This is a genomic window from Variovorax ginsengisoli (assembly GCF_030486595.1).
In the GTDB taxonomy this organism is placed as follows: Bacteria; Pseudomonadota; Gammaproteobacteria; order Burkholderiales; family Burkholderiaceae_C; genus Variovorax; species Variovorax ginsengisoli_B.
This window is the reverse complement of sequence record NZ_JAUJZH010000007.1, coordinates 1-55,226: the sequence shown is the minus strand read 5'-3', so window position 1 is coordinate 55,226 and position 55,226 is coordinate 1. Positions and strand designations below refer to the sequence as shown.

At 67.4% G+C, this 55,226-nt stretch carries 55 protein-coding genes (1 of these 55 running past the window's edge); 29 read left to right on the top strand and 26 right to left on the bottom strand.

Annotated features, from left to right (window positions below; genetic code table 11):
• From QZH52_RS11570 to QZH52_RS11530, 9 genes are all read left to right on the top strand, one after another.
• On the top strand, positions 1–247 hold the final stretch of the coding sequence (locus tag QZH52_RS11570) for an ABC transporter ATP-binding protein (protein WP_301808374.1). The gene continues 830 nt to the left of window position 1, outside the view; 247 of the gene's 1,077 nt are visible here — the last part of the coding sequence; its start codon lies off the left edge, out of view; it ends in the stop codon at positions 245–247.
• A gap of 1 nt (position 248) precedes the next feature.
• Positions 249–1,319, top strand: a complete 1,071-nt coding sequence (locus tag QZH52_RS11565) for an ABC transporter ATP-binding protein (RefSeq protein ID WP_301808371.1) — start codon at positions 249–251, stop codon at positions 1,317–1,319.
• A complete protein-coding gene (locus QZH52_RS11560) occupies positions 1,316–2,206 on the top strand; it encodes a carbohydrate ABC transporter permease (protein ID WP_286509826.1) in 891 nt (296 codons plus the stop codon). The genes QZH52_RS11565 and QZH52_RS11560 overlap by 4 nt, the downstream gene beginning before the upstream one ends.
• Positions 2,203–3,015 carry a carbohydrate ABC transporter permease gene (locus QZH52_RS11555; RefSeq protein ID WP_301808364.1) on the top strand — a complete coding sequence of 271 codons (813 nt, stop codon included), beginning with the start codon at positions 2,203–2,205 and terminating at the stop codon, positions 3,013–3,015. The genes QZH52_RS11560 and QZH52_RS11555 overlap by 4 nt, the downstream gene beginning before the upstream one ends.
• A 17-nt stretch (positions 3,016–3,032) precedes the next feature.
• The gene (locus QZH52_RS11550) at positions 3,033–3,341 is read left to right on the top strand and encodes a DUF2160 domain-containing protein (RefSeq protein WP_286532426.1); all 309 of its coding nucleotides are present in this window, start codon (positions 3,033–3,035) and stop codon (positions 3,339–3,341) included.
• Positions 3,342–3,424: 83 nt separating this feature from the next.
• Entirely contained in the window at positions 3,425–5,155 is a 1,731-nt protein-coding gene (locus QZH52_RS11545; RefSeq protein WP_286532428.1) for an ABC transporter substrate-binding protein, read from the top strand.
• 112 nt (positions 5,156–5,267) lie between these two features.
• Positions 5,268–5,675, top strand: a complete 408-nt coding sequence (locus tag QZH52_RS11540) for an SRPBCC family protein (RefSeq protein WP_301808361.1) — start codon at positions 5,268–5,270, stop codon at positions 5,673–5,675.
• A gap of 36 nt (positions 5,676–5,711) precedes the next feature.
• Positions 5,712–7,085, top strand: coding sequence for a serine hydrolase domain-containing protein (locus QZH52_RS11535; RefSeq protein WP_301808359.1), 1,374 nt, complete (start codon positions 5,712–5,714; stop codon positions 7,083–7,085).
• A 6-nt stretch (positions 7,086–7,091) separates the two neighbouring features.
• Positions 7,092–7,589: a flavodoxin family protein gene (locus tag QZH52_RS11530; protein WP_286532434.1), complete on the top strand. Its 498-nt coding sequence runs from the start codon at positions 7,092–7,094 to the stop codon at positions 7,587–7,589.
• Positions 7,590–7,592: 3 nt separating this feature from the next.
• Here the strand turns inward: QZH52_RS11530 and QZH52_RS11525 are convergent, their stop codons facing one another.
• From QZH52_RS11525 to QZH52_RS11505, 5 genes are all read right to left on the bottom strand, one after another.
• Positions 7,593–8,210 (bottom strand): HD domain-containing protein, encoded by a 618-nt coding sequence (locus tag QZH52_RS11525; protein WP_301808355.1) that lies wholly within the window; start codon positions 8,208–8,210, stop codon positions 7,593–7,595.
• Positions 8,211–8,212: 2 nt separating this feature from the next.
• Positions 8,213–9,289: a lytic murein transglycosylase B gene (gene mltB / locus QZH52_RS11520; RefSeq protein WP_301808352.1), complete on the bottom strand. Its 1,077-nt coding sequence runs from the start codon at positions 9,287–9,289 to the stop codon at positions 8,213–8,215.
• A gap of 53 nt (positions 9,290–9,342) precedes the next feature.
• Positions 9,343–11,337 carry a transglutaminase TgpA family protein gene (locus tag QZH52_RS11515; protein WP_301808350.1) on the bottom strand — a complete coding sequence of 665 codons (1,995 nt, stop codon included), beginning with the start codon at positions 11,335–11,337 and terminating at the stop codon, positions 9,343–9,345.
• Entirely contained in the window at positions 11,331–12,287 is a 957-nt protein-coding gene (locus QZH52_RS11510) for a DUF58 domain-containing protein (RefSeq protein ID WP_301809269.1), read from the bottom strand. The genes QZH52_RS11515 and QZH52_RS11510 overlap by 7 nt, the downstream gene beginning before the upstream one ends.
• Before the next feature lie 71 nt (positions 12,288–12,358).
• Positions 12,359–13,279, bottom strand: a complete 921-nt coding sequence (locus tag QZH52_RS11505) for an AAA family ATPase (protein WP_286524698.1) — start codon at positions 13,277–13,279, stop codon at positions 12,359–12,361.
• Positions 13,280–13,355: 76 nt separating this feature from the next.
• Here QZH52_RS11505 and QZH52_RS11500 point away from each other — a divergent pair, with 76 nt between their 5' ends.
• The 8 genes from QZH52_RS11500 to QZH52_RS11465 all read left to right on the top strand — a co-directional run bounded on the left by QZH52_RS11500 (position 13,356) and on the right by QZH52_RS11465 (position 21,165).
• The gene (locus QZH52_RS11500) at positions 13,356–14,309 is read left to right on the top strand and encodes a histone deacetylase family protein (RefSeq protein WP_301808345.1); all 954 of its coding nucleotides are present in this window, start codon (positions 13,356–13,358) and stop codon (positions 14,307–14,309) included.
• Positions 14,310–14,315: 6 nt separating this feature from the next.
• A complete protein-coding gene (locus QZH52_RS11495) occupies positions 14,316–15,596 on the top strand; it encodes a mechanosensitive ion channel family protein (RefSeq protein WP_301808343.1) in 1,281 nt (426 codons plus the stop codon).
• 140 nt (positions 15,597–15,736) lie between these two features.
• Positions 15,737–16,486 (top strand): electron transfer flavoprotein subunit beta/FixA family protein, encoded by a 750-nt coding sequence (locus tag QZH52_RS11490; protein WP_286532443.1) that lies wholly within the window; start codon positions 15,737–15,739, stop codon positions 16,484–16,486.
• Between the two features lie 11 nt (positions 16,487–16,497).
• Positions 16,498–17,433 (top strand): electron transfer flavoprotein subunit alpha/FixB family protein, encoded by a 936-nt coding sequence (locus QZH52_RS11485; RefSeq protein ID WP_301808337.1) that lies wholly within the window; start codon positions 16,498–16,500, stop codon positions 17,431–17,433.
• Between the two features lie 146 nt (positions 17,434–17,579).
• The gene (locus QZH52_RS11480; protein WP_286534008.1) at positions 17,580–18,140 is read left to right on the top strand and encodes a TRAP transporter small permease; all 561 of its coding nucleotides are present in this window, start codon (positions 17,580–17,582) and stop codon (positions 18,138–18,140) included.
• Positions 18,137–19,435 carry a TRAP transporter large permease gene (locus tag QZH52_RS11475; RefSeq protein WP_301808334.1) on the top strand — a complete coding sequence of 433 codons (1,299 nt, stop codon included), beginning with the start codon at positions 18,137–18,139 and terminating at the stop codon, positions 19,433–19,435. The genes QZH52_RS11480 and QZH52_RS11475 overlap by 4 nt, the downstream gene beginning before the upstream one ends.
• Before the next feature lie 31 nt (positions 19,436–19,466).
• The gene (locus tag QZH52_RS11470; RefSeq protein WP_301808331.1) at positions 19,467–20,501 is read left to right on the top strand and encodes a DctP family TRAP transporter solute-binding subunit; all 1,035 of its coding nucleotides are present in this window, start codon (positions 19,467–19,469) and stop codon (positions 20,499–20,501) included.
• 88 nt (positions 20,502–20,589) lie between these two features.
• Positions 20,590–21,165, top strand: a complete 576-nt coding sequence (locus QZH52_RS11465; protein WP_301808328.1) for a nucleotidyltransferase family protein — start codon at positions 20,590–20,592, stop codon at positions 21,163–21,165.
• Between the two features lie 5 nt (positions 21,166–21,170).
• Here QZH52_RS11465 and QZH52_RS11460 read toward each other — a convergent pair whose 3' ends face one another.
• From QZH52_RS11460 to QZH52_RS11440, 5 genes are all read right to left on the bottom strand, one after another.
• Positions 21,171–21,908, bottom strand: coding sequence for an amino acid ABC transporter ATP-binding protein (locus QZH52_RS11460; protein ID WP_286506855.1), 738 nt, complete (start codon positions 21,906–21,908; stop codon positions 21,171–21,173).
• Positions 21,909–21,937: 29 nt separating this feature from the next.
• Positions 21,938–22,603: an amino acid ABC transporter permease gene (locus tag QZH52_RS11455; RefSeq protein ID WP_286534013.1), complete on the bottom strand. Its 666-nt coding sequence runs from the start codon at positions 22,601–22,603 to the stop codon at positions 21,938–21,940.
• A gap of 1 nt (position 22,604) precedes the next feature.
• Positions 22,605–23,333, bottom strand: coding sequence for an amino acid ABC transporter permease (locus tag QZH52_RS11450; RefSeq protein ID WP_286534014.1), 729 nt, complete (start codon positions 23,331–23,333; stop codon positions 22,605–22,607).
• Between the two features lie 89 nt (positions 23,334–23,422).
• Positions 23,423–24,325 carry a transporter substrate-binding domain-containing protein gene (locus QZH52_RS11445; RefSeq protein ID WP_286523948.1) on the bottom strand — a complete coding sequence of 301 codons (903 nt, stop codon included), beginning with the start codon at positions 24,323–24,325 and terminating at the stop codon, positions 23,423–23,425.
• Between the two features lie 253 nt (positions 24,326–24,578).
• On the bottom strand, positions 24,579–25,529 hold the full coding sequence (locus QZH52_RS11440; RefSeq protein ID WP_301808325.1) for a LysR substrate-binding domain-containing protein: 951 nt from the start codon (positions 25,527–25,529) through the stop codon (positions 24,579–24,581).
• 57 nt (positions 25,530–25,586) lie between these two features.
• Here QZH52_RS11440 and QZH52_RS11435 point away from each other — a divergent pair, with 57 nt between their 5' ends.
• Positions 25,587–27,029 carry an amidase gene (locus QZH52_RS11435; protein ID WP_301808323.1) on the top strand — a complete coding sequence of 481 codons (1,443 nt, stop codon included), beginning with the start codon at positions 25,587–25,589 and terminating at the stop codon, positions 27,027–27,029.
• 84 nt (positions 27,030–27,113) lie between these two features.
• On the opposite strand, the gene QZH52_RS11430 is transcribed toward QZH52_RS11435, so the two are convergent.
• Positions 27,114–28,058, bottom strand: coding sequence for a 2-hydroxyacid dehydrogenase (locus tag QZH52_RS11430; RefSeq protein ID WP_301808321.1), 945 nt, complete (start codon positions 28,056–28,058; stop codon positions 27,114–27,116).
• A 32-nt stretch (positions 28,059–28,090) separates the two neighbouring features.
• Positions 28,091–29,923 carry an ABCB family ABC transporter ATP-binding protein/permease gene (locus QZH52_RS11425; protein ID WP_286534018.1) on the bottom strand — a complete coding sequence of 611 codons (1,833 nt, stop codon included), beginning with the start codon at positions 29,921–29,923 and terminating at the stop codon, positions 28,091–28,093.
• A 61-nt stretch (positions 29,924–29,984) separates the two neighbouring features.
• Here QZH52_RS11425 and QZH52_RS11420 point away from each other — a divergent pair, with 61 nt between their 5' ends.
• The gene (locus QZH52_RS11420) at positions 29,985–30,407 is read left to right on the top strand and encodes an acyl-CoA thioesterase (protein ID WP_301808318.1); all 423 of its coding nucleotides are present in this window, start codon (positions 29,985–29,987) and stop codon (positions 30,405–30,407) included.
• Positions 30,408–30,427: 20 nt separating this feature from the next.
• On the opposite strand, the gene QZH52_RS11415 is transcribed toward QZH52_RS11420, so the two are convergent.
• The 9 genes from QZH52_RS11415 to QZH52_RS11375 all read right to left on the bottom strand — a co-directional run bounded on the left by QZH52_RS11415 (position 30,428) and on the right by QZH52_RS11375 (position 40,269).
• Entirely contained in the window at positions 30,428–31,192 is a 765-nt protein-coding gene (locus QZH52_RS11415; RefSeq protein ID WP_301808316.1) for an enoyl-CoA hydratase, read from the bottom strand.
• Between the two features lie 55 nt (positions 31,193–31,247).
• Positions 31,248–31,841, bottom strand: a complete 594-nt coding sequence (locus QZH52_RS11410; protein ID WP_301808314.1) for a 2-hydroxychromene-2-carboxylate isomerase — start codon at positions 31,839–31,841, stop codon at positions 31,248–31,250.
• A 42-nt stretch (positions 31,842–31,883) separates the two neighbouring features.
• The gene (locus QZH52_RS11405; protein ID WP_301808280.1) at positions 31,884–32,714 is read right to left on the bottom strand and encodes an acyl-CoA thioesterase; all 831 of its coding nucleotides are present in this window, start codon (positions 32,712–32,714) and stop codon (positions 31,884–31,886) included.
• Positions 32,715–32,742: 28 nt separating this feature from the next.
• Positions 32,743–33,645, bottom strand: coding sequence for an alpha/beta hydrolase family protein (locus QZH52_RS11400; RefSeq protein WP_301808279.1), 903 nt, complete (start codon positions 33,643–33,645; stop codon positions 32,743–32,745).
• 1 nt (position 33,646) lies between these two features.
• Complete coding sequence (locus tag QZH52_RS11395) at positions 33,647–34,846, bottom strand: acetyl-CoA C-acyltransferase (RefSeq protein ID WP_301808274.1); 1,200 nt, start codon at positions 34,844–34,846, stop codon at positions 33,647–33,649.
• A gap of 11 nt (positions 34,847–34,857) precedes the next feature.
• Positions 34,858–37,257, bottom strand: coding sequence for a 3-hydroxyacyl-CoA dehydrogenase/enoyl-CoA hydratase family protein (locus QZH52_RS11390; protein ID WP_301808271.1), 2,400 nt, complete (start codon positions 37,255–37,257; stop codon positions 34,858–34,860).
• Positions 37,258–37,290: 33 nt separating this feature from the next.
• Complete coding sequence (locus QZH52_RS11385; protein WP_301808268.1) at positions 37,291–37,725, bottom strand: DUF2147 domain-containing protein; 435 nt, start codon at positions 37,723–37,725, stop codon at positions 37,291–37,293.
• 5 nt (positions 37,726–37,730) lie between these two features.
• A complete protein-coding gene (locus QZH52_RS11380) occupies positions 37,731–39,527 on the bottom strand; it encodes an acyl-CoA dehydrogenase C-terminal domain-containing protein (RefSeq protein ID WP_301808265.1) in 1,797 nt (598 codons plus the stop codon).
• Between the two features lie 61 nt (positions 39,528–39,588).
• Entirely contained in the window at positions 39,589–40,269 is a 681-nt protein-coding gene (locus tag QZH52_RS11375) for a TetR/AcrR family transcriptional regulator (protein WP_301808263.1), read from the bottom strand.
• Between the two features lie 152 nt (positions 40,270–40,421).
• Here QZH52_RS11375 and QZH52_RS11370 point away from each other — a divergent pair, with 152 nt between their 5' ends.
• Positions 40,422–42,059, top strand: coding sequence for an arylsulfatase (locus QZH52_RS11370; protein ID WP_436411568.1), 1,638 nt, complete (start codon positions 40,422–40,424; stop codon positions 42,057–42,059).
• Positions 42,060–42,221: 162 nt separating this feature from the next.
• Here QZH52_RS11370 and arsH read toward each other — a convergent pair whose 3' ends face one another.
• From arsH to QZH52_RS11350, 4 genes are read right to left on the bottom strand one after another with little or no spacing between them, the layout of a single operon-like run.
• Entirely contained in the window at positions 42,222–42,938 is a 717-nt protein-coding gene (arsH, locus tag QZH52_RS11365) for an arsenical resistance protein ArsH (RefSeq protein WP_301808260.1), read from the bottom strand.
• 11 nt (positions 42,939–42,949) lie between these two features.
• Positions 42,950–44,026, bottom strand: coding sequence for an ACR3 family arsenite efflux transporter (gene arsB / locus QZH52_RS11360; RefSeq protein ID WP_301808257.1), 1,077 nt, complete (start codon positions 44,024–44,026; stop codon positions 42,950–42,952).
• Complete coding sequence (locus QZH52_RS11355; protein WP_301808255.1) at positions 44,026–44,514, bottom strand: arsenate reductase ArsC; 489 nt, start codon at positions 44,512–44,514, stop codon at positions 44,026–44,028. Before QZH52_RS11355 ends, arsB begins: the two co-directional genes overlap by 1 nt.
• The gene (locus tag QZH52_RS11350) at positions 44,511–44,849 is read right to left on the bottom strand and encodes an ArsR/SmtB family transcription factor (RefSeq protein ID WP_301808253.1); all 339 of its coding nucleotides are present in this window, start codon (positions 44,847–44,849) and stop codon (positions 44,511–44,513) included. Before QZH52_RS11350 ends, QZH52_RS11355 begins: the two co-directional genes overlap by 4 nt.
• A 96-nt stretch (positions 44,850–44,945) precedes the next feature.
• Between QZH52_RS11350 and QZH52_RS11345 the strand changes: the two genes are divergently transcribed.
• From QZH52_RS11345 to QZH52_RS11305, 9 genes are all read left to right on the top strand, one after another.
• Positions 44,946–45,848, top strand: coding sequence for a LysR family transcriptional regulator (locus QZH52_RS11345; RefSeq protein ID WP_366919291.1), 903 nt, complete (start codon positions 44,946–44,948; stop codon positions 45,846–45,848).
• Between the two features lie 128 nt (positions 45,849–45,976).
• Positions 45,977–46,996: a Bug family tripartite tricarboxylate transporter substrate binding protein gene (locus QZH52_RS11340; protein ID WP_436411567.1), complete on the top strand. Its 1,020-nt coding sequence runs from the start codon at positions 45,977–45,979 to the stop codon at positions 46,994–46,996.
• A 137-nt stretch (positions 46,997–47,133) separates the two neighbouring features.
• A complete protein-coding gene (locus QZH52_RS11335; RefSeq protein WP_286534041.1) occupies positions 47,134–47,823 on the top strand; it encodes an RraA family protein in 690 nt (229 codons plus the stop codon).
• Entirely contained in the window at positions 47,820–48,749 is a 930-nt protein-coding gene (locus tag QZH52_RS11330; RefSeq protein ID WP_301808247.1) for an NAD(P)-dependent oxidoreductase, read from the top strand. Before QZH52_RS11335 ends, QZH52_RS11330 begins: the two co-directional genes overlap by 4 nt.
• A gap of 28 nt (positions 48,750–48,777) precedes the next feature.
• A complete protein-coding gene (locus QZH52_RS11325; protein ID WP_436411566.1) occupies positions 48,778–49,776 on the top strand; it encodes a Bug family tripartite tricarboxylate transporter substrate binding protein in 999 nt (332 codons plus the stop codon).
• Positions 49,777–49,792: 16 nt separating this feature from the next.
• Positions 49,793–50,716, top strand: coding sequence for an SMP-30/gluconolactonase/LRE family protein (locus QZH52_RS11320; protein WP_301808245.1), 924 nt, complete (start codon positions 49,793–49,795; stop codon positions 50,714–50,716).
• A 109-nt stretch (positions 50,717–50,825) separates the two neighbouring features.
• Positions 50,826–52,319 carry a DUF1254 domain-containing protein gene (locus QZH52_RS11315; protein ID WP_301808242.1) on the top strand — a complete coding sequence of 498 codons (1,494 nt, stop codon included), beginning with the start codon at positions 50,826–50,828 and terminating at the stop codon, positions 52,317–52,319.
• 24 nt (positions 52,320–52,343) lie between these two features.
• Positions 52,344–53,597 carry a DUF1214 domain-containing protein gene (locus tag QZH52_RS11310; protein WP_301808239.1) on the top strand — a complete coding sequence of 418 codons (1,254 nt, stop codon included), beginning with the start codon at positions 52,344–52,346 and terminating at the stop codon, positions 53,595–53,597.
• Between the two features lie 142 nt (positions 53,598–53,739).
• A complete protein-coding gene (locus QZH52_RS11305) occupies positions 53,740–54,618 on the top strand; it encodes a hypothetical protein (protein ID WP_301808236.1) in 879 nt (292 codons plus the stop codon).
• Positions 54,619–54,634: 16 nt separating this feature from the next.
• Here the strand turns inward: QZH52_RS11305 and QZH52_RS11300 are convergent, their stop codons facing one another.
• Positions 54,635–55,087, bottom strand: coding sequence for a helix-hairpin-helix domain-containing protein (locus QZH52_RS11300; RefSeq protein WP_301808234.1), 453 nt, complete (start codon positions 55,085–55,087; stop codon positions 54,635–54,637).
• Between the last annotated feature and the right edge of the window lie 139 nt (positions 55,088–55,226).

Genomic DNA, 55,226 nt, shown 5'->3' with positions numbered 1-55,226 from the left:
CGACGTGCAGGCGGGCGAGGGCGGCATCGCGCTGCCGGGCAAGGTCGAGCTGGCCGAGATCTCGGGCTCCGACACCTTCGTCCACGTCGAGACCCTGGTGGGCGAACTGGTCGCGCAGCTGACCGGCGTGCACCGCTTCGATCTCGGCGCCGCCGTCACGCTGTACTTCCATGCGCCGCAGGCCTATGTGTTCGACGGCGGCGAGCGGCTCGCCGTGGCGCCCGACTGGCGCCGCCCGAAAGGCTGACATGGCACGCATCGATCTCGACCTCGCCCATGCCTACCGCGCGAATCCGACGCAGGACAGCGACTACGCGCTGCTGCCGCTGCGGATGAGCTTCCGCGACGGCGGCGCCTATGCCCTGCTCGGGCCCTCGGGCTGCGGCAAGACCACGATGCTCAACATCATCTCAGGCCTGCTGGCGCCGTCGAAGGGCAGCGTCAAGTTCAACGGCCGTGACGTGACGCTCGAGACCCCGCAGCAGCGCAACATCGCCCAGGTGTTCCAGTTCCCGGTGATCTACGACACCATGACCGTGGCGCAGAACCTCGCCTTCCCGCTGCGCAACCGAAACGTGCCGGCCGAGCAGATCCGCAAGCGGGTCGGCGAGATCGCCGAAATGCTCGACATGAGCGGCCAGCTCAACCAGCGCGCGGCCGGCCTCGCCGCCGATGCCAAGCAGAAGATCTCGCTCGGCCGCGGGCTGGTGCGCAGCGACGTCTCGGCGGTGCTCTTCGACGAACCGCTGACCGTGATCGATCCGCACCTCAAGTGGCAGCTCCGGCGCAAGCTCAAGCAGATCCACCGCGAGCTCAAGCTGACGCTGATCTACGTCACGCACGACCAGGTCGAGGCGCTCACCTTCGCCGAGGAAGTGGTGGTGATGACGCGCGGCAAGGCGGTGCAGATCGGCAGCGCCGAGGCCCTGTTCGAGCGCCCGGCCCACACCTTCGTCGGCCACTTCATCGGCTCGCCCGGCATGAACTTCCTGCCGGTGAACAGCGTGGGCGGCATGCTCGACATCGCGGGCACCCGGCTGGCCGCGACGCGCGAATTGCCGGAAGGCGCGCTCAAGCTGGGCATCCGGCCCGAGTACGTCGCGCTGGCCGAGCCCAGCGCGCCAGGCGCCGTGCCCGCCACGCTGACGCAACTGCAGGACGTGGGCACCCACCTGATGCTCACCGCGCAGGTCAACGGCAGTGCCCTGAAGGCCAGGCTCGCCTCCGAGGCCGTGGTGCCCGCGGCCGGCGCCACGGTGTGGTTGAAGGTGCTCGGCGCCAAGAGCTGCTTCTATCGAGACGAGGAGCTGGTGGCATGAACGGATCCAACAAGCCCCTCAACCAGAAGGCCTGGTGGCTGGTGCTGCCGGTGCTGCTGTGCGTCGCCTTTTCCGCCATCGTGCCGCTGATGACGGTCGTCAACTACTCGGTGCAGGACATCATCTCGCCCGAGCGGCGCGTGTTCGTCGGCACCGAGTGGTTCGCCGCCGTGATGCGCGACGACGAGCTGCACGCGGCGCTGTGGCGGCAGCTCGGGTTCTCGATCGCGGTGCTGGTGGTCGAGATCCCGCTCGGCATCCTGCTCGCGCTGTCGATGCCGGCCACCGGCTGGAAGGCCTCCGCCGTGCTCGTGATCGTCGCGCTCTCGCTGCTGATCCCGTGGAACGTGGTCGGCACCATCTGGCAGATCTTCGGCCGGGCCGACATCGGCCTGTTCGGCTACACGCTGCAGAAGATGGGCATCGACTACAGCTACACCGGCAATGCCAGGGATGCCTGGCTCACCGTGCTGCTGATGGACGTCTGGCACTGGACGCCGCTGGTCGCGCTGCTGTGCTTCGCGGGCCTGCGCTCGATCCCCGATGCCTACTACCAGGCGGCGCGCATCGACGGCGCCAGCAAGTTCGCGGTGTTCCGCTATATCCAGCTGCCGAAGATGCGCGGCGTGCTGGTGATCGCCGTGCTGCTGCGCTTCATGGACAGCTTCATGATCTACACCGAGCCCTTCGTGCTCACCGGCGGCGGGCCCGGCAACGCCACCACCTTCCTGAGCCAGTACCTCACGCAGAAGGCCGTGGGCCAGTTCGACCTGGGCCCGGCGGCGGCGTTCTCTCTGATCTATTTCCTGATCATCCTGCTGCTGTGCTTCGTGCTCTACAACTGGATGCTGCGCGTCGGCACGCTGGACGTCGAGGAGGAAAAATGAACGAAGACCGCTTCCAGAAGCGCACCCTGTTCCTGGTGCTGTATCTCGTCTTCGCGCTGTTGCCCATCTACTGGATGGTCAACATGAGCTTCAAGACCAACGAGGAGATCCTGTCGAGCTTCTCGTTCTTTCCGCAGCAGCTTACCTGGGAGAACTACCGGCGCATCTTCACCGACGAGTCGTGGTACTCGGGCTACATCAACAGCCTGATCTACGTCGGCATCAACACCGTCATCGCGCTCACCGTCGCACTGCCGGCCGCCTATGCGTTCTCGCGCTATTCCTTCCTTGGCGACAAGCATGTCTTCTTCTGGCTGCTGACCAACCGCATGACGCCGCCGGCCGTGTTCCTGCTGCCGTTCTTCCAGCTCTACTCGACGGTCGGCCTGATGGACACCCACCTGGGCGTGGCGCTGGCGCACCTGTTGTTCAACGTGCCGCTGGCGGTCTGGATCCTCGAGGGCTTCATGAGCGGCATCCCGCGCGAGATCGACGAGACGGCCTACATCGACGGCTACTCGTTCCCGCGCTTCTTCCTCACCATCTTCCTGCCGCTGATCAAGGCCGGCGTCGGCGTCGCGGCCTTCTTCTGCTTCATGTTCAGCTGGGTCGAGCTGCTGCTGGCGCGCACCCTCACCAGCGTGAACGCGAAGCCGATCGTCGCGACCATGACACGCACCGTGAGCGCCTCGGGCATGGACTGGGCCACGCTGGCGGCGGCCGGCGTGCTGACCATCGTGCCGGGCGCGATCGTGATCTGGTTCGTGCGGCACTACATCGCCAAGGGCTTCGCGATGGGCCGCGTCTGAGAATCGAGGAGAACACCATGTTCGAATGGATGGTCTGGACCACGCCGGTGGCGATCTTCTTCAGCTGCATCGCGCTGATGCTGGTCGGCATGACCGTGTGGGAGCTCAAGTCGCCCACCACCTTGCGTCGCGGCTGGCTGCCGCTGGAGACCACGCGCGGCGACCGGCTCTTCATCGGGCTCCTGGTCGCGGCCTACATCAACCTGATCTTCATCGGCATTGCCGGCAGGCTCCAGGAGTGGATGAGCCTGGAGGCCGAGCCGTCGATCTGGATCAGCTTCGTCATTTCAATGGGTGTGCTCGCGCTGGTGATGCGCAAGGGCTGAACCCACCTTTTCCACGGACCGGCTCTTCCGCTTTCCCGGAGCCGGATCTGCAAGAAGCGGGAAGCGCCATCGAGGAGACAAGCATGAAGATTCGCTACACAGCGTTGGCAGCGGCGGCGGCGGCTTTCGCCCTGCAGAGCGCCTGGGCCGGGGAGGCGGAGGCGAAGAAATGGATCGACAGCGAATTCCAGCCGTCGAGCCTCAACAAGGAGCAGCAGGCGGCCGAGATGAAGTGGTTCATCGACACCGCCAAGAAGCTGCAGGACAAGGGCGTCAAGGAAATCGCGGTGGTGTCCGAGACCATCACCACCCACGAGTACGAATCGAAGACGCTCGCCAAGGCCTTCGAGGAGATCACCGGCATCAAGGTCAAGCACGACATCATCCAGGAAGGCGACGTGGTCGAGAAGCTGCAGACCTCCATGCAGTCGGGCAAGTCGATCTATGACGGCTGGATTTCCGACTCCGACCTGATCGGCACGCACTACCGGTACGGCAAGATCATGTCGCTGACCGATTACATGGCCGGCGCCGGCAAGGAGTGGACGAACCCCGGCCTGGACGTCAAGGACTTCATCGGCACCAGCTTCACGACCGCGCCCGACGGCCAGCTCTACCAGCTGCCCGACCAGCAGTTCGCCAACCTCTACTGGTTCCGCGCCGACCTTTTTGCGCGCCAGGACCTCAAGGACAAGTTCAAGGCCAAGTACGGCTACGATCTCGGCGTGCCGCTGAACTGGAGCGCCTACGAGGACATCGCGGAGTTCTTCACGGTCGACGTCAAGAACATCGACGGCAAGCCGATCTACGGCCACATGGACTACGGCAAGAAGGACCCGTCGCTGGGCTGGCGCTTCACCGATGCCTGGCTGTCGATGGCCGGCACGGCCGACAAGGGCATCCCGAACGGCATGCCGGTCGACGAATGGGGCATCAAGGTTGCAGCCGACAAGTGCACGCCGGTCGGCGCCACGGTGGCGCGCGGCGGCGCGACCAATTCGCCGGCGGCGGTCTATGCGCTCACCAAGTACATCGACTGGATGAAGAAGTACGCGCCCAAGGAAGCGACCGGCATGACCTTCGGCGAGGCCGGGCCGGTGCCGGCGCAGGGGCAGATCGCGCAGCAGATCTTCTGGTACACGGCCTTCACGGCCGACATGACCAAGGCCGGGCTGCCGGTGGTCAACGCCGACGGCTCGCCCAAGTGGCGCATGGCCCCCGGGCCGAACGGGCCCTACTGGAAGCAGGGCATGCAGAACGGCTACCAGGACGTCGGCTCGTGGACCTTCTTCAAGAGCCACGACCCCAACAAGACCGCGGCTGCCTGGCTCTATGCGCAGTTCGTGACTTCCAAGACGGTCTCGGCGAAGAAGAGCGTGGTCGGCCTGACCTTCATCCGCGAGAGCGACATCCAGCATGAGTACTTCACGCAGAACGCCAACAAGTACGGCGGCCTGATCGAGTTCTATCGGAGCCCGGCGCGCGTGGCCTGGACGCCGACCGGCACCAACGTGCCCGACTACCCGAAGCTGGCGCAGCTGTGGTGGAAGAACGTGGCCGAGGCCGTGACCGGAGAGAAGACACCGCAGAAGGCGATGGACACGCTGGCCGAGGAGATGGACAACGTCATGGGCCGTCTGGAGCGCGCGGGCATGGCCAAGTGCGCGCCCAAGCTGGCGCCGAAGGGCGATCCGGCCAAGATGCTCAGCGACGAGCATGCGCCGTGGAAGAAGCTCGCCAACGAGAAGCCGAAGGGCGAGACCATCGACTACACGAAGCTGCTGACGGCGTGGAAGGAGGGCAAGGTGCGCTGAGGCGAGCGGCTGGGCGGCGCGCGGAGATCGAGCATCGCCGCGCGCGCCACCTGGTTCACGCACCTGCGGCTAATATCTTCGGGTCGAAACTTTCCGACCCTTTCGAGCCACCATGAAAATCACCGTCGAAACCACCGTTGCCGCGCCGATCCATGATGTCTGGCGCGCCTACACCACCCCCGAGGACATCATTCAGTGGAACGCCGCGTCCGACGACTGGCACACCACGGCGGCGACAGTGGACCTGCGGGTGGGCGGTGCCTTCTCGTCGCGCATGGAGGCCAAGAATGGCAGCATGGGATTCGATTTCGCCGGCACCTACACCGAGATCGTGCCCCAGTCCCTGATCGCCTATGCCTTCGGCGACCGGACCGGGCAGGTCGAATTCACCGATGGTCCTGATGGCGTCAGGGTGCGCGTCACCTTCGACGGCGAGGACCAGTATCCGGTCGAGCAGCAGCGCCAGGGCTGGCAAGCCATCCTCGATCGCTTCGCACGGCATGTCGAGGCCATGCGATAGATGGCGTCGGCGAGAAAGAACACGGAATCGGCCGCGTTGAAGGCCGCGCTGGACTATGTGCCCCGGTGGCTCGGCTTCCAGCTCGAGCGCTATCGGCAGCCCGGGTGCTCGGTCGCGATCGCCCAGGGCCAGGAGGTGGTCGCCGAGATCGCGCTGGGTGTCGCGGACATGCGCACCGGCAAGCCGCTCACGCCCAGGCATCGCTTTCGCATCGCGTCGCATTCCAAGAGCTTCACGGCCAGCGGCGTGATGCTGCTGCGCGAGCAGGGCAAGCTCGGCCTCGACGATCCCATCGGTCGCCACGTGGGTGGCCTGCACAAGGAGCTCGCCAAGGCCCGCATCGGCGAGCTGCTGTCCCATGGTGCCGGCGTCGTGCGCGACGGTGCGGACGGCGGCCAGTTCCTGGACCGGCGGCCATTTCTTTCGCGCGCCGAACTGCGCGACGAGCTCTCCAGGAAGCAGCCGCTCGCGCCGGGCCTGCAGCTGAAGTACTCGAACCATGGCTACGGTCTGCTCGGCCTGATGATCGAGGAGATCAGCGGCACCGAATACCCGGCGTGGATCACGCGCAACGTGATCGAGGCCGCAGGCTTGAAGGAGACGGTGCCCGACATGCCCCAGTTGCCCAGGTCGGCGCCCCTGGCCATGGGCCACAGCGGCGAGTTTCCCTTCGGGCAGCGCCTGATCGTGCCGGGCGACAACGTCTGCCACGCGATCGCCCCGGCGGGCGGCTTCGTCTCGACCGCGTCGGACGTGGCGCGCTTCTTCGCGCAGTTGGCGCCGGACAGCAAGGAGAGCATCCTCTCGCCGGCCAGCCGGCGCGAGATGATGCACCGCCGCTGGCGCGACGACTGCAACAGCATGGAGGCTTACTACGGCTACGGCACGATGATGAACGAGCGCGGCCCCAAAGAGTGGTTCGGCCACACGGGCAGCCTGCAAGGGTTCATTTCGCGGACCGCGCGCTTTCCGGCTTCGGGCTACACCGTCACCGTGCTCACCAATGCGCAGGATGGCATGGCCTATGCCTGGGTCGATGGCATCGTGAGCATTCTCTCTGCCTTCGGACGGCACGGCGCGCCTGCCAGGCGGCTGGAAAGCTGGAACGGCCGCTGGTGGTCCATCTGGGGCGCGAGCGACCTGGTCGCCATGGGCCAGGTGGTCTGCCAGGTGGCACCGGCCCTGGCCACGCCCTTCGACGCGGCCACCACCGAGATCTCGGTCACCGGCAAGGACAGCGGCGTGATCCGCAAGACGTCGGCCTACAACAGCCCCGGACAGCCGGTCCGCCGCGTCCACGACCGCAAGGGCAAGCCGTCGGAGCTATGGGTCGGCGGCACCCGGCTGCTGCCGAAGGATGCGATGGTGGCGGAGGCGACCCGGCGCTATCCGAAGACGCGGCCGTCCTGATTCGCCATGAACCCCAAGACCCTGCTCATCGTGTACCACTCGATGACCGGCGGCACCGCCCAGATGGCGCAGGCCGCCGCCGAGGGAGCGGGCGACGAAGCCGGCGTGCAGGTGCGCCTGCTGCGCGCGCCGGAGGCCCAGCCGGACGACGTGCTGGCTGCCGACGGCTATGTGTTCGCGACACCCGAGAACCTGGCCGCGATGGCCGGGCTGATGAAGGATTTCTTCGATCGCTGCTACTACGCCGCGCTCGACCGCCTGAACGGCCGGCCCTACGCCGCGCTGGTGTGCGCGGGCAGCGATGGCCAGAATGCGGTGCGCCAGCTCGAACGCATCGCCACCGGCTGGCGGCTGCGACAGGTTGCGCCGACGCTGATCGTCTGCACCCATGCGCAGACGCCCGAGGCGATCCTGCGGCCGAAGCAGATCGGTGCCGCCGATCTCGCGCAATGCCGCGAAGTCGGGGCGGCGCTGGCCGCCGGCCTGGCGCTTGGCGTGTATTGATGCCTAACCGGCGACCGCCTGGCCCAGGTTGGCACGGGCTGCTGCTTCCAGTCGGGTGCGCATCGACGCCGTGAGGTAGAGCGGATCGCGCGCGAGGAAGCCGCCCAGGATCTGGCGCCGCCGAGGCTCGAAGACCGCCGGCGGCACGTGCCCGTATTCGCTCCGGATCTGGCGCTCGTATTCGGCGAAGCGTGCCGGTGGCGCACCGAGGATCGCCAGGTCGATATCGACCAGCAGGCGGGCATCGGCGCCGACAGGCTGGGTGTCGTGGCGGGTGGCCATCACGAGCGCATGCAGGCGTTCGGCAACATCGGGCGCCAGACCGGCGTCGAGGGCGGCCTGCCGCGCCCAGTCGGCGCTGCGCGCCTCGTTGTCGTGCCGATGCACGTCGTAGATGGCGTCATGGAACCAGAGCGCCAGCGCGACTTCGGCCGGGCGCTCGGCGCCGCCGCGCTCGCGCGCCAGGTGGGCGAGGCACTCGCCCAGATGCTGCAGCGTGTGATATGCGCGATGGGCCTCGCCGTAGCGGTCCAGCAGCTCGGCCAGCACGGCGTCGTCGGGAGAGGCATCGAGCGCGCGCCAGGCATCGGACCACGACGCACGCAGCGCGGCTGTATCCATCGCTACTGCTCCATCGCGGTTCGCACTTCGCGCCCCAGTTCGATCACCGACATCGCGTAGTAGCTGCTCCAGTTGTAGCGCGTGATCACGTAGAAGTTCTTGGTGCCCGCGACATAGCTGGGCGGCTCGTAGCCGTTCTGCAGTTCGATCAGCGCCAGCAGGCCGGGATGGCGCAGCGCCTCGCCCTGGAGCAGCGCGCCGCCGGCGACGAAGGCATCGGCGCTGAAGGTCGGCACGATGTCCGGCGCCAGCAGCACCTGCTTCTGGAGCCGCGTCGGGTCGAAGCTGACCGGAAAGACCGGCGCCACGCCCGGCTGCCAGCCGAAGCCCTTGAAATAGCTGGCCACCGAGCCGATGACATCGGCCGGGTTGTGGACCAGGTCGATGCGGCCGTCGCCGTCGAAGTCGACCGCGTACTTCGCGATGCTGCTCGGCATGAACTGCGGCATGCCCATGGCGCCCGCATAGCTGCCCAGCGGCACCAGCGGGTTTTCGGCGGTGCGGCTCTCGGTGCTGAGGAAGCTCTCGAGCTCGCCGCGGAAGAAGGCCTGCCGTTCGGCCGCGCGCGGGTGGGCCTCGGGGAAGTCGAAAGCCAGCGTGGCCAGCGCGTCGATCACGCGGAAGCTGCCCATGTTGCGCCCGTAGATGGTCTCGACGCCGACGATGCCGACGATGATCTCGGGCGGCACGCCGTAGGTCGCCTCGGCGCGCGCCAGCGTGGCGGCGTTGTCGCGCCAGAAGCGAACGCCGGCCGCGATGCGCACCGGGTCGATGAAGCGGCTGCGATAGACCTGCCAGTTCTTCGGCGTGCCGCTCGGTGCCGGCAGCATCAGCCGCGGCACGTTGGGGAGCTGGCGTGCGTTGCCGATGGTCGCGCGCACCCAGGCCGGATCGAGACCGCGCCGCGCCGCCACCTCGTCGGCGAACTGCATGGCGTCGGCGCGGGTGGCGTAGGAGATGCCGCCGCGAACGGCCGCGTTGCGTTTGTCCTTCGCGGCCTGGGCCGCGACCGGCACCGCCGCAAGGAAGGTGGCCGCCAGCAGGAAGGCCGGCAGGGCATGGGAAAGAAGGCGTCGCATCGCTTCGATTGTGCCGTCGCGGCGCAGGCCGCCCCGAAACGACACATGTGGTTTCAGCGCGGCCATGCGAGCCGCCTGAATTCGCTGCGCAGGGCCGGCAGGGCATCGCCGGGCGCCTTCGCATAGCGTTGCGCCTCGAGCCGCAGCAGCCATTGGCGCGCCGGTTCCGCGCCGCTGCCGAAGCGCTCCGACAGCCGCTGCGCCATCTGGCGCGGCGAGGCGCTTTCGGGCACCTCGACGCCGGCCTGCCGCAGCCGTTCGCGGGCCCGTCCCAGCAGCCGCAGCCAGGGGTCGCGCTGGCTGCGCTCCCAGAGCGTCCAGGCGGCGCCCGCGAGGCTGGCGGCGACCAGCAGCGCGAGCAGCACCAGCGCCAGGTCCTGCAGGCTGGGCGCCGTGAAGCCGAGGGTCTTGAGCAGGTCCAGCTGACGGCTCTGCGTGTAGTTCAGGACCCATTGGTTCCAGCCGTTGTTGACCGCCTCCCAGGCGGCGCGAAGGTTCTGCGACAGGGTCGGGTTCATGGCGCCGATGGCGCCGGCGATCAGGCCGGGCTGAGGCGCCAGGCGGCGGAACTGGCCGACCCGGTCGGGCGAGATCGCGCCGGTCGGGTCGACCCGGACCCAGCCCACGCCCTGCTGCCAGACTTCGGCCCAGGCATGGGCGTCGCTGTTGCGCACCACCCAGAAGTTGTCGACGCCGTTGATCTCGCCGCCCTGGTAGCCGGTGACGATGCGCGCCGGAATGTCCAGCGCACGCATCAGCACCACGAAGGACGAGGCGATGTGCTCGCAGAAGCCGGCCTTGCGGTCGAACCAGAACTCGTCGGCGCTGTCGTCGCCGAACAGGCCCGGCTCGAGCGTGTAGGCATAGCCGCCGGTGCGCAGCCGCTGCAGCACGTTCTGCACCAGGGCCTGCGTCGAGGCGCCGGCCAGCGCCGGATCGGCGCGCATCTGCGCCGCCAGCGCGACGGTGCGCGGATTCGAGCCCGGCGGCAGCGCGACCTCGTCCTGCAGCACCGCGCTGCGCCGCGTCGGGCCGCTCTCGAACTCGGCGTAGCTCTCGGCGCGGTAGCGCACCAGGTCGCCGATCGGGCGGGTGGCGACCCACTGCAGTTCGGGGGTCGCGAACAGCTCGTAGCCCGCCAGCTCGGGTCGTCTCGGCGCCGCGTCCAGGGTGAGCACCCAGGGCCGGTTCGAGGGTTCGAGCGTGACCTCGTAGCCGACCGGGGCGCCGCGCACGCGCAGGTTCCGCGGCGCGGCGCTGCGCGAGAAGGGCGGCGGGGCGCTCCATTCGCGGCCGTCGAACCTCGACAGCACCGGGCCGCGGAAATAGAGCGTCGTGCGCGGCGGCACCCGGCCGTCGTCGAACCTGATGCGCGCGGCGATGCCTTCGTCGAGCGCGAGTTCGGCCACGCTGCCCACGCGCATCGTGTTCGACAGCCCGGTGCGTCCGGTCATGGCGTCGTTCGGCGTGCCCCACAGCGGCGCCATGCGCGGAAAAAGCATGAACAGCACCAGCATGATCGGCGCCCCCAGCAGCGCCATGCCGCCGGCCGTGCGCGCGGCCTGGACCAGCGGCGGCTTGCCCACCGGCATGTGGGCGTTGACCAGCGCCGTCAGCAGCCCCAGCAGCGCCAGCAGCATCGCGAAGGCGGTGGCGAGCGACTGCGAATAGAAGAAGTTCGTGAGCATCGTGAAGAAGCCCAGGAAGAAGATCACGAAGGCGTCGCGGCGGGCGCGCAGCTCGAGCGTCTTGAGCGCCAGCAGGATCACCACCAGCGTGACGCCGGCGTCGCGGCCGAGCAGCGTGCGGTAGGTGATGTAGGTCGCTACCAGCGTCAGCGCGAGCAGGGCGATGCGCCAGCCCCGGGCGGGCAGCGGCCGGCCCTGCACAGCCAGCGTGCCGCGCCAGAGCAGCACGATGGCGGCCAGCGTGCTGCACCACCACGGCAGGTTGGGCAGCTGCGGCAGCAGGATCAGGCCGATCACGGCCAGCAGGAAGAGGGTGTCGCGGGCGTCGCGCGGCAGGGCCTGGAGCCGGGTGCTCAGCATAGGGCCAGCGCCTCCAGACATTGCCGCTTGTGGGCTTCGCCCTGCGATGGCGGCAGCACGCGGCCGGCGACCCGCAGGCCGTAGTCCACGCCCAGCCGGTCGGCCATCAAAACCCAGGCGCAGAGCCGGGAGACCCGTGCTTCGAGGCCGGGCAGGCCGGTGGCCTGGGCGTCGAGCCAGAGCTCCTGCCGCTGGGCCTGCTGGGTATCGCGGCTCACGAGGTCTTCCGAGCCCCGGGCCTGGGCCTGCGCCGCGCGCTTCCACACCACCAGCTTCAGCGGATCGCCGCGGCGGTAGGCGCGCACGCCGTCGTATTCGCCCGCGGCATGGGCGCGCAGCGCGGCCGAGGCGGCCGGTCCGGCCAGCGGCTCGCCGGGCGGCAGCGGCGGCGGATGGGTCTCGGGCGCCGGGTAGACCAGCACCTGAGAGGCCGGCCGCCACACGGTCCAGACTCGGAACGTCCCGAGCGGAAAGCGGGTCTCGGCGGTCAGCGTGGGCACCGGGTGCAGGCCGCGCCGCTCGGGCCTGAAAGCCACCTCGACCGTGGCGCTGCCCTCGGCCGGCACGTCGCACCAGGCCCACTGGCCGCTGCGGTGCACCGCCAGCCCGATGCCGTAGCGCGTGCGCCGCCGTGTGTTGTCGAGCACCACGCGGAACACCGCGGCGGCACCGGCGTAGCGCGGCTCGGGCGTGAGCAGGTGCAGCGCCAGGCCCCGCAGCGTGCCGTGGCATACATGCATGCCGACCGCCACGCTGCCCGCCAGCAGGAAGGTCAGCAGGTAGCCGAGATTGAGCTGGTAGTTGATCGATGCGACCAGCAGCAGGAGCAGCGTGGCCGCCAGCATCCAGCCGGCCGGGGTCGGCACGATGTAGACGTTGCGCTGGGTCAGTTCGAGCGCATCGGACGGCGGGCGCCGGCTCAGGAACCAGCGGTCGATGCGCCGGCGCAACGGCGCGACGAGCGACCTCCGCGCGGCAGCGCCCCGGAATTCGCCTTGGGAGCGGCCCGGCGCCGGCGTCGTCACGGCAGCGGCACGGCGGCGATCATGGCGCGCACCTGCTCGATCGCGCCGCGGCCGGCGTCGCCGACGGGGGTGAGCCGGTGCCCGATGGTCTGCGGCAGCACTGCCTGGACGTCGTCCGGCGCCACGTAGTCGCGGTTGGCCAGCAGCGCCTGCGCCTTGGCGGCCCGCAGCACCGCGATGCCGGCGCGCGGCGACAGGCCCTGCAGGAACCAGCGGCCCGAGCGGGTCGCGGCCATCAGGTCCTGCAGGTAGTTCAGCAGCGGCTCGGAGGCATGGACCTGCAGCACCCGCTGCTGCAGCGCCGTGAGCTCCCCGGCGGTCAGCAGGGCGGGCAGGCCGGCCAGCATCTCGCGCCGGTCGGCGCCCGCGAGCAGTTCGCGCTCGGCGGCGCGGTCGGGGTAGCCGAGCGAGATCCGCATCAGGAAGCGGTCGAGCTGCGACTCGGGCAGGGCGAAGGTGCCCAGCTGGTCATGCGGGTTCTGGGTCGCGATGACGAAGAAGGGCGTCGGCAGAGGCCGGGTCTCGCCCTCCACCGTGACCTGCTTTTCTTCCATGGCCTCGAGCAGCGCGCTCTGGGTCTTGGGGCTGGCGCGGTTGATCTCGTCGGCCAGCAGCACCTGGGCGAAGACCGGCCCCGGATGGAACACGAAGGCCTGCTGGCCGCGGTCGTAGATGGCGACCCCCGAGAGGTCGCCCGGCATCAGGTCGGCCGTGAACTGGACGCGCGAAAAATGCAGCCCGAAGGTATGCGAAAGGGCATGCGCCAGGGTGGTCTTGCCGACCCCCGGCACGTCCTCGATCAGCAGGTGGCCACCCGCCAGCAGGCAGGCCACGCAGTCGCGCACCTGCGCCTCTTTGCCCACGATGACCGTGTTAAGCTGACCGAGCAAACTGGCGAGCTTGGCGGCGACGTCCATTTTTGTATCCATATGCAAACAATACCGTAAAGCCCCGGCGGGCCCATGCCGCGTGGGGATACGGCGTGAATCGATCATGGGTAAGACCGGCTACTTCACACACCGCGATTGCTGGAAGCACGACATGGGGCCGGGCCATCCCGAATGCCCCGCGCGGCTCGACGCGATCGAAGACCGATTGCTCCTCACCGGCGTCGGCGATGCCCTGGAACGCATTGAGGTCCCGCTGGCCACCTTGCCCCAGATCACGCGCGCGCACAGCGTGGCCCATATGGAGCACCTCGAGGCATTGAGCCAGCGCCTGATCGAGGACGCGCCGGCCGGAGGGCCCGACCACGCGCAGATCGACCCCGACACCACGCTCACGCGCTTCACGGTGCTGGCCGCCCGGCGCGCCGCCGGCGCCGCCATCGCTGCCACCGACGCGGTGATCGGCGGCCAGGTCGACAACGCCTTCTGCGCCGTGCGTCCGCCCGGCCACCACGCCTGCCGCGACAAGGCGATGGGCTTCTGCTTCTTCAACAACATCGCGGTCGCGGTGCGCCATGCGATCGAGGCCCACGGGCTGGAACGGGTCGCGGTGGTCGATTTCGACGTCCACCACGGCAACGGCACCGAGGACATCCTGAGCAACGACCCGCGGGTGCTGATGGTCGGAATCTTCCAGCACCCGTTCTATCCGTACAGCGGCACCGAGCACCCGGCGCCGAACATGCTCAACCTGCCGGTGCCGGCCTACACCAAGGGCATGGACGTGCGCGAGCTGATCGAGGCCTGCTGGATGCCGCGGCTGGAGGAGTTCAAGCCGCAGATGATCTTCGTCAGCGCCGGCTTCGATGCCCACCGCGACGACGAACTGGGGCAGCTGCGGCTCAACGAGCACGACTTCGGCTGGATCACCAGCCGCGTGGTCGACGTCGCGCGGCGCCATTCAAAGGGCCGCATCGTCTCGATGCTGGAGGGCGGCTACAACCTCGACGCCCTGGCGCGCAGCGTCGAGGAGCACGTGCGCGTGCTCGCCGATCTCTAGCCGCCGATGAATTTCACCGAGTTCACCCAGAAACTTTCGCAGATCGAGGCCCGCAGCGTCTGGATCGAGGTCGCCATCCTGGTCGGTTGCCTGCTGGTCGCCTGGGCCGTGTGTCGCTGGTTCGGCCGCGACCAGCCCAAGGATTCGATCTGGTTCGGCCAGCGCACCATCGACGGCCTGCTGTTCCCGCTGCTGGCGCTGGTCCTCACCGACCTGGCGCGGCGCGCCACCGGGGTCTACCAGCCGGTGCTGGTGCTGCGCATCGCGGTGTCGGTGTTCGTGTCGCTGGTCGCGATCCGCTTTTTTGCCCGCGTCCTGAGCGCGGTGTTTCCGGCTTCCGCGATGGCGCGCCTGGTCGAGCGCACCATCTCGTGGCTGGCCTGGATCGGCGCCGTGCTCTGGATCGTCGGCCTGCTGCAGCCGGTGCTGGCCGAACTCGACGAGATCACCCTGGCGTTCGGCCGCCCGGGCGTCAGCCTGCGCACCATCCTGAACGGCATTTTTTCGGCCGGCCTGGTGCTGGTCATCGCCCTGTGGATCTCGCAGACCATCGAGAAACGGATCCTGCGCGAGGCGGTGGCCGACCTGTCGATGCGCAAGGTGGCATCGAACGCGATCCGTGCCTTTCTGCTGCTGATCGGCCTGCTGTTCGCGCTGTCGGCGGTGGGGGTGGACCTGACCGCGCTGTCGGTGCTGGGCGGCGCGCTCGGAGTCGGCCTGGGCTTCGGCCTGCAGAAGCTGGCGGCCAACTACGTGAGCGGCTTCGTGATCCTGCTCGAGCGCTCGATCCGCATCGGCGACAACGTCCGCGTCGATGGCTTCGAGGGGCGCATCACCGACATCAAGACCCGCTACACGCTGGTGCGGGCGGGCAATGGCCGCGAGTCGATCGTGCCGAACGAATCGCTGATCACGAGCCGGGTCGAGAACCTGTCGCTGGCCGACCGCAAGTTCAACATCACGACCACGATTGTGGTCGGCTACGACAGCGACGTGGCGCGGGTGCAGGCCATCCTGTGCGCCGCGGCGGCGGCGCAGCCGCGCGTCCTGACCGATCCGGCGCCGGTCGCCTTCCTCTTGACCTTCGCGCCCCATGGGCTCGAGTTCACGCTCAATTTCTGGGTCGCCGATCCGGACAAGGGCCGGGACAACGTGCGCTCGGCCATCAACGTCGCCATTCTCGATGGCCTGCGCACGGCAGGCATCGCCATTCCCTACCCGCAGAGCGTGCTGCATGTCGAGTCGTTACCAGCCGCTACTTCTCTTGCCGATGCGGGTCGCCTATAATCACAAAAAAGCACGACCGTTCTATTTCTGCGGCCCCGGCGTCGCCCCCTGATTGAAATGAACAGTTCTCGCGGAGGCCGGCGCCTAAAATCGCCTGCTGCCTGCAAGCCCCGGTTTCGCAATTCAATGGAGTCAAACCAATGAAGATTCTTGTTCCCGTCAAGCGGGTCGTCGACTACAACGTCAAGGTGCGCGTGAAGAGCGACGGCACCGGTGTCGATATTGCCAACGTCAAGATGAGCATGAACCCCTTCGACGAGATCGCCGTCGAAGAAGCCGTGCGCCTGAAGGAGAAGGGCGCCGCCACCGAGATCATCGCGGTCTCGTGCGGCGACGCGAAGTGCCAGGAGACCCTGCGCACCGCGATGGCCATCGGCGCCGACCGCGGCATCCTGGTCGAGACCACCGAAGAGCTGCAGCCGCTGGCCGTGGCCAAGCTGCTCAAGGCGCTGGTCGACAAGGAGCAGCCCGGGCTGATCATCCTGGGCAAGCAGGCGATCGACGACGACGCCAACCAGACCGGCCAGATGCTGGCGGCGTTGGCCGATCTGCCGCAGGCGACCTTCGCCTCGAAGGTCGAAGTGGCGGGCGACAAGGTCAACGTGACACGTGAAGTCGATGGCGGCCTGGAGACCATTTCTCTTTCCGTGCCGGCCGTCATCACGACCGACCTGCGCCTGAACGAGCCGCGCTACGTGACCTTGCCCAACATCATGAAGGCCAAGAAGAAGCAGCTGGACACGTTCAAGCCGGAAGACCTGGGCGTAGATGTCAAGCCGCGCCTGAAGACCCTGAAGGTCAGCGAGCCGCCGAAGCGCGGCGCCGGCATCAAGGTGCCGGATGTCGCCACGCTGGTGGACAAGCTGAAGAACGAAGCCAAGGTGATCTGAGGAACAACGACATGACCGTACTTGTTATTGCCGAACACGACCACGCCACGCTGAAGCCGGCGACCCTCAACACCGTGACTGCAGGCATCGCCTGCGCCAGCGGAGACGTCCACGTGCTGGTGGCCGGTGCCAACGCCGCCGAAGCCGGCAAGGCCGCCTCCCAGGTCGCAGGCGTCGCCAAGGTGATCGTCGCCGACAGCCCGTCCCTGGCCGAGAACCTGGCCGAGAACGTTGCAGCCCAGGTCCTGGCCATCGCCAAGAACTACAGCCACATCCTGTTCCCCTCGACCGCCAACGGCAAGAACGTGGCCCCGCGCGTGGCCGCGCTGCTGGACGTCGCCCAGATCAGCGACATCACCAAGGTCGACAGCCCCGACACCTTCGAGCGTCCGATCTATGCGGGCAACGCGATTGCGATCGTGCAGAGCAACGACGCGATCAAGGTGGTCACGGTGCGCACCACGGGCTTCGATGCGGCCGCTGCCACCGGTGGCAGCGCAGCGATCGAAACCGTCGACGGCGTCGCCGACAGCGGCAAGTCCAGCTTCGTCGGCCGCGAAGTCACCAAGAGCGAACGCCCCGAACTGACGGCCGCCAAGATCATCGTCTCGGGCGGCCGGGCGCTGGGCAGCGCCGAGAAGTTCCAGGAAGTGATGGCGCCCCTGGCCGACAAGCTCAACGCCGGCCTGGGCGCCAGCCGCGCGGCGGTGGACGCGGGCTACGCCCCGAACGACTGGCAAGTGGGCCAGACCGGCAAGATCGTCGCGCCGCAGCTGTACATCGCCGCCGGCATCTCGGGCGCGATCCAGCATCTGGCGGGCATGAAGGACTCCAAGGTGATCGTGGCGATCAACAAGGACGAAGAGGCGCCGATCTTCTCGGTGGCCGACTACGGCCTGGTGGCCGACCTGTTCACGGCCGTGCCGGAACTGGTCAAGGCGCTCTGAGCCGGGGCGGCAGGCTAAGGAAACCCCCGATATGGAAATGGTCATGGATCGTTACGATCCCTGGCTGCTTCCCTGTCGAGGTGTACGGACCGCGTCCCGGCGTCCGCCCGGTGACACGACGTGCCCTCACCTTCCTGCTCCCCCCGATGACCTCTCCCACCGAGTCCGGCCCCGTGCTGGACGCCGCCAGCCCCCTGCCCCCTGAAATCGAAGCCGCCGACGAGCCGACCCGCGTTCCGCTCGCGATCGAAGACTGGGCGACCGTGCTCATCATGGGCCTGCTGGCCTGCATCACCTTCGCCAACGTGCTGGTGCGCTACTTCACCGACTCGTCGTTCGCCTGGACCGAGGAGTTCTCGGTCTTCCTGATGATCCTGCTGGCGCTGGTCGCAGGATCGGCCGCGGTGGCGCGCGATCGCCACATCCGCATCGAGTACTTCGCCGAGAGCGGCAGCATGGCGCGGCGCAAGCGGCTGGCGCAGTTCGGCGCGATCACGGTCGCGCTGCTGTTCCTGCTGATCGGCGCGCTCAGCGTGCGCGTGGTGTGGGACGACTACCGCTTCGAAGAGACCTCGCCCGGCATCGGCGTGCCGCAATGGTGGTATTCGATCTGGCTGCCGATCGTCTCCTTCGCCATCGCGCTGCGGGCGCTGGGCCTGTTCATCCGCCGCGGCCGCAAGACCAACTACGGGGATTCGGAGCGATGATCCCCACGCTGCTCTTCGTCGCCTTCGTGGCGATGATGCTGGTCGGCGTGCCGATCGGCGCCGCGCTCGGCCTCGCCGGTGCCGCCTGCATCGCGCTGGCCAACGGCGAAGCGCAATGGTTCGGCCTGCTTGCCGTGCCGCAGAACTTCTACGCCGGCCTCGGCAAGTACCCCCTGCTCGCGATCCCGATGTTCGTCCTGGTCGGCTCGATCTTCGACCGCTCGGGCGTGGCGCTGCGCCTGGTCAACTTCGCGATCGCGATCGTCGGCCGCGGCCCCGGCATGCTGCCGCTGGTGGCGATCGTGGTGGCGATGTTCCTCGGCGGCATCTCGGGCTCCGGCCCGGCCAATGCCGCCGCGGTCGGCGCCGTGATGATCACCGCCATGTCGCGCGCCGGCTACCCGGCCGCCTACTCGGCCAGCGTGGTCGGCGCCGCCGCCGCCACCGACATCCTGATCCCGCCTTCAGTCGCCTTCATCGTCTACTCGGTGCTGGTCCCCGGTGCTTCCGTGCCGGCGCTTTTTGCCGCCGGCATGATCCCCGGCATCCTGGCCGGCGTGGCGCTGATCGTCCCGGCCGTGTGGCTGGCCCGCAAGAACAAGATGGGCGCACTCGAATCCAGCCTGCCGCGCCCGCCCTTCTGGAGGAGCTTCCGCGAGGCCACCTGGGGCCTGGCGGCGCCGGTGCTGATCCTGGGCGGCATGCGCGCCGGCCTCTTCACGCCGACCGAGGCGGCGGTGGTGGCGGTGTTCTACGGGCTCTTCGTCGGCATGGCGGTCCACCGCACGATCAAGGTCCGCGACCTGTTCGTGATCCTGCGCGAATCGGGCGAGCTGTCGGCCGTGATCCTGCTGGTGGTGTCGCTGGCGGGCATCTTCGCCTACTCGTTGTCGACCCTCGGCGTGATCGATCCGGTCACCCGCGCCATCGTCAATTCGGGGCTCGGCGAGTACGGCGTGCTGTCGCTGCTGATCCTGCTGCTGATCACGGTCGGCATGTTCCTCGACGGCGTCTCGATCTTCCTGATCTTCGTGCCGCTGCTGTGGCCGATCGTGCAGTACTACAAGTGGGACCCGGTGTGGTTCGGCGTCATCCTCACGCTGAAGGTCGCGCTGGGCCAGTTCACGCCGCCGCTGGCCGTCAACCTCATGGTCTCCTGCCGCATCGCCAACGTGCGCATGGAAGAGACCGTGCGCTGGGTCGGCTGGATGCTGTTCGCGATGTTCCTCGTCATGGTGGCAGTGATCATCTGGCCCGAACTGGCACTCTGGCTGCCGCGCAAGCTCGGCTACTGACTTTCCGATTCATTCACTAAGGAGACTGTCCATGAAATTCCGTCGTTCCCTGCTCGGCCTGCTCGCCGTCGCTGCCACGCTGGGCGGCTTCTCGGTGGCCGCGACCGCCCAGGCCTACAAGGCCGAGTACAAGATGTCGCTGGTGCTGGGCCCGCCGACGCCGTGGGGCGAAGCCGGCCGCATCTGGGCCGACCTGGTCAAGGAGCGCACCCAGGGCCGCATCAACATCAAGCTGTACCCCGGCGTGTCGCTGATCCAGGGCGACCAGACGCGCGAGTTCAGCGCGCTGCGCCAGGGCGTGATCGACATGGCGGTCGGCTCGACCATCAACTGGTCGCCGCAGGTCAAGCAGCTCAACCTGTTCTCGATGCCCTTCCTGATGCCCGACTACGCGGCGGTGGACGCGCTGACGCAGGGCCCGGTCGGCAAGGAGATCTTCGCCACGCTCGACAAGGCCGGCGTGGTGCCGCTGGCCTGGGGCGAGAACGGCTTCCGCGAAGTGACCAACTCGAAGAAGCCGATCAAGACGCCCGATGACCTGAAGGGCATGAAGGTCCGCGTCGTCGGCTCGCCGATCTACTCCGACATGTTCAGCGCCCTGGGCGCCAACCCGACCCAGATGAGCTGGGCCGACGCCCAGCCCGCGCTCGCCAGCGGCGCGGTCGACGGCCAGGAGAATCCGCTGTTCCTGTTCACGGTGCTGAAGATGCACACCGTGGGCCAGAAGTTCGTGACCACCTGGGGCTACGTGTGCGATCCGCTGGTGTTCGTGGTCAACAAGGAAGTCTGGTCTTCGTGGACGCCGGCCGACCAGGCCATCGTGCGCCAGGCCGCGCTCGACGCCGGCAAGCAGGAAATCGCCATTGCCCGCAAGGGCCTGGTCGAGCCCGGCAAGCCGGTGCTCAAGGACATCGCCGGCATGGGCGTGACCGTGACCCAGCTCACGCCCGACGAGCGCGAAGCCTTCGTCAAGGCCACGCGGCCGGTGTACGACAAGTGGAAGAACACGGTCGGCGCCGACCTGGTGGCCAAGGCGGAGAAGGCGGTGGCGGCGCGGTCGAAGTAGGCTGGCCTCGCGGCGATGGACGAAGCCCCGCGGTGCGGGGCTTTTTTCATCCTTTTCGCCTGCCTGGCACGCTTATGCTCATCAAGCCATGCAAGACCGCTTCCTCGCCGACGTCCTCCGCAACCGCCACAACCGCGCGATCCTCGAGCGCTGGTCCGCCTTGGCCCTTCCGGACGGCTGGCTGGTCGCCGGCTGCCTGTTCCAGACGGTGTGGAACCTGCAGGCGGGCCGTGCGCCGGAGGCGGCCATCAAGGACTACGACCTGTTCTACTTCGATGCCGCCGACACCTCGGCGGCGGGCGAGCAGGGCGTGCAGGCGCGGGTCGACGCGGTGCTGGGAGACCTCGGCGTCACCGTCGAAGCGTCCAACCAGGCGCGGGTCCACCTTTGGTACGAATCGCATTTCGGTCAGCCCTACGCCCCGCTGCACAGTGCGAAAGATGGCATCGATCGCTTCCTGGTGCCGGCCACCTGCGTCGGCATCCGGCCCGCCGAACTCTACGCCCCGAACGGGCTGAAGCTGCTCTACGACGGGCTGCTGACGATGAACCCGCTGACGCCGCACCGCGATCTGTTCGAGCGCAAGGCCGAGTCGTACCGCGTACGCTGGCCGTGGCTTCGGATCGGGCCGCTCGACACCGATCCGCCCGCGCCTAGGGCGTGATCACCCTAGTGCTGCAGGATCTTGTTCAGGAAATCCTTGGTCCGGGGCTGGCGATTCTCGGGGTGGGTGAAGAACTCCTCCTTCGAGCAGTCTTCCAGGATGCGGCCGCCGACGTCGATGAAGATCACGCGGCTCGCCACCTTGCGCGCGAAGCCCATCTCGTGCGTGACCACCATCATGGTCATGCCTTCCTTGGCCAGCGACACCATCACGTCGAGCACCTCGCCGACCATCTCGGGGTCGAGCGCCGAGGTCGGCTCGTCGAACAGCATCACGATCGGGTCCATGGAGAGCGCGCGGGCGATCGCCACCCGCTGCTGCTGGCCGCCCGACAGCTGCCCCGGGAACTTGTCCTTGTGCGCCATCAGGCCCACGCGGTCGAGCATCTTGAGGCCGCGCGTCTTGGCTTCGTCGGCACTGCGGCCCAGCACCTTGATCTGGGCGATCGTGAGGTTCTCGGTCACCGACAGGTGCGGGAACAGCTCGAAGTGCTGGAACACCATGCCGACCTTGGAGCGCAGCTTCGGCAGGTTGGTCTTGGGGTCGTGCAGCGGAATGCCGTTGACCGTGATCTCGCCCTTCTGGAAGGGCTCGAGCGCGTTGACGGTCTTGATCAAGGTGGACTTGCCCGAGCCCGAGGGCCCGCAGACCACCACCACGTCGCCCTTGGAGATGCTGACGGAGCAGTCGTTGAGCACCTGCACCGGGCCATACCACTTGGAAACGTTCTTGATTTCAATCATTTTGTCGGACATCTTGTTGCTCCTTCAGCTCAGCGGATGATGGCGATCTTCTTGTGCAGCCGCTTCACGAGCCATGAAAGCGAATAGCACAGGACGAAATAGACGACGGCGGCCAGCAGGTAGGCCTCTTCGGGCCGGCCGAAGTTCTTGCCCGCAGTGTCGAAGCCCTTGAACAGGTCGTAGGCGCCGATGGCGTAGACCAGCGAGGTGTCCTGGAACAGGATGATGGTCTGGGTCAGCAGCACCGGCAGCATGTTGCGGAAGGCCTGCGGCAGGATCACCAGCTTCATGTTCTGGCCGTAGGTCATGCCCACTGCCTGCCCCGCGAACACCTGCCCGCGCGGAATCGACTGGATGCCGGCGCGCATGATCTCGCTGAAGTAGGCGGCCTCGAAGGCGACGAAGGTGATGACGGCCGAGTACTCGGGCCCGATCGGCCGGCCGATGATGTTGGGCACCAGCAGGAAGAACCACAGGATCACCATCACCAGCGGGATGCTGCGCATGCCGTTGACGTAGATCGCCGCCGGCATGTCGAGCCACTTCTTGCCCGACAGCCGCATCAGGGCCAGCAAGGTGCCGAAGAAGATGCCGCCTAGCGTGGCGACCACCGTCAGGAACACGCTGAAGTAGAGGCCCTTGAGCAGGAAGCTGCTGACGACGGCCCAGTTGAAGAACGTGAGGTCGAGATTCATGTCAGTGTCCTCCGCCGCCGGTTCCGGCCACGACGAAGCCCGGCACCCGGACCCTCTTCTCGACCCAGGCCATGATGCGGTTGATGACCATCGCCGAGATCACGTAGAGCACGGTCACGGCCATGTACATCTCGGTCACGCGCGAGGTCTCTTCGCCGGCCTGCATCGCGAACTGGATCATTTCGGGAATCGACACCGCGAACGCGACCGACGAATTCTTGAAGATGTTCATCGACTCGCTGGTGAGCGGCGGGATGATGATGCGGTAGGCCATCGGCAGGATGACGTAGCGGTAGTACTGCGGCGTCGTGAAGCCCACCGCCATGCCCGCGTAGCGCTGGCCCTTGGGCAGGGCCTGGATGCCGGAGCGCAGTTGCTCGGCGATCCGGGCCGAGGTGAAGAAGCCGAGCGCGAAGACCACCAGGATGAAGGGCGGCAGGCCGGACATGACCGGGAACATCTTGGGCACCACGTGGTACCAGAGGAAGATCTGGACCAGCAGCGGCACGTTGCGGAACAGCTCGACCCAGGCATTGCCGAAGCGCACCAGCCACGGGCTGTCGGGCAGCGTGCGGATCACGCCGACCAGCGAGCCGAGCACCAGCGCCACGACCAGCGAGCACAAGGACACCGACACCGTCCAGCCCCAGGCCGACACCAGCCACTGCCAGTAGGTCGGTATCTTGCCGCCCGGATCTTCCAGGAAGACCTGCCAATCCCATTTTCCCATTTGAACTCCTCGATGATTGTTGGAGGCCTCTCACAAAACAAACGCCCGCCGGAAAAGGCGGGCGTTCGTTCACGCATCAGCCCGCGTGCTTACTTCTTGACGTAGTCTTCCATCGGCTTGTTGTTGGGGTTGGCCCAAGCAGCCTTGGTGGCTTCCGACAGCGGCAGGCCGACCTTGGTGTTGGTCGGCGGGATCGGCTGCATGAACCACTTGTCGTACAGCTTGGCCAGCGAGCCGTCGGCGATCTGGCGCTTGATGCTGTCGTCGACCGCCTTCAGGAAGGCCGGATCGTCCTTGCGCAGCATGCAGGCGATCGGCTCGACCGACAGCGCATCGCCGACGATCTTGAAGTCGGCCGGGGCCTTCGACTTGGCGATGTTGCCGGCCAGGATCTGGCCATCCATCACGAACGCATCGGCGCGGCCCGATTCGAGCAGCAGGAAGCTGTCGGCGTGGTCCTTGCCCATGACTTCCTTGAAGTCGATGCCCTGGGCGCGCTCGTTCTTGCGCAGGGTCTGCACCGAGGTCGTGCCGGTGGTCGTGACCACGTTCTTGCCGTTGAGGTCCTTGATCGAGTTGATGCCCGAATTGGCCTTGACCGCGATGCGCACTTCCTCGACGTAGGTGGTGATGGCGAAGGCGACGTCCTTCTGGCGCGTGGCGTTGTTGGTGGTCGAGCCGCATTCGAGGTCGACGGTGCCGTTCTGCACCAGCGGCACGCGGTTCTGCGAGGTCACCAGCTGGCGCTTGATGTCGAGCTTGGGCAGGCCGAGCTGCTTCTGGATGTCGGCCAGGATGCGCTCGGACATCTCGGTGTGGAAGCCGACGTACTTGCCGTCGCCGATGGTGTAGGCCAGCGCGCCGGACGAGTCGCGCACGCCCATCGTCACGGCACCCGTGGACTTGATCTTGGCCAACGTGTCGTTGGCCTGGGCGAAGGCTCCTCCTGCGGCGAGCACCATCACGGCCAACGCCAATACCTGCTTCTTCATACTTGACTCCTGAGACTGAGAGAAAGACTCGAAATTCTAGACGCCCGCATTCTGCGCCATACCCGGACCAACCCGGTGCGAGATGCACCTTGCGAGGGCGCACCGATGCGCGAACAGCTACTTCAAAGCAGCCTTTGTGCCCGAAAAAAACGTGAGGCGGACTTTAGTCACAGTTATCGCCGGCGCCCAATGCCGAATGCGGCGGTCGGCATGTCGGCGCGTCATAGTTTGTGCGGTGCACAAATCGACGGCGTCAGCCTGAACCCTGGGCCTGCACCAGGTAAGCCCACAGCGAATCGGCGGCTCCCTTGCCGACGCGCCCGGCGCTCTTCGAGGCCGTGGTGCCAGGACGCTCGCGATAGGCCCGGATTTCCATCGTGGCGTCGAGGCGATCGATCTCCGGCGGCAGGGCGCTGACCAGGGTGCGGGCGCGGACCTCCTTGCGCACCGCGCTCTCCGGCAGGAAGGCGATGCCGTGGCCTTCGAGCGCCATCACCTTGAGGCCCTCGGCCATGTCGGTCTCGTAGACCCGGTCGAGATGGATCGCGGTGCCGGACGCCTTGAGCACCTGGTCGACGACCCGCCCGAGATAGGCGCCCGGGGCGTAGCCGAGGTAGGGCAAGGGCTGGCCGGGGCGCCCGGGCAGGCAGTAGCGCGGCGCCCCGTCGGCATCGGGCTTGACCCACGGCGCGACCACTTCTTCGCCCAGGCTCACCATCTCGTAGCGGTTGGCGTCGAGCGGCAGCGGCTGGGAGGGATGGTGGTAGGCGATCAGCACGTCGCAGCTGCCTTCGACCAGGCGCAGCACCGCGTCGTGGACGTTCAGCGCGATCAGCCGGCTCTTCATCGGCCCGAACTGCTCCCGCAGGCTGGTGATCCAGGCCGGGAAGAAAGTGAAGGCGAGCGTGTGCGGGATCGCGAACTCGATCACGTCCTGCGCCACCGCGGAGTGGCCGCGCAGCATGGCTCGCGTGCTCTGCAGCGCCTGCAGCATCTCGATCGCCTGGCCGTAGAGGGTCTGGCCGGCCGGCGTCAGGCGCGTGGGGTAGGAGCTGCGGTCGACCAGGTCGGTGCCGGCCCAGCCTTCGAGCGCCTGGATCCGGCGCGAGAAGGCCGGTTGGGTGACATGGCGCAGCTGGGCCGATCGGCTGAAGCTGCGGGTCTCTGCCAGGCTGACGAAGTCTTCGAGCCACTTGGTTTCCATCCGGCGATTATGCGAGGCTGCGACATACTGGTGAACCGCCACCGGCCCGCGATCGCCATGAACGCCTCCGACCTTCTCGCCCTCGATGCCACCCGCCTGTCGCAGCTGATCGCCCGGCGCGAGCTGTCCTGCCGCGAGCTGATGGGCGCCACGCTGGCGCGCATCGAAGCCCTCAACCCGCGCTTCAACGCCATCGTCTCGCTGCGCGACCCGCAGCAGCTGCTCGACGAGGCCGGCGAGCGCGACGCGCAGCTCGCACGCGGCGAGCGCCTCGGCTGGATGCACGGCTTTCCATTGGCGGTCAAGGACCTGAGCCATGCGGCCGGTCTCCCGACCTCGATGGGATCGCCGATCGCGCCGCGGACGCCGGCGCGCAGCGACAGCCTTCATGTGGCCCGCATGCGCAGCGCCGGCGCGATCGTCATCGGCAAGACCAACACGCCCGAGTTCGGGCTCGGCTCGCACACCTACAACACGGTCTTCGGCACCACGCTCAATGCCTACGATCCGGCGCTGAGCGCCGGCGGCAGCAGCGGCGGTGCGGCGGTGGCGCTGGCCCTCGGCATGCTGCCGGTGGCCGACGGCAGCGACATGGGCGGCTCGCTGCGCAACCCGGCCGCCTTCAACAACGTGATCGGCTTCAGGCCCTCGCGCGGCCGGGTGCCGGGTGCGCCCGAAGACGATCTGTTCCTGCAGCAGCTCGGCACCGAGGGGCCGATGGCGCGCACCGTCGAGGACGCCGCGCGCCTGCTCGCGGTGCAGGCGGGCTTCGATCCCCGGCTGCCGCTGTCGCTGGAAGGCGCCCTGCCCTCGCCCGATGTGCTCCGGCTCGATGGCGAGACCCGGGGCCTGCGCATCGGCTGGCTCGGCAGCATCTGGCCCGGGCTGCCGCTGGCGCCGGGCGTGCGCGAGCTCTGCGACATCGCCCTGCAGACCTTCCGCGACCTTGGCTGCGAGGTCGCGCCGCACCAGTTCGACGTGCCGCGCGAGCAGAACTGGACCGCCTGGCTGCGGCTGCGCCAGCTGCTGGTCGGCGGCAAGCTGGGCGCCGCGCATGCCGACCCGGCGCTGCGCGGCAAGCTCAAGCCCGAGGCGCGCTGGGAAATCGAGCAGAGCCAGCTGCTCGACGCCGCGGCGCTGTACCAGGCATCGGTCTACCGTTCCAATGTCTACCGCGCGTTCCTGCGGGCCTTCGAACGGTTCGACTTCGTGGTGGCGCCGACGGCGCAGGTCTTCCCCTTCGACGCGACGCTGGCCTGGCCGAAGTCGGTCGGCGGCGTGGAGAGCGACACCTACCACCGATGGATGGAAATCGTCACGCCCTTTACCCTGGCCGGCCTGCCAACGCTCAATGTGCGCGCGGGCTTCAGCGGCGAGGGGCTGCCGATGGGGCTGCAGATCGCGGGGCCGGTGCACGCGGACATGGCGGTGCTGCGGCTGGGGCATGCGTATGACGTGGCTTGTGGGTGGGGGAACGTGCGACCTTCCACGATTGCTTGAGAAAGCCTAGTTGTCTCTCGAGGGGCGCCCGGCAAGCGGTGCGGGCCATACCGCCCGCCACCGCCGCCCACGCCACGTAACCCCTCAGATCGCCGACACCACCCCACGCCCCGAAAAATGCCCCTCGGCATTCGCCAGGAACCGATCGACCGACGCCTGCGTAGCCTCCGGCGACCACCCCGCCATGTGCGGCGTCAGCAGCACGTTGTCGAGCCCGACCAGCGGCGCGGGCGGCAGCGGCTCGCTCTCATAGACGTCGAGCCCAGCGCCTGCGAGACGGCCTTCGCGCAGCGCCGCAGCGAGCGCCTCGGTGTCGACCACGCTGCCGCGCGAGATGTTGACCAGGAACGCCTGCGGCCCCAGCGCATCGAGGACGGCGGCATTCACCAGGTGCCGCGTGCCCGCGCCGCCCGGTGTCGCGACCACCAGGATGTCGGCCCATTCGGCCAGCGCCTGCACGCTGTCGAAGTAGCGGTGGGCAACGCCCTCTCGCGGCTTGCGGTTGTGATAGCCGATCGCCATGTCGAAGCCCTCGGCCCGCCTGGCGATCTTCTGGCCGATGGTGCCCAGCCCGACGATGCCCAGGCGCTTGCCGGAGACGTTGGGCGGATGCGGAATCGTCTCGCGCCGCACCCCTTCGCGGCACAGCCGGTCGAGCTTGCGGATGTGGCGCATGGCGCCGATCAGCAGGCCGAAGGCATGGTCGGCCACGCAGTCGTCGTTGGTGCCTGCCCCGTTCGCGAGCGTGATGCCGCGCGCACGCGCCGCCTCCAGCGCGACGCCCTCGTAGCCGGCCCCCATGCAGCACACCAGTTCCAGCTTCGGCATGGCGGCGATCTCCGCGGCCGTCAGGCCGATCGTGCCGATCGTCAGCACCGCGCGGAAGCGCCCGCCCTGGGCGGCGATCAGCTCATCGCGTTGGGCCTGCGTCGGCACCGGCAGGTAGGTTACGTCGTAGACCGCGGCGACCTGCGCGTGGTGGGCCTGCGACAGGCTGTTGAGTACCAACAGGGGAATCTTCTCTGACATTCTCGGCATGCTCCTGATTCAAGGAAAAGGGTTCACAGCACCGGCTCGGCCTCGAGCTTCTGCAAGCGCCACATCTGGGCGTACTTGCCCTGGCCTTCCAGCAACTGCGCATGGGTGCCGCGCTCGACGATCACGCCGCTCTCGAGCACCAGGATCTCGTGCGCGTCGACCACCGTCGACAGGCGGTGCGCGATCACCAGCGTGGTCTTGTTGCGCGCCGCGCTCTTGAGCTCCGACTGGATCGCCCGCTCGTTGGCCGAGTCCAGCGCCGAGGTGGCCTCGTCGAAGATCACGATCGGCGGGTTCTTGAGCAGGGTGCGCGCGATCGCCACCCGCTGCTTCTCGCCGCCCGAGAGCTTCAGCCCGCGCTCGCCGACCATGGTCTCGTAGCCCTTGGGCGTGTGGACGATGAAGTCGTGGATGCGCGCCGCCCGCGCGGCCTCCTCCACCTCCTCGCGGCTGGCGCCCGGCCGGCCATAGGCGATGTTGTATTCGACCGTGTCGTTGAACAGCACCGTGTCCTGCGGCACGATGCCGATCGCCTGCCGCACGCTGGCCTGCGTCACCTGCCGGATGTCCTCGCCGCCGATCGTGATGCGGCCCTGCTGGACGTCGTAGAAGCGGTAGAGCAATCGGGCCAGCGTCGACTTGCCGGAGCCCGACGGGCCGACCACGGCCACCGTCTTGCCGGCCGGAATCTCGAAGCTCACGTGCTTCAGGATCGGCCGCGCCGCCTCGTAGGCAAAGCTGACGTCCTCGAAGCGCACCGTCGAATCGTGGCCCGCCAGCGGCCGGGCCTCCGGCGCGTCGCGCACCTCGCGCTCCTTCTCGAGCAGCACGAACATCTTGTCGAGGTCGGTCAGGCTCTGCTTGATCTCGCGGTAGATCACGCCCAGGAAATTGAGCGGGATGTAGAGCTGGATCATGAAGGCGTTGACCATCACCAGGTCGCCCAGCGTCATGTGGCCGTCGACCACGCCCTGCGTGGCTCGGTAGAGCATCGCCACCAGGCTGATCGCGATCAGGCACTGCTGGCCCGCGTTCAGCATGCTGAGCGTGGTCTGGCTCTTGACCGCCGCCTTGCGGTAGCGCTCCAGGCTGGCGTCGTAGCGGCCGGCCTCGAAGCCCTCGTTGTTGAAGTACTTGACCGTCTCGTAATTGAGCAGCGAATCGACCGCGCGGCTCTGCGCCACCGAGTCGAGCTCGTTCATGGTCTTGCGGAACTGGGTCCGCCATTCGGTCACGACCACCGTGAAGGAGATGTAGACCACCAGCGCGGCCAGCGTGATCCAGACGAAGCCCGAGTCGAATTTCACGCCCAGGATGGTCAGCACCAGCGTCAGCTCGATGATCGTCGGCACGATGCTGTAGAGCGACATCGAGATCAGCGAATGCACGCCGCGCGTGCCGCGCTCGATGTCGCGCGTCATGCCGCCGGTCTGGCGCTCCAGGTGGAAGCGCAGGCTCAGCGCATGCAGGTGCTGGAACACCTCCAGCGAGATGCTGCGCGCCGCGCCCTCGGTGGCCTTGGCGAAGACCAGCTCGCGCAGCTCGTTGAAGACCGCGGTCGACAGCCGCAGCAGCCCGTAGGCGACCAGCAGCCCCACCGGCACCACCAGCAGCGAGGCGGCGCTGCCGGGCTTGATCGACATCGCGTCGACCAGGTTCTTGAGCAGCACCGGCACGCCCACATTGGCGACCTTGGCGCCGACCATGAAGGCCAGCGCCGCCATGACGCGCCATTTGTAACGCCAGAGGTACGGAAACAGACGCCGCAGCGTCGCCCAGTCGGATCGGTCGCTGCGGGCGGGCGTGCCGGCCGAGGTGGGGTGGGGAGAGGAAAGTGCTTCGCCGCTGCGGCGCATGGGAGACAATCGTGGCTGTTGTTTTCAGAAGGGTCTGACGACCCGACCCCAGATTGTGCCCATGTCCGCAGATTCCAGCGCCAACCTCCCCGCCACGCTCAAGAGCCTGCCGGCCGACATGGAGCTGGTGCTCAAGGTGATCCCCATGCCCGCCGACTGCAACGCCAACGGCGACATCTTCGGCGGCTGGGTCATGGCCCAGTGCGACCTGGCCGGCTCGGTGATTCCGGCGCGCTACGCCAAGGGCCGGATGGCGACCGTGGCGGTCAACGAATTCATCTTCAAGCAGCCGGTGCGGTTGGGCGACATCCTGTCGTTCTATTCGAAGCTGGTGCGCATCGGGCGCACCTCGGTCACGGTCACGGTCGAGGTCTTCGCCGAGCGCTTCCGGGCGCAGGGCGAGTACATCAAGGTGACCGAGGCGACTTTTACCTACGTCGCGATAGACGACGACGGGCGGCCGCGGCCGATCGAAAAGGACTGATCAGTCCGTCCCACCGCCGCTCAGACCTTCGAAAAATCCGGCTTGCGCTTCTCCATGAAGGCCGTGAAGGCCTCGCGCGCCGCCGGCTCGCGCAGCATGCGGCCGAAACTCTGACCCTCCTCGCCCATGCGCTCCAGCAGCGCGGGCTGCTGCGACTTCTTCATCAGGCGCTTGGTCTCGATCAGAGCGGTCAGCGGCTTGGCCGCCAGCTTGCGGGCCTGCGCCTGCGCGATGGCATTGGCTTCGGTGGGCGGCACCACGCGATTGACCAGCCCGACCTCGAGCGCCGCCTCGGCCATGAAGGGTTCGCCCAACAGCAGCGCCTCGGCCGCGCGGTGGTAGCCGAACATCTGCGGCACCAGCAGACTGGACGCAGCCTCGGGACACAAGCCCAGGTTCACGAAGGGCATCGAGAAGGCCGCGTTGTCGCCGGCGTAGACCAGGTCGCAATGGAACAGCATCGTGGTGCCGATGCCCACCGCCGGACCGCAGACCGCCGCCACGATCGGCTTCGGAAAGGTGGCGATGCCGCGCAGGAAGCGGAACACCGGCGACTCCTGGGTCGAAGGCGGCTGGTTGAGGAAGTCGCCGATGTCGTTGCCGGCGCTGAAGATCGTGGCGTCGCCCTGGATCAGTACCGCGCGCACCGCGCCGTCCTGCTCGGCCCGGGCCAGAGCGTCGGCCAGCTCGCCGTACATCGCGCTGGTGATCGAGTTCTTCTTGTCGAGACGGTTGAAGGTCAGGGTCATCACACCGGCTTCGGTGTGGACGAGGATGTCGCTCATGGGGGGTCCTTGGAAAAAACGAGGGGATCAGGCCGCCGCCGGGCGGGGCCCACGGTCAGGCCAGGGCTTCTCGAACGAAGTCGAGCCGGTCCTGGCCCCAGAACATCTGGTCGCCGACGAACATGGTCGGCGCGCCGAAGATGCCGCGCTGCACGGCTTCCTCGGTGTTGGCCTTGAGCCGGTCCTTGACCTCCTGGTCGTTGGCCAGGGCCAGCAGCCGGGCCGCGTCGAAGCCGGCCGCCTGCAGCACGGCGCCGACGGTCGCGGCATCGTTGAGATTCTGCGGCTCGACCCACATCGCGTGGTAGATCGCATCGACATAGGCGCGGAAGCGCTCGGGCTCGCGCATCTGCAGGCCCGTGGCGCCGCGCATCAGCAGCAGCGTGTTGATCGGGAAGTTCGGGTTGTGCCTGAACGGAACGCCGTAGCGCGCGGCGAAGCGCTTCAGGTCGGCATTCATGTAGGGCCGCTTGGCCGGCACCTCGGCAGGCGAGCGGTTGCCGGTGGCCTGGAACACGCCGCCCAGCAGCATCGGCTTCCAGACCAGCGCAGCGCCGGTGTCGGCGCACAGGTGCGGCAGCTGCGTATAGGCCAGGTAGGCGGCCGGGCTGCCGAAGTCGAAATAGAAATCGACGGATTTCGTCGTCATGCGTGTCTCCTTGTGCTGCCGTTCATTGTCGCGGCAGGGCACTCATTCCTTGAAGTAGACGATCTGGTTGCTGGTCGCCAGCAGCGCGCCCGACTCGCTCCAGAGCTGCGCCGCCTGGTCGAAGTAGCCGTTGCTGAACTGCTGCCCGGTGGCCCGGCCCAGCAGGTAGCCGGTGCCGACCTCGGCCAGCAGCGCACCGTCGGTGTGGAAGTAGGTGGTGATCGACACGGTGCCGATCGGCACCGGCTTGGCGCGCCGCAGCCAGACGCGCGGGTAGAAGGTGTCGCTGAGCGCCATGAGCGCCGCGAAGTCGAGCGGCCGGGGTTCGGCGTCGCGGATCCACATGCGCGTCTCGCTGGCCTCGCCGCTGCCGTCCCATTCGGTCGGGATCGATCCGATGATCGGCCGCATCTCGTACTGGCCGAGCCAGGCGGCCCGGGCCGGCCCGATGCTCGCGCGCTCGATCGCCGCCGGCGGAGGTGCCTCGGGCATCGGCAGGTCGCTGGTGCCCCAGGTCTCGCGCCGGACCGCGGTGACCGCGGTGCCCGTGGTGGTCACGTGCGGCCTGCCGTCGGCGCCGGCCTGCGACATCTGGATCGTCCAGTGCTGGGTCGAGCGGTTGGTGCGCACCGGCACGGCGAGCACCTCGAAGGCGCCCTCGCCCACCGCTGCCGCGTAGTTCACCGTGACGGCGACCGGCTCGCCGAGCAGGTCGGGATGCCGCAGCACGGCCTGCAGCATCACGGCGGCGGTCGTGCCGCCGAAGGGGCCGACCATGTTCCAGTAGTCCGGGCTCGTGGCACCGGTGAAGCACCCCGCCTGGATATCGCTGTGCACCAGGTCGAGGGCCTTGTCGAGGGGGTGTGTCTTCATGGGCGCAGTGTGCCTCCGTGAGGGCCGGTCACGCAGTCGTGTGCGGGACGTTTCGGGCGGGCGCCGTCAGCGCCGCCAGGTCGTGCAGGCTGTCGGCCACCCTCGGCCACAGGCTCTGGCTGAACTGCTCGCGGAACAACCCGAAATGGCCGATCCGCCGGGCCTGCACGTCCGCGGGCGCGATGCGCTGCAGCGCGCTGGGTGCACCGCTGTAGAAGCTCAGCAGGCTTTGCGTGCCCTCCAGCGTCATCAGTTCGTCATCGGTCATCGAGAGCGCCAGCACCGGAAAGCGGACCTTGCCATAGCTTCGAACGGCCGCTTCGCCCTCGGCGCCCATGCCGTAGCGAGGATCGAGGCACCAGCGGCGCCATTGCAGGATCACGCCGCGCGGCAGGTCGCCGACCTTGCGCAGCCGGGTGCCAGGGAAGTAGCCCCAGATTCGCGTCGCCAGCGGCACCAGGAGATACCAGAAGTAGAGGACGCCGCGCTTCAGACGCGGCGCGTTCTCGCGCCAGTAGCCGCTGCCGGCGGCGATGCTGATCAGGCCATCGACCTGCTGCGGACGCTGCAGAAAACCCGGCAACTGGGCGCCCAGGCTGTGGCCCAGCAGATAGAGCGGAATGTCTCGCCCACCCGCCTTGGCCGCATCGATCACGGCCTCGTAGTCCCGCGTCCAGTCGAAGAGGTCGGCCTCGAATCCGCGCAGCGAGGCGGCCGCATCGGCCGGGCGAGACTCCCCGCAGCCGCGATAGTCGAAGGTCCAGACCCGCAGGCCCTGCTGTGTCAGCCAGCGTGCGAAAGGCTCGTAGAAAGCCTGCCGCACGCCCATCGCGCCGCCGATCACCACGCTGGCGCGCGGCGCTCCGTCCGGCTCATAGAGGCGCACGGCGATCCGCACGCCCTCGTCGACCTGCAGGCTGCGGTGCTCCATCTCACACCCGCTCGAAGATCCCCGCCGCGCCCTGCCCCATGCCCACGCACATCGTGACCATGCCGTACTTGAGCTTCTTGCGCTGCAGCGCGTGGATCACGGTCGCGGAGCGGATCGCGCCCGTGGCGCCGAGCGGATGGCCCAGCGCGATCGCGCCGCCCATCGGATTGACCTTGGCCGGATCGAGGCCCAGCGTGTTGATCACCGCCAGCGACTGCGCCGCGAAGGCCTCGTTGAGCTCGATCCAGTCGATCGCGTCCTGCGTCAGGCCGGCATAGCGCAGCGCGGCCGGGATCGCCTCGATCGGGCCGATGCCCATGATGTGCGGCGGCACGCCCTTGCTGGCGAAGCTCACGAAGCGCGCCAGCGGCTTCAGGTCGTACTGCTTGCAGGCCTTCTCGCTGGCCAGGATCAGCGCGCCGGCGCCGTCCGAGGTCTGCGAGCTGTTGCCGGCCGTGACCGAGCCGCGGGCCGCGAACACGGTGCGCAGCTTGGCCAGGCCTTCGAGCGTGGTGTCGGGACGCGCGCCCTCATCGAGGCTGACGATGCGGCTCTTGGCCACCGACTCGCCGGTGGCGAGGTCGGGCGTGCGGTCGGTGACTTCGATCGGCGTGATCTCGTCGGCGAACTCGCCGGCCTGCTGGGCGGCCAGCGCGCGGCGGTGCGACTCGAGCGCGAAGGCGTCCTGCGCCTCGCGGCTCACCTTCCACTGCTGGGCCACCTTCTCGGCGGTCAGGCCCATGCCGTAGGCGATGCCGACGTCGCCTTCGCGCTCGAAGATCGAGGGCGACAGCGAGGGCGAGTTGCCCATCATCGGCACCATGCTCATGCTCTCGACGCCGGCGGCAATCATCACTTCGGCCTCGCCGACGCGGATGCGGTCGGCCGCCATCTGCACCGCCGACAGGCCGGAGGCGCAGAAGCGGTTGACCGTGATGCCGCCGATGCTGTCGGGCAGGCCGGCGAGCACGGCGCCGATGCGCGCCACGTTGAGGCCCTGCTGCGATTCGGGAATCGCGCAGCCGCAGATGATGTCCTCGATCGCCTTCGGATCGAGCCCGGGCACGGCCGCCAGCGCCGCCTTCAGCGTGGTCGCGAGCAGGTCGTCGGGGCGGTAGTTGCGGAAGTAGCCGCGGTGCGACTTGCCGATCGGCGTGCGGGTGGCGGAGACGATGTAGGCGTCTTGTACTTGCTTGCTCATGGTGTCTGTCCTTAGTTGCGCACGGGCTTGCCGGTCGAGAGCATGCCCATGATGCGTTCCTGCGTCTTGGGATGCACGATGAGCGAGCAGAACGCCTTGCGTTCCAGCGCCATCAGGTATTCCTCGGTGACCAGCGAGCCGGCATCGATGTCGCCGCCGGTGACCACTTCGGCGATCAGGCTCGCGATGTGGAAGTCGTGCGCGCTGATGAAGCCACCGTCGCGCATGTTGACCAGCTGGCCCTTGATGGTGGCGGCGCCGCTGCGGCCCGCAACCTTGAACTGGCGGCGCAGCGGCGGGCGCCAGCCGGCGTCGGCCATCGCCTTGGCCTGCTGCAATGCCACGTACAGCAGCTCGTCCTTGTTCGGCACCACGACATCGCTGTCGAGCAGGTAGCCGAGCTTCTTCGATTCGAGCGCGCTGGTGCCGACCTTCGCCATGGCCGCGGCGGTGAAGCCCTCGGTCAGGAAGGGCAGCAGGTCGCTGCCGGTCGATGCCGCCGCATTCTCGGCCGCGCGGCGCGCGATGTAGGTCAGGCCGCCGGCACCGGGGATCAGGCCGACGCCGACTTCCACCAGGCCGATGTAGCTTTCCATCGCGGCGACACGCTTCGCCGAATGCACCGCCAGTTCGCAGCCGCCGCCGAGCGCCAGGCCGCGCACGGCGGACACCACCGGCACGCTGGCATAGCGGATCTTGAGCATGACGTTCTGCAGCTCCTGCTCCGCGCCTTCGACCGCGCCGATGCCGGCGACCACGAAGGCCGGCAGCATCGCCTGCAGGTCGGCGCCGACCGAGAACATCTCGTCGGGCGACCAGATCACCATCGCCTTGTATTCCTTCTCGGCCAGCTCGACGCCGGCCGCCAGGGCCTCGGCGACGTCCGGGCTGATGGCGTGCATCTTCGAATGGATGCTGGCGATCAGCACCTCGCCATCGAGGGTCCAGAGGCGCACGTCGCCTTCGTCCTGGATCGTGGTGCCGGCCTTGTTGGCATCCGGCGCATCGGCGCCGAGCACGCTCTCGGGGAACAGCTGGCGTTCATGCACCGGCAGCTTGCGGGCGGCGACGAAGCTGCTCTTCGAGGCGCTCCACGAACCCGCTGGGGTGTGGACGCCGCCGGCTTCGGCCACCGGGCCGTCGAACACCCACTTCGGCAGCGGTGCGGTCGACAGCGCCTTGCCCGCATCGATGTCTTCCTGGATCCACTTGGCGACCTGCGTCCAGCCGGCTTCCTGCCAGAGCTCGAACGGGCCCTGCTTCATGCCGAAGCCCCAGCGCATCGCGAAGTCGATGTCGCGCGCGCTCTCGGCGATGGTCGCGAGATGCACCGCGGCGTAGTGGAAACTGTCGCGCAGGATCGCCCAGAGGAACTGGCCCTGTGCGCCCTCGCTCTCGCGCAGCAGCTTCAGGCGCTGTGCCGCCGGCTTCTTGAGCATGCGGCCATAGACCTCGTCGGCCTTGTCGCCCGAGGGCACGTACTCGCCCTTGGCCAGATCGAAGCGCAGGATGTCGCGCCCGGCCTTCTTGAAGAAGCCGGCCTTGGTCTTCTGGCCCAGGTTGCCGAGTTCGAGCAGCTTGGCGAGCACCGGCGGCGTCGCGAAGTTGGCATAGAACGGATCGCTCTTCTCGTCGAGGTTGTCCTGCAGCGTCTTGACCACGTGGGCCATGGTGTCCAGGCCCACGACGTCGGCGGTGCGGAAGGTGCCCGAGCTCGCGCGGCCGAGCTTCTTGCCCGTGAGGTCGTCCACCACGTCGGGCGTGAGGCCGAACTTCTCGACTTCCTTCAAGGTGGCCAGCATGCCGGCGATGCCGACCCGGTTGGCGATGAAGTTGGGCGTGTCGTGCGCCCGCACCACGCCCTTGCCGAGCGCGCTGGTGACGAAGGTCTCGAGCTGGTCGAGCACTTCGGGCTCGGTGGTCGGCGTGTTGATCAGCTCGACCAGGAACATGTAGCGCGGCGGATTGAAGAAGTGAATGCCGCAGAAGCGAGGCTTGAGCGCCTCGGGCAATGCCTCGCTGAGCTTGGTGATCGACAGGCCCGAGGTGTTCGAGGCCAGGATCGCGTGCTTGGCGACGTGCGGCGCGATCTTCTTGTAGAGATCGAGCTTCCAGTCCATGCGCTCGGCAATGGCTTCGATCACGAGGTCGCATTCGCCGAGCTTGGCGAGATCGGTCTCGTAGTTGGCCTGCTCGATCAGGCCGGCATCGGCCACGTCGGCCAGCGGCGCGGGCTTGAGCTTCTTGAGGTTGTCGATGGCGCGCATGACGATGCCGTTCTTCGGGCCTTCCTTGGCGGGAAGATCGAACAGCACGACCGGCACGCGCACATTGACGAGGTGGGCCGCGATCTGCGCGCCCATCACGCCGGCGCCGAGCACGGCGACCTTTTTCACTTGGAATCTGGACATGGTGGTTTGCTTCTTGATGTGGAACGCGCGTGCTTACTGCACACGCATCCAGGTTTGGGTGCGCCAGAAGGGGCCCAGGTAGCCGCGCACTTCGAGCTTCTTGCCGCCGTCGATCGGCGTGAAGCTGGCGCGGTATTCCTTGCCGTTCTCGGGGTCGAGGATCCGGCCGCCTTCCCAGACGTCCTTGCCCTCGGCCTTCTTGCCGCCGCGGATGATCTCCAGCCCGGCGATCGGCTTGCCCTTGCGCTCGTCGGTGCACTCGTCGCACACCGCGTCGGGCTTGGCGTCCTTGCGCAGCGTCTTCTCGATGCGGCCGGCCAGCGCGCCGCCCGATTCGGCGATGCGGATCTCGGCCTTCGATTCGCCGGTCTTGTCGTCAACGCTGCGCCAGACGCCCACCGGGGTCATCTGGGCCATGGCGGAGGCGGCCGAGGCCGCCAGGGCGATCGCTGCGAGCAGGGCTTTCATGGCGTTCAGGCCAGCGCGGCGTCGGTGTTCATCAGCGGCGCGCTGCCGGCGCGCGCGGTGCGCATCAGCGTCGCGGTCTCGGGGAACAGCTTGGCGAAGTAGAAGCGCGCGGTCTGCAGCTTGGCGACATAGAACGGGTCGGTGTTGCCGGCCGCGATCTCGCGCAGCGCGGTGCGCGCCATCAGCGCGAACATGTAGCCGAACACGAAGTGGCCCGCGACGCGCAGGTAGTCCACCGCGGCGGCGCCGACTTCGTCTGGGTTCTGGAAGCCCTTGAAGCCGATCTCGGTCGTGAACTTGGTGAGCTGCTCGCCCAGCACCGCCACCGGCGTGATGAACTCGCTCATCCTCTCGTTGACGCCCTCTTCCTCGACCAGCTTGCCGACCAGCTTGCCGAACTTCTTCAGGGTCGCGCCGTTGTTGCCGAGGATCTTGCGGCCCAGCAGGTCCAGCGACTGGATCGTGTTGGTGCCTTCATAGATCATGTTGATGCGGTTGTCGCGCACGAATTGCTCCATGCCCCATTCCTTGATGAAGCCATGGCCGCCGAAGACCTGCATGCAGGCGTTGGTCGCGGTGTGGCCGTTGTCCGTGATGAAGGCCTTCACAATCGGCGTCAGCAGCGCGACCACTTCGCCCGAGTCCTTGCGCACCTTCTCGTCGGGATGGTTGTGCTCCTTGTCGAGCAGCAGGGTGCAGAAGATCGCCAGCGCGCGGCCGCCTTCGGCATAGGCCTTGGCGGTCATCAGCATCTTGCGCACGTCGGGGTGCACGATGATCGGGTCGGCGTCCTTGTCCTTGGCCTTGACGCCCGACAGCGAGCGCATCTGGGTGCGGTCCTTGGCATAGGCCAGCGCGTTCTGGAACGCGACTTCGGTCAGGCCCAGCGACTGGTTGCCGACGCCCAGACGGGCCGCGTTCATCATCACGAACATCGCCGCCAGGCCCTTGTTGGGCTGGCCGACCAGGGTGCCGGTGGCGCCCTCGATCACGATCTGCGCGGTGGCGTTGCCGTGGATGCCCATCTTGTGCTCGAGGCCGGCGCAGAAGATGCCGTTTCGGCTGCCGATCGAACCGTCGGCGTTGACGTTGAACTTGGGCACCACGAACAGGCTGATGCCCTTGCTGCCCTTGGGCGCGTCCGGCAGGCGGGCCAGCACCAGGTGGATGATGTTCGACGTCATGTCGTGTTCGCCGGCCGAGATGAAGATCTTGTTGCCGGTGATCTTGTAGGTGCCGTCGGGTTGCGGTTCGGCCTTGGTGCGCAGCAGGCCGAGGTCGGTGCCGCAATGGGGTTCGGTCAGGCACATGGTGCCGGTCCACTCGCCCGAAGTGAGCTTGGGCAGGTAGATCTTCTTCTGCTCGTCGGTGCCGTGCGCGGCCAGGGCCTCGTAGGCGCCGTGCGAAAGGCCCGGGTACATGGTCCAGGCCTGGTTGGCCGAGTTGAGCATCTCGTAGACGCACTGGTTGACCGCGTAGGGCAGGCCCTGGCCGCCGTAGGCCGGATCACAGGACAGTGCCGGCCAGCCGCCTTCGACGAACTTGGCGTAGGCATCCTTGAAGCCCTTGGGCGTCTTCACCTCGTGCGTGGTCTTGTCGAGCACGCAGCCTTCTTCATCGCCGCCGATGTTGAGCGGGAAGGTGACCTCGGAGGCGAACTTGCCGCCCTCTTCCAGGATCGCGTTGATGGTGTCGGCATCCACCTCGGCGTGCTTGGGCATGGCCTTGAGTTCGTCGGTGATCTTGAGCACTTCGTGCATCACGAACTGCATGTCGCGCAGGGGCGGGGTGTAGGCGGGCATCGGTGGGTCTCCGGAAAAAGATGAAGAGATGAAGAAAGCGAAGAAAGCGGGGTCGCGCGCCTCAGCGCACGGTCTTGAGGCGCCGGGCGGCGGGAGCCTTGGCGGCCGGCGCGGCGTCGTTGGCGCTGCGCGCCAGGATGTTGTCGAAACCGGCATTGGCACGGGCCAGCGAGTCGGGCGAGCGCAGGAAGCGGGCTTCGTAGTGCAGCGCGAGGATCAGCGCATGGATCTCGAAGGCGATCTGCTTGGCGTCGGCGTCCGCGCGCAGGTGGCCCTCGGTCTGGGCCTGCAGCACGGCGCGGTACATCGCTGCCAGCCAGGTGTTGACCGAGTCGGCCAGGGCGTCGCGCACCGGGCCCGGCCGGTCGTCGAACTCGACCGCGCCGCTGATGTAGATGCAGCCCGAATCGATCTCGGCCGAGGTGCGCTTCATCCAGTTGGCGAACATCGCGCGCAGCCGCGGCAGGCCGCGCGGGGTGCTCATGGCGGGGTAGAACACCTCCTGCTCGAAGCGCTGGTGGTATTCGCGCACCACCGAAATCTGCAGTTCTTCCCGCGAGCCGAAGTGGGCGAAGACGCCCGACTTGCTCATCTGCGTGACCTCGGCCAGGGCCCCGATCGACAGGCCCTCGAGCCCGATCTGGGCCGCGAGATTGAGCGCCGCGTCGATGATGACGGCCTTGGTCTGCTGACCCTTGGCGGGCGCGCGGGAAGGCTTGGCGGGGACGGCGGTATCTGACATCGAGGGGCGGGAAAGAATAAAACGAACGGTCGTGCTATTTTGCAGGAGTTCTGGGGCTTCCGGAAGTGCAAAGACCCGCAGCGTCTGGGGGTCTTTTGCCAAGTCAGACCCGCGTGGGGATCGCCGGACGCAGCGCACCCCCTTGCACCAAAGTGCAAGCCTTCCTGCCCACAAGTACAAGTGCGCCGCTGGCAGCTCTTGCGCACTCTCCAAGTTTTACCCAACAAGGAGTTCCTGTGGCCTCAAAAAAGCAGCTCGCCAAGACGCGGAGACCCAACATTCTGGTGATCTGGGGCGACGACATCGGTATCTACAACCTGTCCTGCTACAGCCATGGGGTGATGGGCTACAGGACGCCCAACATCGACCGGCTTGCGAGAGAAGGGATGATGTTCACCGACTCGTATGGCGAGCAGAGTTGCACGGCCGGCAGGTCATCCTTCATCACGGGGCAGAGCGTGCACCGCACCGGCCTGTCCAAGGTCGGCATGCCGGGCGCCGACATCGGTCTGCAGGCTGAAGACCCGACCATTGCCGAGCTGTTGAAAGCACAGGGCTATGCCACCGCGCAGTTCGGAAAGAACCACCTGGGCGACATGAACAAGTACCTGCCCACCGTGCATGGCTTCGACGAGTTCTTCGGCAACCTGTATCACCTGAACGCCGAGGAAGATCCCGAGGATCCCGACTACCCGACGGATCCGAGATTCCGCGCCAGGTATCTTCCACGCGGCGTACTCAAGTGCCAGGCCACCGACAAGGACGACAAGACCGATCAACCCCGCTGGGGCCGGGTCGGCAAGCAGAAGATCAAGGACACCGGCCCGCTGACGCGCAAGCGCATGCAGACGATCGACGACGAGATCGTGTCCGGGGCCGAAGACTACATCCGGCGACAGGCCAAAGGCGACCAGCCCTTCTTCTGCTGGGTCAACACCACCCACATGCATTTCCGCACGCATCCGAAGCCCAAGAGCGTCGGTCAGGCAGGCGAAAGCCAATCCACCTATCACGACACCATGATCGACCACGATCGGCACGTCGGCCGACTGCTCGATCTGCTGGATGAACTCGGCCTTGCCGAAGACACCTTCGTCATGTATTCGACCGACAACGGTCCTCACATGAACTCCTGGCCGGACGCGGGCATGACGCCGTTTCGCAGCGAAAAGGACACGAACTGGGAAGGCGCGTTCCGCATTCCATTGCTGGTGCGCTGGCCCGGCAGGATTCCGGCCGGGGTGGTGTCCAACGACATCGTGCAGCACCACGACTGGCTGCCGACCTTTCTCGCGATGGCAGGCGAGCCAGAAATCGTCGAGAAGTGCAAGAAGGGCCACGCAGCAGCCGGCAAGACGTTCAAGGTGCATCTCGATGGCTACAACCTGCTGCCATTCCTCACCACCGAGGGAGTGAAGAGCCCCCGCGAAGGGTTCATGTACTTCGACGACGACTCCAACCTCGTCGCCGTGCGCATGAAGAACTGGAAGTTCGTCTTCATGGAACAGCGCACCGAGGGCACGCTGAAGATCTGGATGGACCCGTTTACCGTGTTGCGCACGCCCAAGTGCTTCAACCTGCGCACCGACCCGCTGGAGCGCGCCGACGTCACCTCCAACACCTACTACGACTGGTTCATGTCGAAGGGCTATCGCATGTTCACGGCCCAGGCGGTCGTCGGTGCGTTCATGGAGACCTTCAAGGAGTTTCCGCCGAGGCAGAAAGCAGCGAGCTTCACCGTCGAACAGGCGCATGCCAAGCTCAGCGCCGCCGGCGGTGCTTCGAAGTAGGCCTGCCGTCGAACGCTCATGCTCCGGCCTTTGCGCTCAGGCTTTTCAGTTGGGGGATTTCCCTCGGGACAGCATCGCCACGAGCACCCCATCCTTGAGCACCACATGGGGCGGCCGGGTCGAACCCGGACTGCCGCTCCGAGTCCAAGGGTGCCATGCGCCTCAGATCGACCGCTGATCGACACGGGAAGCAAGCGCCACCGCACTCTCCTTCCGCTCGCTGTACCGATCGACCAGATAGCTGCTGACATCGCGCGTCAGCAGCGTGAACTTGAAGAGCTCTTCCATCACGTCCACGATTCGGTCGTAGTAGCTCGACGGCTTCATCCGGCCCGCCTCGTCGAATTCCAGAAAGGCCTTGGCGACCGACGACTGGTTGGGGATGGTCAGCATGCGCATCCAGCGCCCAAGCACGCGCATCTGGTTCACCGCGTTGAAGGATTGCGAGCCGCCCGAGACCTGCATGACGGCCAGCGTCTTGCCCTGCGTGGGGCGCACAGCGCCCAGGGCCAAAGGAATCCAGTCGACCTGGGCCTTCATGATGCCGGTCATCGCGCCGTGGCGCTCCGGGGAGGTCCAGACCATGCCCTCAGCCCACCGGGCGAGCTCACGCAGTTCCTGGACCTTGGGGTGACTGTCCGGCTCGCTGTCCGGCAGCGGCAGGCCGGCGGGGTCGAAAACCTTGACCTCGCCGCCCATGGCCTCCAGCAGCCGGGCCGCCTCGAAGGTGACCAAGCGGCTGTAGGAGCGTTCGCGCAGGGAGCCATAGAGCATCAGGAAGCGCGGTTTGTGGCGCGAGGGTTCGCGCACGCCCAGGCGCTCGGGCGTCGGCGGATCGAGCAGCCTGGCATCGAGCGCAGGGAAGATGGCGTCGAACATATCGTCGGGATTCAGTCTGCAGCTTGCCCGGCTTCGTACCAGCCCTGGGTACGGTTCACCACCGCGACCACAGCGAGCATCACGGGCACCTCGATGAGGACCCCGACCACGGTGGCCAGCGCAGCGCCCGACTGGAAGCCGAAGAGGCTGATGGCCGTGGCCACCGCCAGTTCGAAGAAGTTGCTCGCGCCGATCAGCGCGGAAGGCCCGGCAACGCAGTGCTTCACCCCGAGCTTTCTGTTGAGCAGGTAGGCAAGACCCGAGTTGAAGACCACCTGGACCAGGATCGGCACCGCCAGCAGCGCGATGACCAGGGGCTGGTCCAGGATGGCCTCGCCCTGGAACGCGAAGAGCAGGACCAGGGTCAGCAACAGCGCCGAGACGGACAGCGGGCCCAGCTTGGCGGCCACGGCCTGGAAGTGCCCGACGCCGCGGCGCAGAAGCGCCTTGCGCCAGAGCTGCGAGATGACGACCGGCACCACGATGTAGAGGCCCACCGAGACCAGCAGCGTGTCCCATGGAACCGTGATCGAGGAAAGGCCGAGCAGCAGTGCGACGATGGGGGCGAAGGCGACCACCATGATGGCGTCGTTCAGGGCGACCTGCGACAGCGTGAAGTACGGGTCGCCCTTGCAGAGCTGGCTCCACACGAAGACCATGGCCGTGCACGGCGCGGCGGCCAGCAGGATGAGCCCGGCGACGTAGCTGTCGAGTTGCTCGGCGGGCAAGTAGGGCGCGAACACATGCCGGATGAAGATCCAGCCGAGCAGCGCCATCGAGAACGGCTTGACCGCCCAGTTGATGAACAGCGTGACGCCGATGCCGCGCCAGTGCGAAGCGACCTGCCCCAGGGCACCGAAGTCGATCTTCAGCAGCATCGGAATGATCATCACCCAGATGAGCAGGCCCACCGGGACGTTGACCTTCGCCACTTCGAGGCTGGCGACCGCCTTGGAGAAGCCGGGCAGCCATTGCCCGAGGGTGATGCCGACGACGATGCACAAGGCGACCCACACTGTCAGGTAGCGCTCGAAGAAGCCGATGGCTGGTTTGGCGGGCGCCGCCGCGGCCAGGGTAGAGGTGGTCATCAGTTCTTCGAAATGCGGGTGAGCGCGGCCTGCAGTTCTGCCGGGCCAAGGTCGGCGAGCGGCAGCGCCAGCAGTTGCAGCATGCGGTACCCGATGGCTTGGCGCGTGAGTTCGAATGCAGCGGCCTTGTCGGCTTCGGGCGCGTTGGATGGGTCCGGGTAGCCCCAATGGACCTTCACCGGACTGCCCGGCCAATAGGGGCACTGTTCGGCCGCCGCGCTGTCGCACACGGTGATGACGATGTGCATCTGCGGCGCCGAGTCCCCGGTGAATTCGTCCCAGCTCTTGCTTCGATAGCCCTCTGCGTCCATGCCGGCGGCCTGGAGCGCCACGAGCGCCTGAGGATTGATGCGGCCGCTCGGTGCGCTGCCCGCGCTGAACGCTCGCACGTCCTTTCGGAGCGCCTTGGCCCAGTGGTTGAGCATGCCCTCGGACAGCACGCTGCGCGCCGAGTTGTGGGTGCAGAGGATGAGTACGTTGATGGTCATGGCGGTGTCAGCACTTGCATGGCATCGGCGGCCGTCTCCACCGCGCAGGCGACACCCTGGCAGCAGTTGTCGGTGAGGTAGCCGAGCAGCGCGTTCATGTTGTCGTAAGCGGCGCGATAAATGAGGTGGCGGCTGGCGCGCTCTTGCGTCACCAGGCCCGAGCCCGCCAGTTCCTTCAGATGAAAAGAGAGCGTGGCGGGAGCGACGCCCAGTGCTTCCTGGATGACGCCCGGCGTGAGACCGCTTTGCCCGGCCACGACCAGCGCCCGAAACACTTCGAGGCGCAAGGGGTGCGCAAGGGCCGCCAGTGCTTGAACGACTTCTTTTGATTCCATTATTCGAGAATAGTCGAATGATCATTTTCGGTCAAGACGCGTGCAGCCGGTGCACTACAGTGTTCCGCGCGATCACCCTCAACCCGACGGAGCCTCATCCTGGACCTGCGCGACCTTCAGTATTTCGAAGTCATTGCCGAGCTCGAGCACCTGGGGCGCGCGGCCGAGCGCCTGCACCGCACGCAGCCCGCGCTGACAAGCTGCGTGCGGCGCCTGGAGGAGGCATGCGGCGCGGCCTTATTCGAGAAGACGGGGCGCGGCATCCGGCTTACCGCGGCCGGCAAGGCCCTCCTCAAGTGGGCGCAGCGCACGCGTTTCGACGTCGAGAGCGCGCGCCGCGAGATCGGCGACATCGGCCGCGGCCTGACCGGCAACATCAAGGTGGGCATCGTGCCGACGGCGGCGCAGTTTCTCTTGCCCCCCGCCGCCCGCGACCTGATGCGCGAGGCCCCCGGCGTCACCTTGCGAACCACGGTGGCGCTGGTCGACGTCCTGAAGCCGCTGCTTCGCGCCGGCGACATCGACCTGATGGTCGCGACCGAGGTTCCCGCGGAAGCCGGGTTCGCCTCCCAATACCTGGCTGAAGACGTGATCGTTGTGGCCGCTGCCGAGTCGCACGCGATCTTCGAGAAGTCGAAGCCCGGGTTGAAGGACCTGACAGGCCATCGGTGGGTGTTGCAGCCCCCCGGCGCGCCGACCCGGGACTGGCTCGACCAGACCTTCGATCGGCACCGCCTCCCCCGGCCCCTGGTGCAGGTCGAAAGCACGATGCTGCTGATGCTTCCCAGCCTGATCGGCGAGACCGGCCTCCTGAGCTTCATCTCGCGGCTGCACCTCCAGGCCGGACGATCGGGCGCCGCGCTGCGCGAAGTGAAGCTCCCCGCCACGACCATGCGCCGCCGCATGGTCGTGACCTACCGGGACAGCGGATACATCTCCCCCGCGGCGCAGCGTCTGATCGACTTGCTGGCGAAATACGCCGTCGCACCGGCATCTTGATACCCAAAGTCAGATCTATCGATCTTAAAAAATTATCGATTGGACTGAATGGGCGCCGCGGCGAATACTCGCCTCCACTGAAGGCACCGCTCGCAATCAGGCGAAGCGGGCCGAAATGGAGACAAGAAATGCAGCACCCCGCTTCCCCCGCCACGGCCTCGCGCCGCCTCTCCGGCTTCACAGCCGCCACCGGCCTCGTCGCCGCAGCGATGCTGCTGGCGCATTCGCCCTCGGTGTCGGCCCAGGCCGCCTATCCCTCGCGGGCCATCAAGCTCATCGTGCCGTTCCCTGCCGGCGGCGGCACCGACCTGATCGCGCGCGAGGTCGCCAACAAGGTCGCCGTGTCCAATGGCTGGTCGATCATCATCGACAACAAGCCGGGCTCCGGCGGCAACCTCGGTGTGGATGCGGCGGCGAAGTCGGCGCCCGACGGCTACACGCTCGTCCTGGGTCAGACCAGCAACCTGGCGATCAATCCGACGCTGTATCCGAAGCTGCCCTACAACCCTGAAAAGGACCTGACCCCGATCGTCGCGGTCGCCAGCGCGCCCCTGGCGCTGGTGGTGGCGGCGGACTCGCCCTACAAGACCGTCGCGGACGTGGTGGCTGCGGCCAAGGCCAAGCCCGAATCGCTGAACTACGCCAGCTCCGGAAGCGGCACGGTGGCGCACCTCGCGACGGAGCTGCTCCAGAAGACCGCGGGGGTGAAGTTCACGCATGTCCCCTACAAGGGCGCTGCCCAAGGCTCGACCGATCTCATCGGTGGCCAGATCCAGATGTACATGTCATCGGTGCCGACCCTGATCGGCTTCGTCAACAACGGCAAGATGCGCTTCCTTGCGGTCACCTCGGCCAAGCGCACCGCCGACCTGCCGGCGGTACCCACGGTGGCCGAGTCGGGCTTCAAGGGATTCGAGGCCATGACCTGGTTCGGCATCGCGGGACCCGCCGGCTTGCCCAAGGACATGGTCGCCAAGCTGAACGCTGCCTTTAACAAGGCACTGCAGGACCCGGAAGTCAAGAAGAAGCTCGCCAGCCAGGGCACTGATGCCCTGGGCGGAACCCCCGAGCAATTCGCCAAGTTGATCCATGACGACATCGGCCGCTGGGCCCCGATCGTCAAGGAATCCGGCGCCAAGGTCGACTGACCCCACCCACCGACGCGTGACGCAGCGCTGACGGCAGGCACGGTGGCCGCACCGGGCCCTGCCTGGGCGCAGCCATGCCCGCGTCATCTCGTCCTTTGCCGGTCTCTCCCCCCGTCTTCACCCACTGAAAGAAGCTCATGTCCTCCAACCTGCCTGACATCATTCGCGACTTCGAACGCGTCCCCGCCGCTATCGTGGCGCTGGCCGCTGAACTGCAGCCGGCCATCCTGGCCGACGTGGCCGGCCGCCGCGGCGCCCTCGACGGCCGCATCAAGGCGCTCAGGCCGCGCATGAAGCTCGCCGGCACGGCACTCACGGTGGAAGTGCGTCCTGGCGACAACTTGATGATCCATGCCGCCATCGCGATGGCGAAGCCGGGCGATGTGCTGGTGATCGACGGCAAGGGCGACCTGAGCTCCGCACTGATGGGCACGATCATGATGACGGCCTGCAAGCAACTGGGCATCGCCGGCGTAGTCATGGATGGTGCCTGCCGCGACAGCCTCGAGATCGACGAGATGGACTATCCGGTGTTCTCGGCCGGCACCAACCCGAACGGCCCGACCAAGAACATCGGCGGGCGCATCGGCCACCCGGTGTCGGTCGGCGGCGTCACGGTGCGGCCCGGCGACTTCGTGATCGGCGACGGCGACGGCGTGGTGGTGGTGGAGCGCGAGAAGATCGAAGCGCTGCTGCCGCTGGCGGCCAGGAAGGTCAAGGACGAGGCGGCGCGCATCGCAGCCATCAAGAGCGGCGACACCGCCGCCAAGTGGCTCGATGCCGCGCTGCGCACTGCCGGCGTGCTGAAGGAAGGGGAGACGCTGTGAGCACCATCCTCGTCACCGGTGCCGACCTCGCACCGCAAGCGCTGGCATTGCTGAAGGATCACGAAGTGGTCTTTGCCGGCAAGACGCCGACCGAAGACGACATCGTCGCACTGAGCCGCAAGCACAACCCGGTCGCCATCATCGTGCGCTACAGCAAGGTGGGCGCCGCCGCGATGGACGCGGCGCCTGCGCTGCGGGTCATTTCCAAGCACGGCAGCGGCACCGACACGATCGACAAGGTCGCGGCCAGGGAGCGGGGGATCGACGTCGTCGCGGCGGTCGGTGCCAACGCGGCGGCCGTGGCCGAGCAGGCCCTGGCGCTTCTCCTGGCCTGCGCCAAATCCGTGGTGTCGCTCGATGCACGCATGCATGCCGGTCATTGGGACAAGGCGACGCACAAGAGCGTCGAGCTGGCCGGCCGGACGGTGGGCGTGATCGGTCTGGGCGCCATCGGCCTGCGCTTCGCCCGCATGGCCGACGCGCTGGACATGCGCGTCATCGGCTTCGACCCCTATGCGAAGAACCTGCCTTCGTACGTTGCCACCGTGGACCTGGAAACCATCTGGCGCGACTCGGATGCCATCTCGCTGCATTGCCCGTTGACCGAGGACAATCGTGAGCTGGTCAACGCCGGCACGCTGGCGAAGTGCAGGCGTGGCGTGATCGTCGTCAACACGGCCCGCGGTGGCCTCATCGACGAACACGCGCTGTTGGCCGCAGTTCGATCGGGCCAGGTGATGAGCGCCGGTCTCGACAGCTTTGCCGTCGAGCCGATGACGGCGGGCCACCCCTTCCAGGGCGAGAGAGGGCTGGTGCTGAGCCCGCACATCGGCGGGGTCACCAGCGACGCCTACGTGAACATGGGCGTCGCCGCGGCCCGCAATGCGCTCGAGGTGCTCGGCCGGCAGGCAGTCGCCGCGGCCTGATCTGCCGAACTGAAAACAGGAGACACCCATGACCAAGAAGACCTCGCCCGCCAGCCTGACCTGGATGATCGCGTTCGGAGCTGTCGCCGCGCTCGCCGCGACCACGCCGCTCGGCGCCAACGCCCAGGCCGCCTACCCGAGCAAGCCGATCAAGATCATCGTCCCGTACCCGCCCGGTGGCGCCGTGGACGTGGTCACACGAAAGATGGCGCAGAAGCTCACCGAACAGATGGGCCAGAGCATCATCGTCGACAACAAGCCCGGCGGCACGGGCACCATCGGCGCCAGCGCCGCGGCTCGCGCCGAAGCCGACGGCTACACGCTGATGGCCAACGACACGACCTACTCGCTGCTGCCGTTCATCTTCAAGAAGCTGCCCTTCGACTACGACAAGGACCTGGTGCCGGTCAGCGCGTATGTGTTCGCGCCGATGGCCATGGTGGTCAACGCCGAATCGCCGTACAAGACCCTGGCCGAATTCCTCGCCGCTGCGAAGGCGGCGCCAGGCAAGCTGACCTATGGCACGGGCGGTGCCGGCACCACGCCGCATTTCACTGCGGAGGCATTCGGCGTGGCCAGCGGCACGAAGCTGATGCACGTGCCTTTCAAGGGCGCGGGCGAGGCCACCCAGGCCGTGCTGTCGAACACCATCGACATGCAGTTCTCGTCGACGCCGGGCGTCATGGGCAACGTCAAGGGCGGCAAGCTGCGGCTCCTGGCCGTGAGCGGCGACAAGCGGCTGGTGGCCTTGCCTGCCGTGCCGACGTTCGCCGAAGCCGGCGTGAAGAACTTCAGCGTCGTCAACTGGACCGGCCTGTGGGCACCGAAAGGCACACCGGCACCAGTGCTCGCGAGACTTCAGCAGGAGATCGCGAAGGCCATGGCCACGCCTGACATGAAGGCATTCGCGGAGGGGTTGGGCGCGGAGCCGCGCATGGCGGATGCCGCTGCTTTTGCGAAGATGCTGACCGACAGCAGCGTGTTGTGGGGCAAGATCGCCGCCAACGCGTCATTCGACAAGCAGTAACTCCCTGGAGATCACCTTGTTCCTCCTTCAGCCGCCGCAGGTTCGGGATCTGGAACTGTTCACCCGCATGCCGGATGCGCTGCGCCGCCGCGAGTCGTCCGTGTGGGCCGATGCCAACCGCGGCGGCCAGCCCACCGACTCGTTCCTCGAAGGCCCGGTGTTCGATGATCTGGGCAACCTCTACGTGACCGACATCCCGTTCGGGCGCATTTTTCGCATCGACCCCGCGGGCCATTGGTCACAGGTTGCGGAATACGACGGCGAGCCCAACGGAATGAAGTTTCTGGACGCCCGCACGCTGCTGGTCACCGACTACAAGAACGGGCTCATGCTTATCGACGTGGCGACCGGCACCGTCACGCCGCACCTGCAGCGCCGCAACACCGAACGCTTCAAGGGCGTCAACGACCTGGTCATCGATGCGAAGGGCAGCATCTACTTCACCGACCAGGGACAGACCGGCCTGCACGACCCCACGGGACGCCTGTACCGGCTGCGCCCCGACGGGCAGCTCGACCTGCTGCTGTCGAACGTTCCCAGTCCCAACGGCGTCGCGCTTTCGCCCGACGGCAAGCTGCTGTACCTGGCGGTCACGCGCGGCAATTGCGTCTGGCGCGTTCCCTTGCTGGCCGACGGCAGCGTGGCCAAGGTCAGCCAGTTCTTCACCTCCTACGGGCCCAGTGGACCGGATGGCCTGGCCGTCGACACGACGGGTCGCGTGCTGGTGGCCAACCCGGGATTGGGCTACGTGTGGGTGTTGAACGCGCGAGCCGAACCGGTGGCCGTGCTGCGCGGGCCGGCGGGCGCGTCGATCACCAACCTCGCCTTCGGCGGCGCGGAGCGTTCGACCTTGTTCGTCACCGACTCGACCCATGGATGCGTCATGAAGATGGACCTGGATATTCCTGGGGTACCGCTGCACCGCGGAACACCGGCCTGAGCCGTCGGTTGAGCGCGCTCCGGCCTTCAACGATTGCCCTCTGGTGCAATGGCGCGCCGGCGGGACGAAGTCCACAATCCCTCGGGCATCCCCAACCAGGAGCGGACCCATGCCCAACGCATCCCGAGCCCCCTACCTCGCACGCCAGTTCACCCCGGCGCACCCCGATCTGCCGGATGCCGCGGGCGTACCGGCGCGGTTGGCCAACGAGCGCTACGTCGAATCGCTGGCACGCATCGTCTACTACTGGGCCTATCCCGCCGTCGACGCCTTCGGCCGCACCAGCAGCTGGGAGCTGATGAAGGCCTCAGGTCCCGGCGCGACCATGGGCCTGTTTCCCGGCGCGCCGAAGAACACGATGGGCTATCTCGACGACCACATGTCGCCCGCCCAGCGCAAGGTGGTCACGCCGAACAGCGACACCATCTATGGCGTCAGCTTCGTCGACCTCACCCGCGAGGCCGTGGTGGTGCAGACGCCCAGCGACGTGCCGAAGGGGCAGTACTGGACCATCCAGATCTGCGACCTCTTCACCACGGTGGTCCACCAGCTGGGCTCGGCAAGCAACACGCCAGGGGGCAAGCTCCTGCTGGTGGGCCCGAACTGGTCCGACGAGAAGCCCGACGGATTCATCGACCTGCTGCGAAGCCCCACCAACGTCGCCGGCCTGTTCGGACGCAGCTTCGCCGCCCATACCGGCGAATCGAAGGCGCGTGCGCGGGCGGTGCTCAACCAGATCGGCGTGGTCGCGCAAAGCCTCGACCGGCCCGGGCCGCTGCGCTTCGACTGCGAGGCGAGTGCGCGCAACAAGGTGTTCCCGCCTGGCGTCACGGCCGAGATGGTGGCGGCCGATCCCGACATGCTGCGGGCAAGGCCGGTCGACCCGACCCGGTTCTGGGACCAGCTCGCCGAGGCACTGGCGCTCAACCCCGCCGTCAGCGCCGACGACGCGGCGATGGCTGCGCAGGCCAGGACGCTGCTGGCACTGCGGGCATCCGACAGCGCCTGGCAGACCCTGCTCGACCGCACGGCGCTCGCCGCCGATGCCGAGCTCCACGCTGGCGCCAGGTACGAGCAGGTCGGCGTCGATGCAGGCAACGGCTGGCAACGCCAGGACAACGGCGGCGCCTGGGGCACCGACTGGTTCGGCCGCGCCCAGGCCGCCATCATCTACATCTACGTCAATGATTTCCACGAGGCGATCTACCTGATCCGCGGCACGGACGACAAGGGCGCGCTCCTGCAGGGGCGCTATCGCTACACGCTGAGGTTCCCAAAGGACGCCCTGCCCCCGGTGGATCGCGACCGCGGCGGCTTCTGGTCCTTGACGATGTACGACCGCGACTACTTCATGCTCGCGAACAGCCCCAACGGGCGGACCAACATCGGCACGGTCAACCTGGACGCCGACGAGCTGAAGTTCGCCGCCGACGGCTCGCTGACCCTGCACCTGTCCCGCGACCCGCCCGCGGACAGGGATGCGCAGGCCAACTGGCTGCCCGCGCCTGACGGCCAGTTTGCCCTGCTGGTGCGCAGCTACGTGCCCATGAAGCCGCTGCTCGACAACAGCTACCAGCTGCCGAACGTGGTGCGCTCCCACTGACGAGCGCTGCAACTGGAGAAGACGATGGCCACAACCTCGATGCTGACGGACTCGCAGATCAGCGACGCGTACATCTACCTGCTGGGCCGGCTGCTGGTGCTGCGCCAGCAGCAGCTGGACTTCAAGGAAGGCTTCCAGTGGAATCGGCTCGTCCACCGCAAGCCGGGCCAGGTGGCCTGGCCGAATCCGAATCTCGATGTGGCCTATTCGGAAGGCTGGGTCGTGGTGGACGAGACGAGTTGCGTCCTGGTGTCGGTGCCGGCGATCGCAGGCCGCTACTACACAGTCCAGTTTCTCAACGGCTGGGGCGAGACCGTGGCGAACCTCAACGAACGCGTGTTCCCGCAGCACCCCAGCGGATCGTTCGCGCTGTGCCTGAAAGGCAGCCGCGTCGAGGTACCGGCCGGCGCGCTGCGCGTCGACGTACCGGTCAAGGCCATGCGCGTGCTGTCGCGTGTCGAACTCGGTGCGAACTGGGACGAGGCGGTCGCATTGCAGCAGCAGTTCGAGATCCGCGCAACGGGCCAGCCGACACCCCCCGCGGTGCCGCAGACGACGATGTTCGAGATCGATGCACTGCCTGGCGTCGAGGCGTTCGACTCCGCCGAACTGGCGCTCGACAGCGAAGCCGACATCAACCCCCGCATGGAGACGCTGCAGGCGGACGCGCGCGCGATCGCCAGGGCCGTCGGGCAGCCCGCCGAGCGCAAGCGCATCGACGAGGTGATCCGGACGCAGGCGTTCGCCGACATCAAGAAGGCGATGCCCAACATCGGCCACGGTACGGTCCGCAACGCCTGGGCCCTGCCGTCGACCTCGGGCGTCTACGGCGAAGACTGGCTGGTGCGTACGCTCATCAACTACGGCGGCATCTGGGCCAATACCCCTGAGGAAGTCATCTACTACAAGGCTTTCGTGGACACCGCGGGCAGGCCACTGTCGGGGGACCGTGCCTACAGCATGCACTTCACGAAGGAAGATCTGCCGGCTCGGCATGCCACCCATTTCTGGTCCGTGATCGCCGTTGACGCGGTGTACCGACGCGTGCTGCCCAACCCGCTGAAGCGCTACCTGCTCAACAAGGAATCCAAGCTGGAATATGGCCCGGATGGGTCGTTGACGCTGTACTTTGCCGATGCGCAACCGAAGGAGGCCCCGCATGGCAACTGGCTCCCGACACCCAAGGAACAGGGCTACAGCCTGACGTTTCGGTTCTACAGGCCCAAGGGCGACGTGGCAGCGCGCAAGTTCTTCCCGCCACCACTCGAGGCCCGATGAGGCATGGTGTGGCGCACGATCGACGCCTTGACGCACTGGAACTGCTGGCGTGGACACACCGTGTAGGCGTCGTCCGACATACAGCGGCCCGCAGCCGTGCAGAGTAGACCCTTGTGTCTGTCGTCAAGGGGAGCCAGTGGCCATGTCGGTCGTCTGCAATGTCTGCGGAAGCGCCAATCGATCGAAGGCGAAGTACTGCGTGGGCTGCGCGCATCCGCTGCCCGGATTCACCCCCACGGGGCCCGCCGCGCTCGACGCCGTGATGGCGATCCGCCCTGCCGCCGGCGCGGCGCCGCGCGGCGCTGAAGGCGGTCGCCACGGCAGCGCCGTTCCGGTGCTTCCGGCGGAGACCGCCGCCTTCTGGCTCAAGGCCGGGTGCGTCGGTCTCGCCATGGTGGTGGGCTTCGCGGCCTGGTGCTTCCATGTCACGCGCAAGCCCGGCGCACCTCCGCTGCAGGAACAGATCCTCACGCTCGTAGTGCCGGAGTCGGCCGCACCCCGGGCTCCCTCGGCGGTGCCGGTGCCATCGGCTTCGAGCGCGCCGCCCGCCGCCACGCGGGATGCCCGCTTGGACGCACTGGGTATTGCACGCGTCGGTCCCGCCGCCGAAAGCGTTGCAACGCCGGACCGGACGGCCGTGCCGCAGGCGGCGCGCCTCGACCCGCCACCGGCGATGACGCCTCGGCCGGCCGCCCGGCCCAAGACGGCCGTCGCTTCGTCCCGCCGCAGCCCCATCGAGGCGCCGCCACCCAGTGCCGTTGACCGCGCCCCCTTGCGCGTCGACCCGGACCCCGGCCCGCCGATCGCGCCCGGACCGGGGCCGCTGTACGACCGCGGGGCGACGCCGTCGCAACGGTTCGCGGATACCGGTCCCCCCGTCGTGCCGGGCCCCGGGCCGCTTTACAACTTCGCGCGCCCGGCCGTGCGGGCACCTTCCAGCCCGATCGGCAACGACCTGGGGCCGCCGATCGCGGCCGGGCCGGGGCCGCAGTTCGACTACTCGACGAGAGGCGCCCGCTGAGGCCCGCGGCGGCGCGTCAGGCGCGCCGGGAAGCCGTCTTGAACCCGGCGTCCGGATCTTCGAGGAAGTCGAGGTTGGCGCGAACCAGCGTCTCGCGCAAGCGCGCCACCGTCTTGACGCCGATCGCCTGTTCGCCGAGCAGTTCACGCTCGGTGATGGCCGACAGATCCTCGAGGCAGAAGATGTGCAGCCGCTTGAGCGCTTCTCGGGCGCCGGTACGCACCAGCAGTTCCTCGACCGGTGTCTGGGGTTCGACCTGGGCGACATCCCAACGCTGGGCACGGCGCGGAAACCAGTCGAACGACTCGAAGACGAAGGGACTGCCCGACGGAATTCGGTGCGCCCGAAGCAAAGTCGAATGCGCCTGCTTCTCTCGATGAATGGCCGCGCGCAGCGCCTTGAGGCAACCGAGCAACTGGTCATCGGGGAGTTGGGCGAGGTCATTGACCGACCGGATCGTGCAGGACATGAAAGCCGCCTTTCGCGTTCGAACGAGCTTAGAACTTATCCGTAAATAGGTAAACTATCGATCCGAGCCGCATTGGGCGCGGCGATGGATCGAGATCTTGGCGAAACGTGTTGAGTCGTGGGTGGTGACCGATGAGTTC

Excerpts from the sequence above, each read along its gene's own strand:
- QZH52_RS11430 (WP_301808321.1), bottom strand. The coding sequence starts at position 28,058 with ATGTCAGAGAAGATTCCCCTGTTGGTACTCAACAGCCTGTCGCAGGCC.
- QZH52_RS11505 (WP_286524698.1), bottom strand. The coding sequence starts at position 13,279 with ATGGACGTCGCCGCCAAGCTCGCCAGTTTGCTCGGTCAGCTTAACACG.
- QZH52_RS11560 (WP_286509826.1), top strand. The coding sequence starts at position 1,316 with ATGAACGGATCCAACAAGCCCCTCAACCAGAAGGCCTGGTGGCTGGTG.
- QZH52_RS11500 (WP_301808345.1), top strand. The coding sequence starts at position 13,356 with ATGGGTAAGACCGGCTACTTCACACACCGCGATTGCTGGAAGCACGAC.
- QZH52_RS11305 (WP_301808236.1), top strand. The coding sequence starts at position 53,740 with ATGTCGGTCGTCTGCAATGTCTGCGGAAGCGCCAATCGATCGAAGGCG.
- QZH52_RS11540 (WP_301808361.1), top strand. The coding sequence starts at position 5,268 with ATGAAAATCACCGTCGAAACCACCGTTGCCGCGCCGATCCATGATGTC.
- QZH52_RS11490 (WP_286532443.1), top strand. The coding sequence starts at position 15,737 with ATGAAGATTCTTGTTCCCGTCAAGCGGGTCGTCGACTACAACGTCAAG.
- QZH52_RS11465 (WP_301808328.1), top strand. The coding sequence starts at position 20,590 with ATGCAAGACCGCTTCCTCGCCGACGTCCTCCGCAACCGCCACAACCGC.
- QZH52_RS11455 (WP_286534013.1), bottom strand. The coding sequence starts at position 22,603 with ATGAATCTCGACCTCACGTTCTTCAACTGGGCCGTCGTCAGCAGCTTC.
- QZH52_RS11545 (WP_286532428.1), top strand. The coding sequence starts at position 3,425 with ATGAAGATTCGCTACACAGCGTTGGCAGCGGCGGCGGCGGCTTTCGCC.
- QZH52_RS11415 (WP_301808316.1), bottom strand. The coding sequence starts at position 31,192 with ATGAGCGACATCCTCGTCCACACCGAAGCCGGTGTGATGACCCTGACC.
- QZH52_RS11335 (WP_286534041.1), top strand. The coding sequence starts at position 47,134 with ATGTCCTCCAACCTGCCTGACATCATTCGCGACTTCGAACGCGTCCCC.
- QZH52_RS11300 (WP_301808234.1), bottom strand. The coding sequence starts at position 55,087 with ATGTCCTGCACGATCCGGTCGGTCAATGACCTCGCCCAACTCCCCGAT.
- QZH52_RS11380 (WP_301808265.1), bottom strand. The coding sequence starts at position 39,527 with ATGCCCGCCTACACCCCGCCCCTGCGCGACATGCAGTTCGTGATGCAC.
- QZH52_RS11405 (WP_301808280.1), bottom strand. The coding sequence starts at position 32,714 with ATGAAGACACACCCCCTCGACAAGGCCCTCGACCTGGTGCACAGCGAT.
- QZH52_RS11315 (WP_301808242.1), top strand. The coding sequence starts at position 50,826 with ATGCCCAACGCATCCCGAGCCCCCTACCTCGCACGCCAGTTCACCCCG.
- QZH52_RS11470 (WP_301808331.1), top strand. The coding sequence starts at position 19,467 with ATGAAATTCCGTCGTTCCCTGCTCGGCCTGCTCGCCGTCGCTGCCACG.
- QZH52_RS11385 (WP_301808268.1), bottom strand. The coding sequence starts at position 37,725 with ATGAAAGCCCTGCTCGCAGCGATCGCCCTGGCGGCCTCGGCCGCCTCC.
- QZH52_RS11375 (WP_301808263.1), bottom strand. The coding sequence starts at position 40,269 with ATGTCAGATACCGCCGTCCCCGCCAAGCCTTCCCGCGCGCCCGCCAAG.
- QZH52_RS11425 (WP_286534018.1), bottom strand. The coding sequence starts at position 29,923 with ATGCGCCGCAGCGGCGAAGCACTTTCCTCTCCCCACCCCACCTCGGCC.
- QZH52_RS11310 (WP_301808239.1), top strand. The coding sequence starts at position 52,344 with ATGGCCACAACCTCGATGCTGACGGACTCGCAGATCAGCGACGCGTAC.
- QZH52_RS11475 (WP_301808334.1), top strand. The coding sequence starts at position 18,137 with ATGATCCCCACGCTGCTCTTCGTCGCCTTCGTGGCGATGATGCTGGTC.
- QZH52_RS11410 (WP_301808314.1), bottom strand. The coding sequence starts at position 31,841 with ATGACGACGAAATCCGTCGATTTCTATTTCGACTTCGGCAGCCCGGCC.
- QZH52_RS11355 (WP_301808255.1), bottom strand. The coding sequence starts at position 44,514 with ATGACCATCAACGTACTCATCCTCTGCACCCACAACTCGGCGCGCAGC.
- QZH52_RS11325 (WP_436411566.1), top strand. The coding sequence starts at position 48,778 with ATGACCAAGAAGACCTCGCCCGCCAGCCTGACCTGGATGATCGCGTTC.
- QZH52_RS11440 (WP_301808325.1), bottom strand. The coding sequence starts at position 25,529 with ATGGAAACCAAGTGGCTCGAAGACTTCGTCAGCCTGGCAGAGACCCGC.
- QZH52_RS11495 (WP_301808343.1), top strand. The coding sequence starts at position 14,316 with ATGAATTTCACCGAGTTCACCCAGAAACTTTCGCAGATCGAGGCCCGC.
- QZH52_RS11350 (WP_301808253.1), bottom strand. The coding sequence starts at position 44,849 with ATGGAATCAAAAGAAGTCGTTCAAGCACTGGCGGCCCTTGCGCACCCC.
- QZH52_RS11460 (WP_286506855.1), bottom strand. The coding sequence starts at position 21,908 with ATGATTGAAATCAAGAACGTTTCCAAGTGGTATGGCCCGGTGCAGGTG.
- QZH52_RS11565 (WP_301808371.1), top strand. The coding sequence starts at position 249 with ATGGCACGCATCGATCTCGACCTCGCCCATGCCTACCGCGCGAATCCG.
- QZH52_RS11445 (WP_286523948.1), bottom strand. The coding sequence starts at position 24,325 with ATGAAGAAGCAGGTATTGGCGTTGGCCGTGATGGTGCTCGCCGCAGGA.
- mltB (WP_301808352.1), bottom strand. The coding sequence starts at position 9,289 with ATGCGACGCCTTCTTTCCCATGCCCTGCCGGCCTTCCTGCTGGCGGCC.
- QZH52_RS11450 (WP_286534014.1), bottom strand. The coding sequence starts at position 23,333 with ATGGGAAAATGGGATTGGCAGGTCTTCCTGGAAGATCCGGGCGGCAAG.
- arsB (WP_301808257.1), bottom strand. The coding sequence starts at position 44,026 with ATGACCACCTCTACCCTGGCCGCGGCGGCGCCCGCCAAACCAGCCATC.
- QZH52_RS11420 (WP_301808318.1), top strand. The coding sequence starts at position 29,985 with ATGTCCGCAGATTCCAGCGCCAACCTCCCCGCCACGCTCAAGAGCCTG.
- QZH52_RS11480 (WP_286534008.1), top strand. The coding sequence starts at position 17,580 with ATGACCTCTCCCACCGAGTCCGGCCCCGTGCTGGACGCCGCCAGCCCC.
- QZH52_RS11555 (WP_301808364.1), top strand. The coding sequence starts at position 2,203 with ATGAACGAAGACCGCTTCCAGAAGCGCACCCTGTTCCTGGTGCTGTAT.
- QZH52_RS11485 (WP_301808337.1), top strand. The coding sequence starts at position 16,498 with ATGACCGTACTTGTTATTGCCGAACACGACCACGCCACGCTGAAGCCG.
- arsH (WP_301808260.1), bottom strand. The coding sequence starts at position 42,938 with ATGTTCGACGCCATCTTCCCTGCGCTCGATGCCAGGCTGCTCGATCCG.
- QZH52_RS11390 (WP_301808271.1), bottom strand. The coding sequence starts at position 37,257 with ATGTCCAGATTCCAAGTGAAAAAGGTCGCCGTGCTCGGCGCCGGCGTG.
- QZH52_RS11340 (WP_436411567.1), top strand. The coding sequence starts at position 45,977 with ATGCAGCACCCCGCTTCCCCCGCCACGGCCTCGCGCCGCCTCTCCGGC.
- QZH52_RS11395 (WP_301808274.1), bottom strand. The coding sequence starts at position 34,846 with ATGAGCAAGCAAGTACAAGACGCCTACATCGTCTCCGCCACCCGCACG.
- QZH52_RS11400 (WP_301808279.1), bottom strand. The coding sequence starts at position 33,645 with ATGGAGCACCGCAGCCTGCAGGTCGACGAGGGCGTGCGGATCGCCGTG.
- QZH52_RS11550 (WP_286532426.1), top strand. The coding sequence starts at position 3,033 with ATGTTCGAATGGATGGTCTGGACCACGCCGGTGGCGATCTTCTTCAGC.
- QZH52_RS11530 (WP_286532434.1), top strand. The coding sequence starts at position 7,092 with ATGAACCCCAAGACCCTGCTCATCGTGTACCACTCGATGACCGGCGGC.
- QZH52_RS11435 (WP_301808323.1), top strand. The coding sequence starts at position 25,587 with ATGAACGCCTCCGACCTTCTCGCCCTCGATGCCACCCGCCTGTCGCAG.
- QZH52_RS11525 (WP_301808355.1), bottom strand. The coding sequence starts at position 8,210 with ATGGATACAGCCGCGCTGCGTGCGTCGTGGTCCGATGCCTGGCGCGCG.
- QZH52_RS11515 (WP_301808350.1), bottom strand. The coding sequence starts at position 11,337 with ATGCTGAGCACCCGGCTCCAGGCCCTGCCGCGCGACGCCCGCGACACC.